General features: G+C 44.7%; 57 protein-coding genes, 4 tRNA genes and 1 other RNA gene (2 of these 62 cut by a window edge). 39 read left to right on the top strand and 23 right to left on the bottom strand.

What is annotated here, in order from left to right:
* Positions 1–821: the 5' portion of a histidine ammonia-lyase gene (gene hutH, locus VQ048_RS00855; protein WP_442872806.1), read on the bottom strand. Its footprint begins 670 nt before the window's first position; 821 of the gene's 1491 nt are visible here — the first part of the coding sequence; it begins with the start codon at positions 819–821; its stop codon lies beyond the left edge, outside the window.
* 137 nt (positions 822–958) lie between these two features.
* Between hutH and uvrC the strand changes: the two genes are divergently transcribed.
* Positions 959–2749, top strand: a complete 1791-nt coding sequence (uvrC, locus tag VQ048_RS00850; RefSeq protein ID WP_327609919.1) for an excinuclease ABC subunit UvrC — start codon at positions 959–961, stop codon at positions 2747–2749.
* Positions 2750–2760: 11 nt separating this feature from the next.
* On the opposite strand, the gene VQ048_RS00845 is transcribed toward uvrC, so the two are convergent.
* From VQ048_RS00845 to VQ048_RS00830, 4 genes are all read right to left on the bottom strand, one after another.
* Entirely contained in the window at positions 2761–3663 is a 903-nt protein-coding gene (locus VQ048_RS00845) for a glycosyltransferase family 2 protein (protein ID WP_327609790.1), read from the bottom strand.
* Positions 3660–4460, bottom strand: a complete 801-nt coding sequence (locus VQ048_RS00840; protein ID WP_327609789.1) for a class I SAM-dependent methyltransferase — start codon at positions 4458–4460, stop codon at positions 3660–3662. Before VQ048_RS00840 ends, VQ048_RS00845 begins: the two co-directional genes overlap by 4 nt.
* 8 nt (positions 4461–4468) lie before the next feature.
* Positions 4469–5866: an aspartate ammonia-lyase gene (gene aspA, locus VQ048_RS00835; protein WP_327609788.1), complete on the bottom strand. Its 1398-nt coding sequence runs from the start codon at positions 5864–5866 to the stop codon at positions 4469–4471.
* Between the two features lie 67 nt (positions 5867–5933).
* Positions 5934–6962: an N-acetylmuramoyl-L-alanine amidase gene (locus VQ048_RS00830; protein WP_327609787.1), complete on the bottom strand. Its 1029-nt coding sequence runs from the start codon at positions 6960–6962 to the stop codon at positions 5934–5936.
* Positions 6963–7095: 133 nt separating this feature from the next.
* Here VQ048_RS00830 and VQ048_RS00825 point away from each other — a divergent pair.
* The 3 genes from VQ048_RS00825 to VQ048_RS00815 all read left to right on the top strand — a co-directional run bounded on the left by VQ048_RS00825 (position 7096) and on the right by VQ048_RS00815 (position 7360).
* Positions 7096–7180: transfer RNA gene (locus tag VQ048_RS00825), tRNA-Ser, on the top strand.
* A gap of 15 nt (positions 7181–7195) precedes the next feature.
* Positions 7196–7270, top strand: a tRNA-Pro gene (locus tag VQ048_RS00820).
* 16 nt (positions 7271–7286) lie between these two features.
* A tRNA-Arg gene (locus VQ048_RS00815) sits at positions 7287–7360 on the top strand.
* A 401-nt stretch (positions 7361–7761) separates the two neighbouring features.
* On the opposite strand, the gene VQ048_RS00810 is transcribed toward VQ048_RS00815, so the two are convergent.
* The 6 genes from VQ048_RS00810 to VQ048_RS00785 all read right to left on the bottom strand — a co-directional run bounded on the left by VQ048_RS00810 (position 7762) and on the right by VQ048_RS00785 (position 14324).
* On the bottom strand, positions 7762–8223 hold the full coding sequence (locus VQ048_RS00810; protein ID WP_327609786.1) for a hypothetical protein: 462 nt from the start codon (positions 8221–8223) through the stop codon (positions 7762–7764).
* A 458-nt stretch (positions 8224–8681) separates the two neighbouring features.
* The gene (locus tag VQ048_RS00805) at positions 8682–9278 is read right to left on the bottom strand and encodes a hypothetical protein (RefSeq protein WP_327609785.1); all 597 of its coding nucleotides are present in this window, start codon (positions 9276–9278) and stop codon (positions 8682–8684) included.
* A gap of 61 nt (positions 9279–9339) precedes the next feature.
* Positions 9340–9990: an HD domain-containing protein gene (locus VQ048_RS00800; RefSeq protein WP_327609784.1), complete on the bottom strand. Its 651-nt coding sequence runs from the start codon at positions 9988–9990 to the stop codon at positions 9340–9342.
* Between the two features lie 8 nt (positions 9991–9998).
* Positions 9999–10904 (bottom strand): ribokinase, encoded by a 906-nt coding sequence (locus VQ048_RS00795; RefSeq protein WP_327609918.1) that lies wholly within the window; start codon positions 10902–10904, stop codon positions 9999–10001.
* Between the two features lie 73 nt (positions 10905–10977).
* Positions 10978–11616: a DUF4241 domain-containing protein gene (locus VQ048_RS00790; RefSeq protein WP_327609783.1), complete on the bottom strand. Its 639-nt coding sequence runs from the start codon at positions 11614–11616 to the stop codon at positions 10978–10980.
* Positions 11617–11708: 92 nt separating this feature from the next.
* Positions 11709–14324, bottom strand: coding sequence for a valine--tRNA ligase (locus tag VQ048_RS00785; protein WP_327609782.1), 2616 nt, complete (start codon positions 14322–14324; stop codon positions 11709–11711).
* Positions 14325–14461: 137 nt separating this feature from the next.
* Here VQ048_RS00785 and VQ048_RS00780 point away from each other — a divergent pair, with 137 nt between their 5' ends.
* A complete protein-coding gene (locus tag VQ048_RS00780) occupies positions 14462–14899 on the top strand; it encodes a DUF1573 domain-containing protein (RefSeq protein ID WP_327609781.1) in 438 nt (145 codons plus the stop codon).
* 87 nt (positions 14900–14986) lie between these two features.
* Positions 14987–15859, top strand: coding sequence for a PPK2 family polyphosphate kinase (locus VQ048_RS00775; protein WP_327609780.1), 873 nt, complete (start codon positions 14987–14989; stop codon positions 15857–15859).
* A 2-nt stretch (positions 15860–15861) separates the two neighbouring features.
* Here VQ048_RS00775 and rnpB read toward each other — a convergent pair.
* The 5 genes from rnpB to VQ048_RS00750 all read right to left on the bottom strand — a co-directional run bounded on the left by rnpB (position 15862) and on the right by VQ048_RS00750 (position 18534).
* An RNA gene (gene rnpB, locus VQ048_RS00770) (RNase P RNA component class A) lies at positions 15862–16171 on the bottom strand.
* A 51-nt stretch (positions 16172–16222) separates the two neighbouring features.
* Positions 16223–16768: a ribosome maturation factor RimM gene (gene rimM / locus VQ048_RS00765; RefSeq protein ID WP_327609779.1), complete on the bottom strand. Its 546-nt coding sequence runs from the start codon at positions 16766–16768 to the stop codon at positions 16223–16225.
* Positions 16769–16854: 86 nt separating this feature from the next.
* Positions 16855–17406: a 30S ribosomal protein S16 gene (locus VQ048_RS00760; RefSeq protein WP_327609778.1), complete on the bottom strand. Its 552-nt coding sequence runs from the start codon at positions 17404–17406 to the stop codon at positions 16855–16857.
* Positions 17407–17541: 135 nt separating this feature from the next.
* On the bottom strand, positions 17542–18054 hold the full coding sequence (locus VQ048_RS00755) for a nitroreductase family protein (RefSeq protein WP_327609777.1): 513 nt from the start codon (positions 18052–18054) through the stop codon (positions 17542–17544).
* A 30-nt stretch (positions 18055–18084) separates the two neighbouring features.
* A complete protein-coding gene (locus VQ048_RS00750) occupies positions 18085–18534 on the bottom strand; it encodes a hypothetical protein (RefSeq protein ID WP_327609776.1) in 450 nt (149 codons plus the stop codon).
* A 129-nt stretch (positions 18535–18663) separates the two neighbouring features.
* Here VQ048_RS00750 and VQ048_RS00745 point away from each other — a divergent pair, with 129 nt between their 5' ends.
* Positions 18664–20679, top strand: coding sequence for a M3 family metallopeptidase (locus VQ048_RS00745; RefSeq protein ID WP_327609775.1), 2016 nt, complete (start codon positions 18664–18666; stop codon positions 20677–20679).
* A gap of 89 nt (positions 20680–20768) precedes the next feature.
* On the opposite strand, the gene VQ048_RS00740 is transcribed toward VQ048_RS00745, so the two are convergent.
* Positions 20769–21776 (bottom strand): lysylphosphatidylglycerol synthase transmembrane domain-containing protein, encoded by a 1008-nt coding sequence (locus tag VQ048_RS00740; protein WP_327609774.1) that lies wholly within the window; start codon positions 21774–21776, stop codon positions 20769–20771.
* 21 nt (positions 21777–21797) lie between these two features.
* Entirely contained in the window at positions 21798–22151 is a 354-nt protein-coding gene (panD, locus tag VQ048_RS00735; RefSeq protein WP_327609773.1) for an aspartate 1-decarboxylase, read from the bottom strand.
* 388 nt (positions 22152–22539) lie between these two features.
* Between panD and VQ048_RS00730 the strand changes: the two genes are divergently transcribed.
* A complete protein-coding gene (locus tag VQ048_RS00730) occupies positions 22540–22830 on the top strand; it encodes an HU family DNA-binding protein (protein ID WP_327609772.1) in 291 nt (96 codons plus the stop codon).
* A 70-nt stretch (positions 22831–22900) separates the two neighbouring features.
* On the opposite strand, the gene pdxH is transcribed toward VQ048_RS00730, so the two are convergent.
* On the bottom strand, positions 22901–23545 hold the full coding sequence (gene pdxH / locus VQ048_RS00725; RefSeq protein ID WP_327609771.1) for a pyridoxamine 5'-phosphate oxidase: 645 nt from the start codon (positions 23543–23545) through the stop codon (positions 22901–22903).
* A 19-nt stretch (positions 23546–23564) separates the two neighbouring features.
* On the opposite strand from pdxH, the gene VQ048_RS00720 reads away from it, so the two are divergent.
* A complete protein-coding gene (locus VQ048_RS00720; RefSeq protein ID WP_327609770.1) occupies positions 23565–24113 on the top strand; it encodes a YqgE/AlgH family protein in 549 nt (182 codons plus the stop codon).
* Between the two features lie 107 nt (positions 24114–24220).
* Here VQ048_RS00720 and VQ048_RS00715 read toward each other — a convergent pair whose 3' ends face one another.
* From VQ048_RS00715 to VQ048_RS00705, 3 genes are all read right to left on the bottom strand, one after another.
* Positions 24221–25195, bottom strand: coding sequence for a deoxyhypusine synthase family protein (locus VQ048_RS00715; protein WP_327609769.1), 975 nt, complete (start codon positions 25193–25195; stop codon positions 24221–24223).
* Positions 25196–25276: 81 nt separating this feature from the next.
* Entirely contained in the window at positions 25277–25669 is a 393-nt protein-coding gene (gene arfB / locus VQ048_RS00710) for an alternative ribosome rescue aminoacyl-tRNA hydrolase ArfB (RefSeq protein WP_327609768.1), read from the bottom strand.
* A 45-nt stretch (positions 25670–25714) separates the two neighbouring features.
* Complete coding sequence (locus VQ048_RS00705; RefSeq protein ID WP_327609767.1) at positions 25715–26737, bottom strand: AMP-binding protein; 1023 nt, start codon at positions 26735–26737, stop codon at positions 25715–25717.
* A 98-nt stretch (positions 26738–26835) separates the two neighbouring features.
* On the opposite strand from VQ048_RS00705, the gene VQ048_RS00700 reads away from it, so the two are divergent.
* From VQ048_RS00700 to VQ048_RS00655, 10 genes are all read left to right on the top strand, one after another.
* A tRNA-Gln gene (locus tag VQ048_RS00700) sits at positions 26836–26907 on the top strand.
* 362 nt (positions 26908–27269) lie between these two features.
* A complete protein-coding gene (gene ppk1, locus VQ048_RS00695; protein ID WP_327609766.1) occupies positions 27270–29345 on the top strand; it encodes a polyphosphate kinase 1 in 2076 nt (691 codons plus the stop codon).
* A gap of 56 nt (positions 29346–29401) precedes the next feature.
* Positions 29402–30298 (top strand): Ppx/GppA phosphatase family protein, encoded by an 897-nt coding sequence (locus tag VQ048_RS00690; RefSeq protein ID WP_327609765.1) that lies wholly within the window; start codon positions 29402–29404, stop codon positions 30296–30298.
* A gap of 69 nt (positions 30299–30367) precedes the next feature.
* On the top strand, positions 30368–30730 hold the full coding sequence (gene rbfA, locus VQ048_RS00685; protein WP_327609764.1) for a 30S ribosome-binding factor RbfA: 363 nt from the start codon (positions 30368–30370) through the stop codon (positions 30728–30730).
* A gap of 9 nt (positions 30731–30739) precedes the next feature.
* The gene (locus VQ048_RS00680) at positions 30740–31945 is read left to right on the top strand and encodes an ABC transporter permease (RefSeq protein ID WP_327609763.1); all 1206 of its coding nucleotides are present in this window, start codon (positions 30740–30742) and stop codon (positions 31943–31945) included.
* A gap of 58 nt (positions 31946–32003) precedes the next feature.
* Positions 32004–33782: an endonuclease gene (locus tag VQ048_RS00675; protein ID WP_327609762.1), complete on the top strand. Its 1779-nt coding sequence runs from the start codon at positions 32004–32006 to the stop codon at positions 33780–33782.
* Between the two features lie 61 nt (positions 33783–33843).
* Positions 33844–34572, top strand: a complete 729-nt coding sequence (locus VQ048_RS00670) for a shikimate dehydrogenase family protein (protein WP_327609761.1) — start codon at positions 33844–33846, stop codon at positions 34570–34572.
* An 89-nt stretch (positions 34573–34661) separates the two neighbouring features.
* Positions 34662–36461, top strand: a complete 1800-nt coding sequence (locus tag VQ048_RS00665; protein ID WP_327609760.1) for a DUF349 domain-containing protein — start codon at positions 34662–34664, stop codon at positions 36459–36461.
* Positions 36462–36527: 66 nt separating this feature from the next.
* Positions 36528–37577 (top strand): bifunctional diaminohydroxyphosphoribosylaminopyrimidine deaminase/5-amino-6-(5-phosphoribosylamino)uracil reductase RibD, encoded by a 1050-nt coding sequence (ribD, locus tag VQ048_RS00660; protein ID WP_327609759.1) that lies wholly within the window; start codon positions 36528–36530, stop codon positions 37575–37577.
* Positions 37567–38172: an IMPACT family protein gene (locus tag VQ048_RS00655; protein ID WP_327609758.1), complete on the top strand. Its 606-nt coding sequence runs from the start codon at positions 37567–37569 to the stop codon at positions 38170–38172. The genes ribD and VQ048_RS00655 overlap by 11 nt, the downstream gene beginning before the upstream one ends.
* 6 nt (positions 38173–38178) lie before the next feature.
* Here VQ048_RS00655 and VQ048_RS00650 read toward each other — a convergent pair whose 3' ends face one another.
* Positions 38179–38868 carry a zinc metallopeptidase gene (locus VQ048_RS00650; RefSeq protein WP_327609757.1) on the bottom strand — a complete coding sequence of 230 codons (690 nt, stop codon included), beginning with the start codon at positions 38866–38868 and terminating at the stop codon, positions 38179–38181.
* 114 nt (positions 38869–38982) lie between these two features.
* Here VQ048_RS00650 and VQ048_RS00645 point away from each other — a divergent pair, with 114 nt between their 5' ends.
* The 20 genes from VQ048_RS00645 to recG form a co-directional block, all read left to right on the top strand.
* Positions 38983–40116: a GNAT family N-acetyltransferase gene (locus VQ048_RS00645; protein ID WP_327609756.1), complete on the top strand. Its 1134-nt coding sequence runs from the start codon at positions 38983–38985 to the stop codon at positions 40114–40116.
* The gene (locus VQ048_RS00640) at positions 40113–40301 is read left to right on the top strand and encodes a hypothetical protein (RefSeq protein WP_327609755.1); all 189 of its coding nucleotides are present in this window, start codon (positions 40113–40115) and stop codon (positions 40299–40301) included. The genes VQ048_RS00645 and VQ048_RS00640 overlap by 4 nt, the downstream gene beginning before the upstream one ends.
* A 120-nt stretch (positions 40302–40421) precedes the next feature.
* Positions 40422–40793 (top strand): NADH-quinone oxidoreductase subunit A, encoded by a 372-nt coding sequence (locus tag VQ048_RS00635; RefSeq protein WP_327609754.1) that lies wholly within the window; start codon positions 40422–40424, stop codon positions 40791–40793.
* A gap of 52 nt (positions 40794–40845) precedes the next feature.
* A complete protein-coding gene (locus tag VQ048_RS00630) occupies positions 40846–41403 on the top strand; it encodes an NADH-quinone oxidoreductase subunit B (RefSeq protein ID WP_327609753.1) in 558 nt (185 codons plus the stop codon).
* 57 nt (positions 41404–41460) lie between these two features.
* Positions 41461–41955: an NADH-quinone oxidoreductase subunit C gene (locus tag VQ048_RS00625; protein WP_327609752.1), complete on the top strand. Its 495-nt coding sequence runs from the start codon at positions 41461–41463 to the stop codon at positions 41953–41955.
* 65 nt (positions 41956–42020) lie between these two features.
* Positions 42021–43244, top strand: coding sequence for an NADH-quinone oxidoreductase subunit D (locus VQ048_RS00620; RefSeq protein ID WP_327609751.1), 1224 nt, complete (start codon positions 42021–42023; stop codon positions 43242–43244).
* A 63-nt stretch (positions 43245–43307) separates the two neighbouring features.
* Entirely contained in the window at positions 43308–43817 is a 510-nt protein-coding gene (locus tag VQ048_RS00615) for an NADH-quinone oxidoreductase subunit NuoE family protein (protein ID WP_327609750.1), read from the top strand.
* An 11-nt stretch (positions 43818–43828) separates the two neighbouring features.
* On the top strand, positions 43829–45187 hold the full coding sequence (gene nuoF / locus VQ048_RS00610) for an NADH-quinone oxidoreductase subunit NuoF (protein WP_327609749.1): 1359 nt from the start codon (positions 43829–43831) through the stop codon (positions 45185–45187).
* A 33-nt stretch (positions 45188–45220) separates the two neighbouring features.
* Entirely contained in the window at positions 45221–46036 is an 816-nt protein-coding gene (locus VQ048_RS00605; protein WP_442872805.1) for a hypothetical protein, read from the top strand.
* A gap of 35 nt (positions 46037–46071) precedes the next feature.
* Positions 46072–47091, top strand: coding sequence for an NADH-quinone oxidoreductase subunit G (locus tag VQ048_RS00600; RefSeq protein ID WP_327609747.1), 1020 nt, complete (start codon positions 46072–46074; stop codon positions 47089–47091).
* A 53-nt stretch (positions 47092–47144) separates the two neighbouring features.
* Positions 47145–48206, top strand: coding sequence for an NADH-quinone oxidoreductase subunit NuoH (gene nuoH, locus VQ048_RS00595; RefSeq protein ID WP_327609746.1), 1062 nt, complete (start codon positions 47145–47147; stop codon positions 48204–48206).
* 86 nt (positions 48207–48292) lie between these two features.
* Positions 48293–48841 (top strand): NuoI/complex I 23 kDa subunit family protein, encoded by a 549-nt coding sequence (locus tag VQ048_RS00590; RefSeq protein ID WP_327609745.1) that lies wholly within the window; start codon positions 48293–48295, stop codon positions 48839–48841.
* Positions 48841–49338, top strand: a complete 498-nt coding sequence (locus VQ048_RS00585) for an NADH-quinone oxidoreductase subunit J family protein (protein WP_327609744.1) — start codon at positions 48841–48843, stop codon at positions 49336–49338. Before VQ048_RS00590 ends, VQ048_RS00585 begins: the two co-directional genes overlap by 1 nt.
* Before the next feature lie 4 nt (positions 49339–49342).
* Positions 49343–49672 (top strand): NADH-quinone oxidoreductase subunit NuoK, encoded by a 330-nt coding sequence (nuoK, locus tag VQ048_RS00580; RefSeq protein ID WP_327609743.1) that lies wholly within the window; start codon positions 49343–49345, stop codon positions 49670–49672.
* 6 nt (positions 49673–49678) lie between these two features.
* On the top strand, positions 49679–51592 hold the full coding sequence (nuoL, locus tag VQ048_RS00575) for an NADH-quinone oxidoreductase subunit L (RefSeq protein WP_327609742.1): 1914 nt from the start codon (positions 49679–49681) through the stop codon (positions 51590–51592).
* A gap of 2 nt (positions 51593–51594) precedes the next feature.
* Positions 51595–53088, top strand: a complete 1494-nt coding sequence (locus tag VQ048_RS00570) for a complex I subunit 4 family protein (RefSeq protein ID WP_327609741.1) — start codon at positions 51595–51597, stop codon at positions 53086–53088.
* A gap of 82 nt (positions 53089–53170) precedes the next feature.
* Positions 53171–54553 (top strand): NADH-quinone oxidoreductase subunit N, encoded by a 1383-nt coding sequence (locus VQ048_RS00565; RefSeq protein WP_327609740.1) that lies wholly within the window; start codon positions 53171–53173, stop codon positions 54551–54553.
* 147 nt (positions 54554–54700) lie between these two features.
* Entirely contained in the window at positions 54701–56197 is a 1497-nt protein-coding gene (locus VQ048_RS00560) for a peptide MFS transporter (protein WP_327609739.1), read from the top strand.
* A gap of 22 nt (positions 56198–56219) precedes the next feature.
* Positions 56220–56753, top strand: a complete 534-nt coding sequence (locus VQ048_RS00555) for a thioredoxin family protein (RefSeq protein WP_327609738.1) — start codon at positions 56220–56222, stop codon at positions 56751–56753.
* A 101-nt stretch (positions 56754–56854) separates the two neighbouring features.
* A protein-coding gene (recG, locus tag VQ048_RS00550) for an ATP-dependent DNA helicase RecG (RefSeq protein ID WP_327609737.1) crosses the window boundary here: on the top strand, positions 56855–57671 show its 5' end (the start). The gene runs 1271 nt beyond the window's last position; 817 of the gene's 2088 nt are visible here — the first part of the coding sequence; its start codon is at positions 56855–56857; its stop codon lies off the right edge, out of view.

Genomic DNA, 57671 nt, shown 5'->3' with positions numbered 1-57671 from the left:
TGAACCCTTGAACAGTCTTCATGAATTTTAAGATTTTCAGACCCCTCCAAAAACATCAGCATCCGCTCTGCCACGCTCTGACTCCCCGGAAAAGGACGAATTTCATGCAACTGCTTTTTGAAAGGACTCGCCGAACCCCGATAAGCCTCCAAACTCATAGCCGCCGCCAAATCGGCCAAATCCAAAAGATACTCCATCTTTTCCAAGCCCTTGATGGCATGCGCCAAAATAAATTGCGTCCCGTTAATCAGCCCCAGGCCCTCCTTAGGCCCTAACCGCAAAGGTTTCAAATTATTTTCTTCGAGAACAATTCTCGTATCGTGAGGTTTACCATTGTCCCAAACCTGCCCCAGCCCCAAAAGAGGAAGCACCAAATGCGAAAGCGGAGCCAAATCCCCTGAAGCCCCTACCGAACCTTGTTCGGGAACCACCGGAATAATGTCTTTTTCCAACATCAGAATCATCCGCTCGATCACCTCCAACGAAACGCCCGAAAACCCTTTCGACAGAGCATGAATCTTACAAATCATCATGATTTTCGACAACTCTTTGTCGATAGGGTTCCCCACCCCCACGGCATGGGAAATAATCAAATTATGCTGTAACTGCGCCGTTTCTTCTTCCGAAATCTTAGTATCGCATAAAGGACCAAAGCCCGTATTAATCCCATAAACCGTACGGTCGGACTCCACAATGCGTCTGACGTTATTTTGGGACTTGAGAATCTGTGCTTTGGCTTGTTCGTTGAGCTTGGCCAATTTCGGATACTTGGCAATCTCCAAAACGTCATGAAATGTAAATGTATCTATTCCGTAAATCATCATTAAAAAATTTCCCCAATTTACGGCTTATTCCCGAGATAATAAAATTAAAAAAGATCCCGAAAAATCAGAAATACCCCTCCTCATTGCCAAAAGAAGCCCGTTTGACAATCGGATTTTTTAGTACTTTTGCTTCCATGAATGCCGATTTGGAACTCCAGTTGAAAACCCTCCCCAGCGATCCGGGGGTCTACCGCTATTACGATAAAAACGGACAACTGCTCTACGTGGGAAAAGCCAAAAATCTAAAAAAAAGAGTTCTTTCCTATTTCAACAAAACCCTATCGGGCTACCGAACCAAAATCATGGTCGGTAAAATCCATCGTTTGGAAACCACAATCGTCCCCAGCGAATACGACGCCTTGCTACTGGAAAACAACCTCATCAAGGAACATCAACCGTTTTACAACGTGATGATGAAAGACGATAAGTCCTACCCTTGGATCTGCATTAAAAATGAGCCTTTCCCTCGTATTTTCCTTACGCGGAACAAAATAAAAGACGGAAGCGAGTACTACGGACCGTACGCCAAAGTCCGACCGGCCAAAATTCTTTTGGAAACCATTAAAAACATCTACCGAATCCGAACCTGCGCACTCAACCTCTCTCCCGAAAAAATACAAAACAGCAAATACAAAGTCTGTTTAGAATACCATATTAAAAACTGCAACGGCCCCTGTGAAGAGTTGGAAAGTGAGGAAAGCTACAATAAAAAAGTCGATGCCATTCGGGGGATTGTCAAAGGAGATTTCCGAACCGCCAAAGCCTATCTCATGGAAGAAATGATGGCTTTCGCCCAAAATCTCGAATACGAAAATGCCCAAATGGTCAAAGAACGTTTGGAACAACTGGAGGAGTATCAAGCCAAGCACACGGTCGTCAACCCCAACATTGATGACGTGGACGTTTTCGGGATGACCAGCGACGACTCGGCGGCGTATGTCAATTATTTCAAAATCCAAAACGGAAACATCATCCAAAGCTACACCACCGAAATCAAAAAAATACTGGAAGAAAGTGACGAAACCGTTTTAGAACAAGCCTTAATCGAAATACGCAAAAAATTCGAATCCGATTCCAAAGAAATCTTTCTCCCTTTCCACCTCAATTTTGAGATTCCCGGCGTGAAACTCATCGTGCCCAAGGTCGGCGATAAAAAACGCCTCGTAGAGCTCTCCGAAAACAACGCCAAAGAATACCGCCTGGAAAAACTAAAGCAGGTGCAAATCATCGACCCCGAAAGACACACCAACCGCATCATGGCCGAAATGCAGAAATCCCTCCGAATGCCCGTAGAGCCCCGCCACATCGAAGGATTTGACAACTCCAACATCCAGGGAACCAACCCCGTATCCGCCTGCGTGGTGTTTAAAGACGGAAAACCCTCCAAATCGGATTACCGCATTTTCCACCCCCAAACCGTAACCGGCCCCAACGATTTTGCCACCATGGAGGAAGTCATCTACCGCCGGTACAAAAGAATGCTGGACGAAGGCGAGGCCTTACCACAACTGATCCTTATCGACGGCGGCAAAGGCCAGCTTTCCTCCGCGGTAAAAAGCCTAAAATTACTGGGACTTTACGGAAAAATAACCGTAATCGGCATCGCCAAAAGACTGGAAGAAATCTTCTTTCCCGAAGACCCCATCCCCTTATATTTGGACAAAAAATCGGAAACATTGAAAATCCTGCAAAGGGTTCGGGATGAATCCCACCGATTTGGCGTAAAACACCACCGAACACGCCGTAAAAACGCCACCATCAAAACCGAATTGGAGGAAATTCCCGGTGTAGGCGAAAAATCCATCGAACTTTTATTTCAAAAACTAAAGTCCGTCAAAAGAATCAAAGAAGCCCCTCTCGAAACTTTGGAAGAAATCATCGGTAAATCCAAAGGAAAAATAGTCTGGACGTATTTCAATGCCTAAAAAGCATTCGTTCACCCTCCAAAAAGCGTGTCCCTCATCCGCCGCCACCTCAAACGGCGGATGTATCGAATTTCGGAAGCCGACAATACCCGAGGTTCCTTCTGAGCCCAAAACGCCTTCATACTGACAAAAAACTCGGAAACCGACCGATTTTTATAAGCCGCCTTTGCCGAAGCAATCATTGCCAACGGAGCATCCAATCCGATATTATAAAAATACTGCCCCAACTTTTGAGCTCTCTGCGACTTGTATTTGTACGCTGTAGGACGAAGATGCTTCACCCACAATCCCGCCACCGTTACCGTGGACCAACCGTGCATCTCTGCCAGCATGACATCAATATTATCCCAACCCAACACCCCGCGAAGCCCTCCCATGGCTTTAAAACAAGCCCTACGGTAAGATTTCACCGGCCCCCTCACATGCTTCTTAGAAGACAAATTCTCGAAACGCCAACCTTTCCGTGTGGAAAAATCCAACAATTCGTCCTTCAACCCCTCGGTCTCCAACCGTGCCTGATCCTCCGAAACAAAAACCAAACCGGAAACCATTCCTATTTTAGCATCCGAACGATACACCTCTGCCAAAACCTCCAAATAATTTTCAGGAAAAACCACATCGGCATCAAACTTACAAACCACCTCCACTCCATCGGTTCCTCGGGATTCGAGCCCCCGATTAAACGTCTTCACCACCTTCCCGCCGGGCGAATGAGCCGATTCTTCCAAATGAATCACTTTAAAACGGAGATCCTTTCGCCCAAACGCTTCCGCTATCTCCCCCGTCGCATCGGTAGAGCCGTCATTAACCACAACCACTTCAAAATCCGCATAAGTTTGCCGACACAAAGACTGAAGCGAATAAGCCAAATACCGCGCCTCATTATGCGCCGGAATAACAATCAAAAACTTCAAGGCAACAATTGTTTTTTAATATCCAAACGGTAAAGATGCTCCGGCTCCTTCAATGGATCAAATGCCGAAGCCGCCACTTCTCCCCTATAAAACACAGCACACATCGTATGAGCCACATGATAAAGACAGCCGTGCAACGCCTCGGGCAAAGCATCCAAAATCGCCATAAAAACCTCATACCGAACCTTCCCCGGATTAAAAGCGTAATCATGCCAAACCACTACCGTGTCAGAATGCACCAAATGCTCGAAAACCTTTTCGGTATCCTGACGAACCATGGCATAACTATGATCCCCGTCAATAAAAACCAAATCGTAACGACGTCCGAGCGAAGCAAAATCAAACGTTTTGGTATCGCCCTCCAAATGATTGATGCCCGGATTTCGACAGGAAAGCATCCCATGTTGCTTCGCATAACGCGAAGAATAACCCAATGCCTCTATCGCCGAAGCCGAGAGATTAAGCGTAGTGCAGTCCTGTAAAACCCGAGAAACATTCCATACGCTTTCTCCGCGCCAAGTTCCAATTTCAAAATAAGAAGAACGCGCCGAAGCCAAAGTCTTAAGCAAAGCATGATCCATAGGAAGCGAACCGCCCTCTGAAAGAAACAGCTCCACCTCCATCAAAACCTCCCCGCCAAAAGCCTCAAGCCCCACCTGAGGCAAAGCCTCCCTATGCGGGTATTTCTTAAGATGCTCGCCCCTTTGAACCTCGTTGTCTAAAAGCACGGCATTAAGCCGTGAAGGCTCGCGGGAAACGGCATTCAATAATTTGAAAAACTTTTGGATCTTCCCCATCACCGAATTTAACTCAAAGGTTTAAGCATGTTTTTGGGATCAAGAATGGCATCCAGCTTATCCTGAGACAAAAGCCCTTTCTCCAAAACCAAATGATAAACGCTTTTCCCACTCGCCAAAGCCTCCTTGGCAATCGCCGTGGAATTTTTATATCCAATGTAAGGATTAAGTGCCGTTACAATCCCAATGCTATGCTTTACCATATCAAGGCAAACCTCCCGATTAGCCGTAATGCCCACAACGCATTTTTCCCTCAAAGCATCCAACGCATTGCAAAGAAAATGAATATTCTCCATAATGGCGTGCGAAAGCACAGGCTCCATCACGTTAAGCTGAAGCTGACCCGCCTCGGCGGCAAAAGTCACCGTTAAATCATTACCGATTACCTTATAACAAACCTGATTCACCACCTCCGGAATCACCGGATTCACCTTCCCCGGCATAATCGAACTCCCCGGCTGCATCGGCGGTAAATTAATCTCAAACAACCCCGCACGAGGTCCCGAAGACAACAGCCGAAGATCATTGCAAATTTTTGACAGCTTCACCGCCAAACGCTTCATCGCCGAAGAATAAATCACATACGATCCCGTGTCGGGCGTCGCCTCCACCAAATCCGGGGCAGACACCACCGCATACCCCGAAATTTCAGCCAAATTTTCCGCACAAAGCGCCGCATACCCCGCAGGTGCATTGAGCCCCGTGCCAATGGCCGTTGCTCCCATATTAACCTCCACAAAAAGAAGCGCATTGTTATTCAACTTAGAAATATCCTCCTCCAAAGTCGCCGCAAAAGCTTCAAATTCTTGCCCCAAAGTCATCGGAACAGCATCCTGAAGCTGCGTCCGTCCCATCTTAATAACCTCCTGAAACTCCCGCCCCTTAGCTCGAAAAGCCTCAACCGTCTGAGCCAGCTTTTCCACCAAAACCTCGTTAAGCTGAAGCAAAGCCAACTTAATCGCCGTAGGGTAAGCATCATTAGTCGATTGCGAAAGATTCACATGGTCGTTGGGCGAACAATACTGGTAAGCCCCCAAAGGTTTCCCCATTTTTTCCAAAACCACATTGGCAATGACCTCGTTTGCATTCATGTTAACCGAAGTCCCAGCACCACCCTGAATCATGTCTATGGGAAAATGCGCATCGTAACGTCCCTCCATCACTTCATCGCAAGCCTCCGAAATAAAACGATAAAGCGTCTCATCCAAAAAGCCAAGCTCATAGTTGGTTTTGGCCGCCGCCTTCTTCACCATCCCCAAAGCTCTGATAAAGTGAGGGTATGAGGCCAGTTTCTGCCCCGAAATTTTAAAATTATCAATCGCCCTTTGAGTTTGAACCCCATAATAGGCTTTTTCAGGAACATTCAATTCCCCCAAAAGGTCGCTTTCTTTTCTATAGTTTTCCATCGGTTTCATTTTTGACGATAAGTTACGGCTTTTAAAAACATCCTGCAAACGCAAAACATCCCTTCATTTATTTTGCCGGATATTTCTCCAACAAAGCCTGCAATATGGCATACGTTTCCATATCCATCACACCGTCGCACCGCTCCGGACGAAAACGATACTGAAAAGCCTCCACCGTTTTTTTGGAAACCCGATCCGCCGCTCCGTTAGGCAGCAAACCATACCCAAAATCCCTAAGCATCGTTTGGTATTGAAAAATAAAAGGCGGCGTATCCACCTGCTGGGAAAAAGTCGAATCATCCATTTGCTCCAAATAACGCAACTTAGCCGATTCTTCGTACCACATTCCCAATCCGTATTCCTCATAAAGTCTCTTCCAAGGAAATTTCGGACCGGGATCTTCCTTCCGGGTCGGAGCAATATCCGAATGCCCCAACACATTGAACGGAGCAATCTGATAACGATCCACCAAATCCTTCACCAAGGCCGCCACTTTTCGGTATTGCCATTCCGGATAGTCGTAAAACGTCTTATTTCCCTGTGCATCCGCCGTGTACCCCGTATTCACAATCTCAATACCGATAGAGGAATCGTTGAGGTTCTCAACCTTGCGCCAAGAACTAACCCCTGCATGATAAGCCCGCTTGTTCTCGTCCACCAGTTGGTAAATCTCCTTATCGTCAAGATCATTCACCAAATAATGAGCACTTACCGATTGCTGCGTAAGAACCCGTATCGACTTCTCGTTATCCAAGGCCGTATAATGTAAAATCACATACCTTTGGCGAAAATTTTGCCCCACCGAAGGAAAGTAAGTTTTAACCACCTGATACCCCTGAGGATTGGCCTCCACGATAGAGCCATAGCTAATCGTATTATTGTTCTTTGAAGCATCCGCTATATTAACCCGATAAAATGCATGCCCGCCATGGCGTTCCACCGCCGGTCTATCCACCGTGGTTTCTTGAGTTTTTGCTTTATCGGTCAGCATTCCCGGTTGCGGTTTGGCTGGTTTCGGTTCTAAAGATGTTTTTTTCTGAGAAGCACACGAAAACAAAACCACACCCAACCCAATGGATAACAATGTCTTATGCATTTTTATTGATTTTAAATGGAATTATTCTGCTAAAGTACGAAAAAAAAGATGTAAAAACATTTGGTACTTTAACAAAAGTGTTCTATATTTGCACTCGCAATTACGGAAGAGAAGTTCTTAAAGAAATTGTCAAGGAGGGTTGCCGGAGTGGTTAACGGAGCAGTTTGCTAAACTGTCGACGCGCAAGTGTCGCATGAGTTCGAATCTCATACCCTCCGCAACAAAAAAACACTCGGGGTGTAGCGTAGTCCGGTCATCGCGCCTGGTTTGGGACCAGGAGGTCGCAGGTTCGAATCCTGCCACCCCGACAAAATAAACAATTAAGGGTGCGTAGCTCAGCTGGATAGAGCATCTGCCTTCTAAGCAGACGGTCAAAGGTTCGAATCCTTTCGCGCTCACTAACCGCAAATCCCCTCCCACAAAGGTTTTGCGGTTTTTTATTTCACCTCAACACTGGCATTTAATGTTAAACGACAACGTAAGCAACAACATTAAATTCCGCCAAAACAATCCCCAAACAAATTTCCACTTAAAACCTCACACAAGCATAACAAGCTGATTTTCCGGTATTAAACACACAAAAAGACAACAATCTCAATAAAAACTCAGAGCCAGCCAAACCGTTTGACCGAGACCATTGTCGCAAACTTTCAGGATTTGCCTTGCATAACGGTTTCGAGCCTTGCGGGTGAGCGGGTTTCGGAGCACAAATTTTATTACTAAAATTCATTAGAAGCCCAAAGCTTCAAGTTTGTCTATCAACCCGTCTGACGCAAGCCCCGCGTCATGCGTAGGCCTTTTATTCTTCTTTGTAAATATCAAAGTCTTCAAACTTTACTCGTCCAAAGTCTTTTGTCGTTTTAATTTTACTTTCAATTCTTTCGGGTTCTGAAGCGTGAAAACTTTCTGAACCGTCTTTATGTAAAAACCATTCGTTGTCTTGTTTAGAATATTTATATGTGATTATTCTCGTCCATCTCCAAGCACTTCCACCATAGTGTTCAACTGAAAAATAGCCGTTTTTTATTGTTACGCCCATAAATGGATCCCCCATAATTCCACCACAATCAATACAATATACAGTATTGTCATTTTTTCTCACAAGTTGCAGTTTATTGTCTTTGTTGCGTATTAAGATCAATAATGGCCTTCTTTCGGGATTATTAATAACATCGGACAAAGTGTCTTCGCCATTTTTTTTAAGTACCAGAATGTAGTCTTTGATTCCATCTAGATTTAAGTCGCCTGATACCGTGTCCAAAACAGAATAGTTTGTCGGCACAAATTCGAATAATTCGTTCGGCAAATTTTCAACTACCTGTTTAAAGGATTCTCTTTTGGAGCTGTTTTCTGTTATTGTTGTTACTGTATCTATATCTGTAACGGTCTTTTTTCCTTTCTTGAATTCTGGTTACAAGAAAACAACGTCAACGCAAGACAGAAAAACACGTTTATTGTAAGAGCTCTCCTATGGTTACAACACATAACTGAATATCTAGGTTCTGAATTTTCGCAAATGATTGACAACGAATCCCACCCCCTCACAAAAATAGTTCATCCCAAACCCAACTAAATAATTACCGTCATTTCGCCGCTACCCTTTACTGATTTTATTTTTTTTTGTAGAAAAGAAATTCTTGGGATAACGCTTCAACCCTCCCCTGCTTCTCAGGCCAAATTTAAAAATGGTTTTAGGCTGTCCCACCGCAATCCCTTTATTTATTTTTTCATAAAAAAAAGCATCATATTGAGAAACATCAACAAGAAACTCAGCGTAACCCAAACACTCAGCGACATATGTTCGGCCCTGTAGCGGTCAACCTGACGGGACGCCGTTTCCGACAAACGCACACTTTGATTGATAAAACTATGGATCTCCAAAATCTGATCCATGTTTTTATTCGGGACATAATGTTGGGAAAAATAAGCCAAATTACGTTTTCCGATATACCCTGCCAACCAATATTCATCCGAATTGTCCATCCGAAGATACTCCAAACGATAATGCTCCGGACGAATTCGCCCCACATGCATCATCTCGAAACGCTCGGTGCTAACCTTCGTGCCTTTCTTGATTTTGATAACATAAAAATCCACCGGCTGAGGCAGTTTATTGATAATCTGAACCGCCATGGAATCCTGCTGAAAACGTTCTGTGCTCTTCTGCACAAACCAATAAGAAAAATACAGAAACGAAACCAAAAGAACCCCCAAACGAAACCAACGAGCCTGCCGAGCATAAGCCCCCGTCCTAAAGGCCGAAGCCAAGACTCCGAGCCCCAATAACAGAAAAACAAAAAATACAAAACTTTCCATTACAGACAAAGATACTCTTTTTTACGGCTTTCCAAAAACAGCTTTAAACAAGTAATCAGGTTCAGCCCCCGCCTTCCCATTCGTGATAAAATTGCTCCAAAAAATAAAGCATGAACGCATGCCGCTCCTTCGCCAACGCCTTCCCCTTTTCGGTTTGCATCAAATCCTTAAGCAACAGTAACTTTTCATAAAAATGATTAATGGTCGTCCCTTGAGATTGTTTATACTCCTCCTTACTCATACCGAGCCTTGGAAGCTGAGCCGGATCATGCAGAGGATTTCCTTTATACCCTCCGAAATTAAACGTCCTGGCCACCCCAATCGCCCCGATGGCATCCAAACGATCCGCATCCTGGACAATTTTAAGTTCTATCGGAATCGTCTCCGGCATTTCCGAGCGGTTTTTGAACGAAACATACCGAATGATAAACAAAACCTTCTCGATCAGCCTCTCCTCCACGGCATGAGAAACCAAAAAATCCCGAACCGTACGCAAAGCCAAAGCCTCGTCCCCGTCATGAAATTTAGGATCCGCAATATCGTGCAGCAGCGCTCCCAGTTCCACCACCAAACGGTCGCACGCCAACGTCTGGGCTATCGTAACCGAAAGTTTCCAAACCCGCTCCACATGGAACCAATCGTGCCCCGCTTCTGCACCCTCAAGCCGACAACGGACAAAATCCACCGTCAGCGGAATAATCCAATCGTTCATATTTTTGCTTATTGACTGCATTTTCCCATCAAATCTCTAAGGTAGGGCAAACCTCTTTGCGAACCTCTGTTAACAGCAACTTTAAGCGAAACCTCATTCCCGAATTTCACGCAATCGTTAACCGTATTCCCATGACAGAAGGCCACCGCAAAACCGGCAGTAAAAGCATCCCCCATCCCCATTTTATTCAAGACATCTTCCCTATCGTTGCGGAGATAAATCATCTCCTCACCATTGAAGTACGTCGTGGAATTGCTATCATCCCTTACGAAAACCCGATTTTCGTACCGTCGAAGAATCTCTTCCCGAGACCACTTGTCCCCAAACACGGTGTTAAGTTCACCACTTTTAACGACAATGAAGCTGGCATAATCCAACACCGCCTCCGGAAGGCGCTGTGCCGGCGCCGCATAAATCCCGACCTTCGTCCCATGACGCTTTGCCAAATCCACCGTATAAGCAACCGTTTCCAAAGGAATTTCCAGCTGAAGCAATACCAGTTCCGACTGCGCCAAAAACCGTTCGGCAACCTCCACATCGTCAGGCCGCAACGTGAAATTAGCCGCAGGAACCACCACAATGGCATTTTTGCCTTGCGCCGCCGTTACATAAGCCGTCCCCGTCGCATAATCTTCCCGCTCTCGGACAAACCCCACGTTCACGCCCTCATCAACCAAGTTCCGAAGAATCTGCTGGCCATAAGGATCCATCCCCACCGCACCAACAAAATAAACCCCCGCCCCCAAACGGGAAGCCGCCACCGCCTGATTAGCCCCTTTACCTCCGAAAAAACTTTCGGATTTACTTGCCAAAACCGTTTCGTTGGGCATCGGATAATTCTCGGTATTGAGCACAAGATCCACAGAGGAACTTCCCACCACCATGATTTTCGGCTGTTCTGAAGTAATCTTCATCATCAAATAAATTAAAAATTGGATATACAAAGGTAGTTTTTTGAAATTTACACCCCTCCGTATTTAACGCTTATTAACTTAGAATCTCAATAAACTCCGTAACCAGTTTCACCACTCCGCCGTCCTTATCCCGACCAATATAACTGGCGTAAAAACCCTCGCCATATCCCGCTTCAAAAGCAAAAAGGCTCCCCGGTTTCGACTCGTCAGGAAAAAGAAAAGCATACTGGTCTATCGCCCCTTTTTCATCAAAAAAATGCTCATGGAAAAACTCTTCATAAATCCCCATAAAATCATTTCCCTTTCTACGAAAAAGTTTCTCTTCCAAAGCGTTGAGCGAGGCCTGCGTCTCCACATCCATAAGACACCCCATTCCCGACGCCACCGGATAACCGAAGATTTCGCCCTCTTTAAGCTCTTGAATTTTCTGCCCCTCCGTTACCGCCATTTCCCAACGTAGCGCATCAGCCACCCCGAAAACCACTTCCACATAAGCCACGCAATTGCTCTCCCTCTCCTTATGAACCAAAACCGGAAACGAACCACTAGGAAAACGAACCGTAAAAGGCTTCATGTCCTTTGTAATCAGAGGATCACAAGCCACCATTTCCCCCGTCGGCAACACAATACGCCCCGCCTCAAAGGTTTCCAAAAGAGGACTTTCAACAAAATTTTTACCAAATAATTTCTTAATATTATCAAGATGTTCCATAACCGCAGGTATAAAAAGTAAAGATAAACGAAAAAAGACCAATAAAGCAACGCCTCACCGGTCTTTTTTCCTTCAGATGAACCTTATTCAGACTAGAGGGTTTTCAGCTTTTCCTCCAATAACGCAATCTTATCAAGGGCATCTTTTTGTTTTTTTCGTTCCATTTCTACCACTTTTTCAGGAGCTCCACTAACGAATTTTTCGTTGCTTAGCTTTTTCTCAACTGAAGCTAAAAAGCCTTTAAGATAAGAAAGTTCCTCCTCTGTTTTCTTCTTCTCTTCTTCCAAATCAAGCGTTTCGCTAAGCGGTATGGAAAGTTCCGTAGAACCAACCAAGAAAGAGAAACTTGGTTTGTCTGTTTTTTCATTGAAATAAATATTTGAAACATTAGCCAATTTCTTTATAAGTGCTTCGTTGCTATTTTCGGTAGCATTGGTGTAGAGCTCTACGGTTTCTTTAGGAGAAATACCCTTGCTTTGTCTGTAATTTCTCACGCCAGAAATCCACTCTTTAGCAATATCAAATTGGTTGATAATATTCACATCAAATTCTGATGCCTCTCTTTGTTGAGCGATAATGAGGGCTTCGTCTGTATTTCTTGAGATAATATTTTGCCAAAGCTCCTCGGTTAAGAAAGGCATAAAAGGGTGGAGCAATTTCATCAACGCTTCAAAATAAGCAATGGTTTTGTCGTAAATTTCCTTAGAAATACCCTCGCCGTAATTTGGTTTAATGGCTTCCAAATACCAAGAACAGAAATCGTCCCAAATTAATTTATAAATAAGATGTAAGGCGTCTGAAATTCTGAATTTTTCAAACTGCTCGTTAATCTCTTTTACGGTTTTATCTAATAAATGACCAAACCATTCTATCGTTTGATTTTCAACTGCACCAGCTGGTTTGTCTTCTTGTTTCCAACCTTGTACTAGACGGAAAGCATTCCATATTTTAGTAGCGAAATTTCGCCCTTGTAGCATTAAGTCTTCGTCGAACAGAAGGTCGTTTCCAGCCGCAGAACTCAACAGAATCCCAACTCTTACGCTGTCTGCACCGTATTTGTCAATGAGCTCTATTGGGTCAGGTGAATTGCCTAAAGATTTAGACATTTTGCGTCTTTGTTTATCCCTTACAATCCCTGTGAAATATACATTTTTGAAAGGAACTTTACCTCTCCATTCCAATCCTGCCATAATCATTCTGGCTACCCAAAAGAAAATGATGTCTGGACCTGTAACGAGGTCGGTGGTAGGATAATAATAGTTGATTTCCTTGCTGTTAGGGTCTAATAATCCGTCGAATACGGACATTGGCCACAGCCAAGAAGAGAACCAAGTGTCTAAAGCATCTTCGTCTTGTTTTAAGTCGGCAAGGCTTAGATTTGGATTTTGAGACTTTTCTTTTGCTAATTCCAATGCTTTTTCAGCGTTTTCCGCTACTACAAAATCGTTTTCGCCTTCTCCGTAGTAGTAGGCAGGGATTTGCTGCCCCCACCAAAGCTGACGAGAGATGTTCCAATCTCGGATGTTTTCCATCCAATATTTGTAGGTGTTTTTAAATTTATCGGGATAGAATTTAATCTCGTCGTTCATGACCACCTCTAAAGCAGGTTTGGCAATTTCGGACATTTTCAAGAACCATTGTTGAGAGATTTTAGGTTCTATCACCGCTCCCGTTCTCTCGGAAGTCCCCACCTTGTTTACATAATCTTCCGCTTTGGCGAGAAGACCTTTCGCTTCCAACTCTTTTGCGATTTCTTTACGCACCACAAAACGGTCTTTCCCTTCGTAATACATTCCGTGATGATTCAGTTTGCCATCGTCGTCAATAGCATCAATGATTTGAAGCTGGTGTTTTTGACCAATTTCGTAATCATTAACATCATGGGCAGGCGTTATTTTCAATGTCCCCGTTCCGAATTCAATATCCACATATTCATCGGCAATAATCGGCACCGCACGATTAACGATAGGCACAATAACGGTCTTGCCGATAAGTTTTTGGTAGCGTTCATCATTAGGGTTTACGCATACGGCCACATCACCGAAAATGGTTTCGGGACGCGTGGTCGCCACGGTAAGAAAGTCTTGCGTGCCCTCAATCTGATATTTTAAGTGATAGAGTTTTCCGTTTTGTTCTTTGAAAATAACTTCTTCGTCGGATATGTTGGTTTTGGCTTCCGGGTCCCAGTTAACCATACGGTAACCTCTGTAGATGAGCCCTTTGTTATATAAATCCACAAAAGACTTTATCACTTGATCGGAGAGTTTATCCTCCATCGTAAAGCGGGTCCTGTCCCAATCGCAAGAACAACCTAATTTTTTTAATTGCTCTAAAATTGTTCCGCCATATTTATGCGTCCATTCCCAAGCGTGTTTTAGGAATTCTTCACGAGAAATATCCGATTTGTTAATGCCTTCCGCCTTTAGTTTAGCCACGACCTTCGCTTCCGTAGCAATAGAGGCGTGGTCGGTTCCTGGTACCCAACAAGCATTATAGCCTCTCATCCTTGCTCGTCTAATCAACACATCCTGAATGGTATTATTAAGCATATGTCCCATATGCAAAATCCCCGTTACATTAGGCGGCGGAATTACAATAGTGTACGGCGGACGGTCGTCCGGTGTCGAATGAAAATACCCCTGCTCCATCCAATACCCGTACCATTTTTGTTCGGTCTCTTGCGGACTGTATTTATCTGAAATCTGCATAGCTTCTTTTTTTGGCTTTATTTTTGCAAAAATAGGGAAAAGGGTAATTTTGGGCGTATGAATTGAAAATATTTTTAACTTTGCTCCTCCAATTTTCTCTTTTAAGAGACTAACTAAACAATTAAAAAAAACAAAAAATGAAAAAATTACTTGCAGGAATGTTCATTATTGGTGCTCTGGCAACTGCTTCCGCCCAAACCATTTCTTTCGATAAAACCACCATCGAATACGGCACCGTGAAAACAGGAGCTGAAGGCCACCGTTTCTTTACAGTGAAAAACACAGGCGACAAGCCCCTAATCATCAGCCGAGTGCAAGCCTCTTGCGGCTGTACCACTCCGGAATGGAGCCAAGACCCCATTCTTCCGGGAAAAACTGCACAAATTAAAGTCGGGTACAACACCCAAATCAACGGGGATTTCCAAAAGTTAATCGAAGTCTACTCCAACGATCCGAGCAACAGCCGATCCGTCCTTTACATCAAAGGAAAAGTAGACCCTAACGCTCCCGAAACCACTGCGGCACAACCCGCTGCACCGGCAAAAAATAGTCCAAAAAAGAATTCAGCGAAATAATAAGAAACGTTTGCGTTTGAATTCTAATTTTATGCAATCGTCTCTCTATCGGAGGCGATTTTTCGTTTCATCCTAAATTCCAATAATATGCCAACCAACTTCTCTGAAAAATACCTCGCCAAAGGAAAAATCCAACTGAAAAAATTCAGTACCACCTACAACGGCAAACTAACCAAAAAACAAGGTCAAAAACAATTAAAAGAAGAAAAGAAAAAACTCTTCGCCCTGCAGGAGAAACTCTATGCCGACGGACGCCAAGCCTTACTAGTCGTCTTCCAAGCCATGGATGCCGCAGGAAAAGACAGCACCATAAAACACGTTTTCGCAGGTCTCAACCCTCAAGGGTGCGAAGTCACCAGCTTTAAATCCCCCAGTACAAAAGAGTACCAACACGATTTTCTGTGGAGGCATTATCTCGCCCTTCCCGAAAAAGGAAAAATAGGACTATTCAACCGTTCCCACTACGAAAATGTACTGGTCTGCAAGGTGCATCCCGAATACAACCTCAGAGAAAAAGTTTGGCACTCAACCCAAGAACTAGACCAAACGTTTTGGAACAACCGCTACGAAAGCATCGAAAACTTTGAAAAACACCTCGCCCAAAACGGAACAAAAATCGTAAAAATCTTCCTAAACGTCTCCCGTGAAGAACAAAAGCAACGTCTTTTGGAGCGCATCGATCAACCCGACAAAAACTGGAAATTCGAAATGGGCGACCTGAAAGAAAGAGCCCTTTGGAACCTGTACCAAGAAGCCTACGAAGAAGCCATAAACCGTACCTCCAAACCTCATGCCCCGTGGTACATTGTGCCGGCCGACAAAAAATGGCTAACAAGACTCGCGGTCATCCAAATCATCATCAAAGCACTTGAAGAAATGAATCCCCAATACCCTGAATTACCCGAGGAAGAAAAAACAAACCTCGCTGAAGCCCGACGCATTTTGGAAAAAGAAGATTAAAAATCACAGGAAAATCTATAAGCCGGATTCTGTACCGTACAAAGTACGACGCTTGTTATTTATCTACACTCCGCCTTACAGCGGAGTTTTAGCTGCTTACCCCTCATCAACGGACGAGCCGCCCTTAATTGATGATATACTTAGCATTGCACCGCATAGAGTTTACCTGATTTCACTACAGCCGAACTGTACTTGCTTTCTGTTGCACTGGTCCTCACATTACTGTGGACGGCGGTTAGCCGCTATGCTGCCCTACGGTGTCCGGACTTTCCTACCTCCACAACGATGGAGATCAACAAGCCGATTTTCCTGTGAATTGCAAAGATAGAGCTTTTCAACGAAAAGAAAGACGTTGAAAAAAAATCACTCGTCTTTTGGAGTATCCACCAAAAACACCTCCAACAAGCCTTCGGGAAGCTGCATCGTAATGCATTTCGTCTCACGGCAAACCCTCGTAATCCAATCCTTAATAATCGGAATAACCACCTCTTTCCCCTGAAGGGTCAATATAAAATAATGTTGCGCCGTTTGATCGTTAACCGCCTTAATGATTCCGCAAGAATCCCCCGATGTCTGATCTTTTATCTCAAATCCGATAACCTCATGGTAATAAAACTGATTCCCTGTTAGTTCGGGTAAAGTGGACAGAGGAAGATAAACCTCTTTTCCCACCGTTTGTTCCGCCATGGCCAGCGTTGTGTTTTTAAACGTTATGATCTTGGCATCCTCCTTACTCCACTTTTGTTTTTCAATAAAAAAAGGCACCAAAAGCCCATTGATTTCCACAAAAACAGACTCCAGCTTATTGTAAAACTCCGGCTGGTCGGTATCCAACTTCAAAATCACATTCCCCGCAAGACCATGCGTACGGGTAATGCGTCCCAAATAATAACACTCTTCTTTTTTCATAATGCAAAAATAGAAATTTATTAGCACGAAAAAGGCGTTTCCACAAAGAAACGCCTTATTATCGGGTAATCGTCTGACAATAGCGATTAAGCTTCGCCGCCTTCAGCAGACTCCTCCGCTGCTTCTTCTGCAGCCGGCTCTTCTGACACAGCCGCTTCAGCTTCCTCTGCCGCTTTAGCTTCGGCCAATTGAGCCTCTTTCGCTGCCAATCGCTCAGCATTAACTTTAGCTTCAGCTTCCAAAGCCGCTTGTTTTGCGTCCGCTTTGGATTTTGCCAAACCTTCTTTTTTGTTCTCTACCGCTTTTTCTTTAGCCTCCAACCAAGCGTTGAATCTTCTTTCCGCTTCCGCCTCGTCGAATGCTCCTTTAGCTACACCACCTTGCAAGTGCTTCTTCAATAAAGCCCCTTTGTAAGACAAAATCGCTCTTGCAGTATCGGTAGGCTGAGCACCGTTGTTAAGCCATTTTACAGCAGCATCTACATCCAACTCAATTGTTGCAGGGTTGGTAATCGGGTTGTAAGTTCCCAATTTCTCGATGAATCTACCGTCTCTTCTCGCTCTGGCATCGGCCACTACGATGTGGAAAAAAGGTTTTCCTTTTTTACCGTGTCTTTGTAATCTAATTTTTACTGACATAAATGTTTAGTTTTTGGGATACTCGTCCCGGTTAATATTTTTGAGGTTGCAAAATTAGTAAATTTTCGAAAAGAAACAATACCACGACTCCCCTATTTTCAATTATTTCCAACTTCCCGAAAAAAACGTTCTATACTAAACCAAAGGTCCCATGAAAAAAAAGCCCAAACATTTCTGATTGGCTTCCAAGCCCAAATCCTCCGCCAAATGATCCTTCCCCCCCGGCGTTGCCCAGTAGCACCCTATTCCGTGCGCCTCGCAAGTAAGATACATATTCTGCACGGCCATTGCAACAGCCGCCACTTCTTCCCATTCCGGAACCATTCCGCTGAAATTCACCACAACGGTCAACACTGCGCCGGAGCGTTCCCACTTCTGAACTATCGCATCGTATTTCTTCACCATAAACTGCTCCGCTCCCGTGGTCGCCTTGTACACTTGCGCCACCCTATGCCCAAAACGGTTCTTCTCCTCCCCCTGAAACACCCGAAAACGCCAAGGCTTGGTACGCTTGTGGTTCGGAGCAAACTCCGCCGAGGCAAGCACCGCAGCCAAAACCTCCGAGGCCACCTCCGCTCCCGAATAATCCTTCGGAAAACGACTCCGACGACGCTCGATAAGGCTTTTTAAAACTTCTTTTTCTTCCATTTTTTCTTATATTTTACGATTAAATACGGTTCAATACACCGCCACGATTTTTTGGTAAATTCCGTTAAGAACAAACTCGTCTCCCGGCCGCTTTCCCGCTAGAACCTTCCCCATCGGACTCTCCAACGAAATAGCATAGAACCTTTCGCCCTCGAAAAAAAACTCCCCAAAAGACACCGAAAGATAAAACCTAGCCTTATTAGTTAGCACCAAAGCCCCCAATTGCACCACCTCCGCACGGGAAACCACCACCGCCCGCATCTTCCTCTGCATAGTCTTAAGCGCGTGCATCTGCCGATCCAAATGATAGATCTCCTCCTGCATCTCCTCCCGAAAAGAATCGTATTTTGAGGTCTTCTTAAGATCCAAACTCGCCTCCAAAGTAAAACCACGATAAAAATCCAAGGTCTTTATCTTTCCCGAAATCCGATCCAAAACATATGCCTTAAGCTCTTCCTTACAATACACGCCCGATGACAAAACGAATACAACTTTTACACGAAGATAGAAAAATTCCGAAAAGCCTCCCAAAAACCATACAAAATGACCGAAACAAAAGCAAAGGAATAATTTTTGCTCGCCTTGTTACTTTCTAAAAAAACAAAACACATGAATCCATTAACCCAACCTTTCAATACGCCCTATCAAGCGGCACCGTTCGACCAACTAAAAACCAGCGACTACCTCCCGGCGTTCAAAACACTCATCGAGCAGGCCGAAGCGGAAATCAACCAAATTGCACAAAATCCGCAACCGCCCACCTTCGCCAACACCATCGAAGCCCTGGCCTATTCGGGTCAAGCGCTGGATAACGCCTCCAGCATTTTTTTCAACCTGAACTCGGCGGAAACCAATGACGAAATTCAACGCATCGCTCAGGAAATCTCTCCTCTGTTAACCGAATTTGCTTCCAAAACGGCTCAAAACTCCATTCTTTTTGAAAGAGTCCGAACCATTTACGAAGCCAAAGCCCAATACTCGCTCAACGAAGAGCAAACAACCCTCTTGGACCAAACCTATAAAAGTTTCGTAAGAAACGGAGCCCTACTGAACGAAAAAGACAAAGAAACCCTCGAAGAACTCCACAAGACACTAGCCTTAAAATCGCTTCAATTCGGCCAAAATGTTCTTTCTGCCACCAACGCCTACCAAAAACACCTCACGGACAAAAGCAGATTATCAGGCCTTCCCGAATCCGTCCTTTCCCAATACGCAGAAGAAGCCAAAGAAAAAGGACTGGACGGGTATGTCATTACCCTGCAATACCCGAGTTTCCTACCCGCCATGACCTACATTCAAGACCGGGAACTGAGGAAAGAACTTGCTTTAGCCAACGGAAAAAAAGCCTTTGACGGTGGAGAATTCGACAATCAAAACCTGATCAAAGAAATCGTCGAACTCCGAAAAAGAAAAGCCCAATTGCTAGGCTACGAAAACTTCGCCGCTTATGTACTGGAAGAAAGAATGGCCAAAACCCCCGAAAAAGTATTCCAATTTCTCCATGAACTTTTGGAAAAAGCCACACCATTCGCCCATAACGACATCGAAGCCTTAAAAAAACTCGCCCAAAAAGACGGCATCGAAGACCTCCAAAGTTGGGATCATGTCTATTACGCGGAAAAACTGAGAAAGGAAAAATTCGACCTCAATGACGAAGAACTAAAACCCTATTTTCAACTGGAAAAAGTAGAAAAAGCCGTTTTTAACTTAGCCGAAACCCTCTTCGGGCTAACCTTCAAGGAAGTCCACCACGTTCCAAAATACCATCCGGAAACCCGAACCTACGAGGTCTCCGAAAACGGAACCTACAAAGCCCTTCTCTACACCGACTACCACCCCAGAAAAGGCAAACGCGCCGGTGCATGGATGACCAGCTATAAAAACCAATACCAAAAAGACGGTCAAAACCATCGCCCGCACATCTCCGTAGTGTGCAATTTCACCAAACCCACCGCCGACACGCCAAGTTTACTCACCTTCCAAGAGGTTACAACGCTGTTTCACGAGTTCGGACACGCCATCCATGGCTTGTTAGCAGACACCCAATACCCTAATCTTTCCGGAACTTCCGTTAAATGGGACTTTGTGGAACTTCCCTCACAGTTTTTGGAAAACTACTGCTACGAACCCGAATTCCTGAAAACATTCGCAAAACACTACCAAACAAACGAAGAATTGCCTCAGGAGAAAATACAAAAACTCGCCGAAAGCAAAAACTTCATGGAAGGCTACCAAACGCTAAGACAATTGGGATTCGGCTTGCTCGACATGGCCTTCCATACGGAGACCGAACCCCTGAAAGACCTTAAAGCTTTCGAAACCAAAGCCTGCCAAGCCACAAACCTCTATCCCTCCCATCCCGAAACCGCCCTATCGCCAAGCTTCTCCCATATTTTCCAAGGCGGGTACGCCGCCGGGTACTACTCCTACAAATGGGCCGAAGTATTGGATGCTGACGCCTTCCAATACTTCAAAGAAAACGGTTTGTTTCACGCCGAAACCGCAGCCAAATACAAAACCCTTTTGGCCTCCGGAGGAACCATAGACCCCATGACCCTCTATAAAAATTTCAGAGGCAGGGAACCTCAAACCGATAGCTTGCTCAAACGCGCTTTCGGAATCTAAGAAAATTCTTCCTAAAGAAATCGGCAGGAACCCTATGGGCTCCTGCCGATTTTAATTTGCACTTTCACCTCTATTATCCGTGCTCAAAATCAAGAATTTCCGCGTCCTTTGGCAAGCATCGGAATCGCAACCAACCCCATCACCACCATAATCACCAACTGCATGGTATGCGAAATAAAAGCATAAGCCAACCCCACTTCAGCCCCCTCTTCATAAGAACGACCCATGGAAACAAACAAGGCTCCAATCCCCAGTTTCAAAGCAAAATGGAACGCCCCAATTCCCCCCGAAGCCGGCACCATCATTCCCAAAGTTCCCACCACAATGAGAAAAAAACCATCCGCCACCGTAAATCCGGATGTTTCAGGCAATGCAAAGACCACCAAATAAGCCGCTAAATAATAGCACCCCCATATCGCCAAAGAATAAAAAACAAAAAGCCAAGGCCGACGCAACCTGAACACAGACAAAACCCCATTAAGAATACCATCCAAAAAACGGACAATCCCCCCAACCAAAGGAAAAGAGCGAAGCCGCCCCCTAAGCCCCAAAAACAGCACACCCAAAAGCAAAAACCCAACTCCCAGTACCAATAATTTGGTCGGACTCACGGTTAATCCCGATTGAAGATAAAACACCTCAATCGCCTCGTACTTGAAAACCAAAGTCAGTCCCAAAAAAAGCGCCATGCAAAGCAAATCCACCACGCGCTCCAGAATAATCGTTCCAAACGATTGATCCACCGGAACCTTTTCCACACCATAAAGCGCTGTAGAACGAACCAACTCTCCACTCCGAGGAATCGTAAGATTCATAAGATACCCCAAAGAAATCGCCCACAAAGCATTCCCATTACCAATCCGATGCCCCAACGGCTCCAGAAGCAAATTCCAACGAACCGCCCGAAACCAGTACGCCAGCACTCCGAAAACCGCTGCAAATCCCACCCAAAAATAATCCGCCTTAGAAAAATAACCTTTTATTTTCCCAAAATCCATCCCCCGAAACGCCAGCCACATAAAAAAAAAGGCCACCGCCAAAGAAACAGCAATGGTAAGCCCTGCTTTCAAAGGATTCTTTTTTTTCGTCTGTTCCAAAACAAATAAAATTTTTAGAAATTAAGGCACCAAACGATTTGTCGTTTCGTCCGGAAAAATAATTTTCGGCTGAAAATCCTTCGCCTCCTCAGGCGTCATCTGAGCATAAGAAATGATAATAATCACATCGCCTTTCTGCACCTTCCGTGCCGCAGGTCCATTCAGACAAACCTCTCCCGACCCCCTCTTCCCTTTGATAGCATAGGTGTCGAAACGCTCGCCGTTATTCACATTAACAATATACACGCGCTCGCCCACCAAAATCCCCGAAGCCTCCAATAAATCTTCATCTATGGTAATGCTGCCGATATAATTGAGATCCGATTCGGTCACTCGAACCCGGTGAATCTTGGATTTGAATACTTCTATTAACATGGGGCAAATTTATTAATAAAATCCCATTACTCGCCCTTAAAAAAAGCCAATCTTATTTTTTTGAAAATCAACAATAAATACCCCAAAACCACCTTTCATTAAAGAAAAAACAACAATAAAAACATTCTTCTAAATTTTCCATATCAAATTTCGAATTTCATAATTTCAAAAACCATTTCAAACCCTTCCCAAAAAAGCCTCAACAAAAGGCTTTTGGCACATTTTTAGATGCTCACAACAGCGGAATCTCGAGAGAGAAGCGGATTACGAATTTCCAACAGCCCGCCCACTTTTGAAAGAGACCTTTAAACAAAAAATAAAAAAATTTGCACATATCTAAAATTGTGTTATATTTGCTAACAAGAACTAACTTTAAATCATAACAATTATGAACAAGTCTGAATTAATCGACGCAATGGCTAAAGACGCCGGAATCACCAAGGTAGCAGCCAAAGCCGCTCTTGAATCTTTCATCGCTAACGTAACTTCCACTTTGAAGAAAAAAGACGGGAAAGTTTCTCTAGTAGGTTTCGGTACATTCTCCGTAGCGGAAAGAGCCGCAAGACAAGGTATCAACCCTGCAACCAAAAAACCAATCAAAATCGCCGCTAAAAAAGTAGCTAAATTCAAAGCAGGTGCAGAATTGGCAGATGCCGTTGCAGGTGCTAAGAAAAAATAATCTTCAGAACCGATTATAAAAATAAAGGCTTCCCAAAAGGAAGCCTTTATCATTTCGTTCACCCAAAAAATTAAGGCGCTAAGCGAACCATTTTCCAATCGTAATCCTTCTGCAAAGAATAAAGCAAACGATCATGCAAGCGATTCGGACGCCCTTGCCAAAATTCTATCTCGTAAGGCCGCGCCAAATACCCGCCCCACTCCGAAGGACGCTCAACTACCTTGTCCTTATAAGCCTCCTCCAAAGCCCTTAACCGATCCTCCAAAAACAAACGATTCGGAATCACCTCACTCTGAGGCGAAACAAGCGCCCCCAACTGACTCCCCTTCGGCCTTGACGCAAAATACCCGTCGCTGAGGTTTTCAGCCAAACGCTCCAATTCCGCCTTGATAATAATCTGCCGCTCCAACACCGGCCAAAAGAAATGCAAACAGGCCCTCGCATTCCCTACCAACGCCCGACCTTTACGACTTTGATAATTGGTATAAAAAATAAAACCCTCCCAAGTGTAAGCCTTCAACAAAACCATCCTCGTCCTCGGACATCCGTCCGCCTCCACCGTAGAAATCGCCATCGCATTGGCTTCTGCCACCGCATCACTCTGCTCCGCATCTAAAAACCAATCCCGAAACTGCTCCATCGGATTCGCCTTAACCTCATCCTCCAATAAACTAAACTTCTCGTAAACTCGCCTTTTATCGTACAGGTTTTCCATATTTTTTTTATTTTTGAGTATGAATAACTCCTACAAAGGTAAACTATTAATTTCCATGCCTGATGTTTCGGGGGATATTTTTTCCCGGGCGGTCGTCCTGATTATCGACCACAACGAAGAAGGCGCATTCGGGCTCGTTCTCAACAAAAAAAACGGACACATCAGCCAAAACCTACGAGAACTCCTAGGGTTCAACATCGAAATCTACGAAGGCGGCCCCGTGGAAAACGACAAAGTCTTCTTCATCGTCAAAGGCCAACCCTTAAACAAATTCGCCCTGAAAATCAATGACGACTTCTATCTTACCGAAGACACCGAAACCATTATCGGAGAAGCCATCGAAAACCGCCTCGATCCCAGCCACATCAAAATTTTCTCCGGCTACAGCGGCTGGGCCGCCAAGCAACTGGAAAACGAAATCCGAAACCACTACTGGACCGTTGTCGATACCCATCAATTGGACTACACCTCTCCCTACCACCAAGACCTATGGAAAAACATCATGCAAAACCTCGGCGGCCAATTTCTACTATGGGCCAATATGCCTCAGGACGTTTCCATGAACTAAACCAAGATATAATAAAGTAAAGTAAAACAAAACAACCCCTTCAACAAAAGAAGCCCGGATTCACAAGAAGTGAATTCCAGGCTTTATCATAAGACCCCAACGTTCTCCTAAGAGTTTTCCAAAATATATTGGAACATCAAAGGAGCACAAATGGTAGCATCACTCTCCACAATAAATTTAGGCGTGGTAATATCCAATTTGCCCCAAGTGATTTTTTCGTTCGGCACCGCGCCCGAATAAGAGCCATAAGACGTCGTGGAATCCGAAATCTGACAGAAATAAGACCAAAAAGGAATATCCGTCATCTCCAAATCCTGATACAACATCGGAACCACACAAATCGGGAAGTCGCCCGCTATCCCTCCACCAATCTGGAAGAAACCAACCCCTTTACCTCCTGAATTCTTAGGATACCAATCCGCCAAAAAGGTCATGTACTCAATCCCCGACTTCATGGTAGAAGGCTTCAAATCCCCCTTAATGCAGTAGCTGGCAAAAATATTCCCCATCGTGGAGTCCTCCCAACCCGGCACCACAATCGGAAGATTCTTCTCCGCAGCCGCCAACATCCAAGAGTTCTCTTTCGGAATTTCATAATACTGCTCCAACACCCCCGAAAGCAAAAGCTTATACATATACTCGTGAGGGAAATACCTCTCCCCCTTCTCGTCCGCCTCTTTCCAAATGGCATAAATATGCTTCTGCAAACGACGAAAAGCCTCCTCTTCAGGAATACAGGTATCCGTTACACGATTCAACCCCCTTTCCAAAAGATCCCACTCCTGCTGAGGCGTAAGATCACGGTAATGCGGCACCCTTTCGTAATGCGTATGCGCCACCAGATTCATAAGATCCTCCTCCAAATTAGCTCCCGTACAGGAAATAATCTGAACCTTATCCTGACGAATCATCTCCGCCAATATCTTCCCAAGCTCCGCCGTAGACATAGCCCCGGCAAGCGTAATCATCATCTTCCCTCCATCCTTCAAGTGAGCCACGTAACCCTTGGAAGCATCCACCAATGCCGCTGCATTGAAGTGCAAATAGTATTTCTCGATAAATTCGGTAATCGGTTTGTTCATTGTCGTAAAATTTAGGCAAAGATAACCATTTCTTTTCTTTGTCCGAAACCCTACTTCCAACTGCTCCCCCAACCTCCAAAACTAAAAACGAAAACGCCGCCTTTCCTTCCTTTCTGCATGTTGCTTTTTATCCTGAATACGCCTTTCCTTCTGAGCCTTGGTCGGTTTGGTCTTCAATCTGGCTTTAGGCCGCACCAATGCCATCCTCACCAAGCCGTCAATCTTTTCCACCGCCTTCTTTTTATTCTGCAACTGAAAACGGCTCTCCGACACACTCACCTGAAGCACCCCCTGAGCGTTGATTCGATTCTTCAGCCGCTCCTTAATCCATCGTTTTTCATCCTCGTCAAAAAGCAGACTCCCATCCACATCCCATAACACCGTAACCGAGGTTTCCACCTTGTTTACATTCTGACCTCCAGCCCCACTGCTCCGCGACGTCTTATAAGAAAGCTCTCCCGCAATTGATTTCATTTCTTCGCTTTTTCCATTCTCTACAAAAACAAAGCCACCAATCGTCTAAAGCAAATCCAAAACCGCCCTGCGATCCACTTTACCGTTCGGCGTCCGAGGAAACACCGGAAGAAAAACAACCCGCTTCGGCCGATGAAACGATTTTCCAAAAGCAATCCCTTCAATAACTTTGCAAAGCTCAGCATTCCGCTCGCCTTCCACCACGAGCACCAACCTCTGCCCCAAAATCTCATCTCTCTCCCCGACAAACAAAACTTCATTGGAAACATAACGCCTGACCACAGCCTCCAAAACTTCGGGGGAAATTTTCGCCCCACCCGAATTAATCACGTGATCCACCCGCCCCAAAAAACGAAAACGCCCAGCCTCTTCCATTTTCACCAAATCGTTCGTATGAAGCCTCCCCTCAGCCAAAGCCGGCGCATCAACCACCAAACATCCCCGGTCATCCAAATCAACAGCCACCCCTTCCAAAACCGAAAAGCATCCATCATCTTTGGGATAAATCGCCTTTAATGCAATATGCGATAAAGTTTCCGTCATCCCGTAAGTTTCAAAAACCCTTACTTCCGCTGCCAATTCGTTTAAGCGAGCCCTAAGTCTCGCCTTCAGACTTTCCGAGACCGCCGCACCGCCAATAATCAAATTTTTCACCCAATGGATTTTATCCAGACTATGCTCCACCTGCAAAGGCGTAAGCGCACAAAAATCCACATGCCGGTCCAACTTCGCCAAAGGCGTTAACGAAGATTCGCCTACCCAAAGTTTCAAACGCCGCTCCGCCGCTCTCACCACCATCATCTTTCCCGAAATGTATTGCACCGGCAACGCAAGAAGTGCCGTATCCCCCGGTTTCAAACCCAAAAAATCCACCGTCATCCGAGCCGAAGACCTCATCCGTTCCTTTTCCACCAAAAAGCGTTTAGGTTCTCCCGTGGATCCCGAAGTCTGCACCGCCACCGCCACATCGGGCGAAAACCAATCCTTCAGAAAAAAAAGTACCGACTCCTCAAACAAAGACGACGAACGTAACGCCTTAATATCAAATTGGTTAAAATCAACCTCCATACCTAACTCTGATTTGAAAGTCTAAAAATAGTAAAAAAGATTAAAAAAAAATTTGGAGTTTTAAAAAAAAGACGTAAATTTGCACCACTTAAAACAACAGACCCATGGTGTAATTGGCAACACACCTGATTTTGGTTCAGTTATTCGGGGTTCGAGTCCCTGTGGGTCTACTTAAAAAAATCTCAACAAGCTAAAATTCAGCAAGTTGAGATTTTTTTGTTTTTAAATTTCACCAACAGATTTCCGCCCCCAAAAAACACATTTCAGTCCTCAATATTTCAAGAGATTTCCCGCTAACAATTGAGTGCTTTTTGCTAAAAACACTGGCTCCAATTAACAAAATATTTATACTCTCTTCAAGAATTCCCTAGCCACATCATCCTCCAAATCCAAATCCCCTCCCATCATCCGAAAGATCGCTCATAATATAAGCACAAAATGAACAGCCCTCGGAAAACCGTTTTTATATTTTGCTTCACCTCCGTTTAAAAGTAAAATTCCTTATTTTTGGGCAAAAACAATCCTATTACCAATGGCCGAACAATTCAACCCCAGAGACATCACCTGGTTAGCCTTCAACGAACGCGTCATGCAGGAAGCCATGGACAAAACCGTCCCTCTGCTGCTACGGATAAGATTCTTAGGTATTTTTTCCAACAATCTTGACGAATTTTTCCGGGTTCGCGTCGCGGGCCTCAAGCGCGCCATGGATTTCAAAGACCGCTTCATTACGGATTCCTTCTTTCAGCCTCCCTCCAAAATACTCAAACGAATCAACGAAATCGTCATCAAACAGCAAGAAGATTTCAACCAAACATGGAAAGGCCTCTTAAAAGAAATGGAGGAGCAAAATGTTTTTATCAAAACCCACAAAAACCTCAACAAACAACAAGAAGCCTTCGTCCGCCAATATTTCGATGAAGAGGTCGAAAGCAACGTCATCCCCATCCTCCTGCACGAAAATACACCGATGCCCTATTTAAGGGAAAAAAGCCTTTACATCGGTATTGCCATGCGCAATAAACAATGGCAGTACCGCAGCCATTACGCCATCATCGAAGTCCCCAGCCGCGTCATGGGCCGCTTCGTATTGCTCCCTTCGGAAAACGGAGAAAAAAACGTCATGCTACTGGAAGACGTCATCATTGCAAACCTCCCGCATATTTTTTCCTATTTCGAATACGATGATTTTCAGGCTCACTGCTTCAAAGTAACCAAAGATGCCGAATTCGACTTGGACAACGACATCCGAACCACTCTGGCGGAAAAAATCCAAAAAGCCGTAAAAACCCGACGAAAAGGAAAACCCACCCGGTTCGTGTTCGATCGCGATATCGACAAAGCCCTGCTCGAATTACTAATCAAAAAACTAAATCTAACCGCAAGAGACAGCATTATTCCGGGACAAAAGATCCATAACTTCAAACACTTCATGGACTTCCCCGACGTGTTTAAAGCCATTAAAAAACCCATCGAAAGAACATCTTTCACCCATCAGGACTTCACCCATGGCCAGCGCGTCACCGATGTCGTACTAAAGAAAGACGTCCTGCTAACCTTCCCTTACCACACCTATACCCCGGTCATCGACCTTTTAAGGGAGGCCGCCATGGATCCCGACGTAAAAACCATCCAACTCACCGTCTACCGACTGGCTTCCAACTCCAAAATCGCCAACGCACTCATCAACGCCGCAAGAAACGGAAAAAACGTCACCGTAATGGTGGAACTCCGTGCCCGATTCGACGAAGAAAACAATCTGAAATGGAAAGAACGCCTTGAATTGGAAGGCATCAACGTCTTGGTGGGCATCCCCAATAAAAAAGTCCACGCCAAACTTTGCGTCATAAAAAAAAGAGTCCAAAACAAAACACTCCAATACGGCTTCGTAAGTACCGGAAACTTCAACGAAAAGACCGCCAAAATCTATGGTGACAACCTGCTGATGACCAGTAACAGAACCCTCATGGCCGACATCAATAAAGTATTCAATGCCTTCCGAAAACCAAAAGTCAATCCCGAAGAAACCTTGAAAAACGTAAAAAACCTCTTGGTATGCCCCAAATACATGAGAGAAAAAATAGCCTGGCACATCGACCGTGAAATCGCCGAAGCCAAAGCCGGCCGAAAAGCAAAAATGATTATCAAAGTCAATGCCTTAAGCGACCGCCACATGATCAGTAAACTCTACGAAGCCGCCGAAGCCGGGGTGGACATCCGCCTAATCGTCAGAGGCATTTACTGCGCCGTGAACCAAAAACATTTCAAAAAAACCATCCACGCCATCAGCATCGTCGACGAGTACCTGGAACACAGCCGCATCATGTATTTTTACAACAAAGGCGCACAAGACGTGTACCTCTCTTCCGCCGATTGGATGACCCGAAACCTGGATCACCGCATAGAAGCCGCCGTAAAAATAACCGACAAAAACCTAAAACAGGAACTCAAAGACCTTCTCGACATCCAACTTAGCGACAACGTGAAAGCTCGCATTTTGGACGCCAAAATGAAAAACAAATACGTGCAACAAGAAGGCGAAGAAAAACGATCTCAAATCGAAATCTACCGCTATCTTCACGCCAAAACCCAAAACACTTCAAAATAAAAAGCGTGCATTAAGCCAAATATATGCTCCCTAACCTTTAACTTTGTCAAAAAAAAATGAAAATAGCAGCCATCGACATCGGCAGCAACGCCGCAAGGCTCCTGATTAACGAAGTCATCGAAAAGCCCAAAGGAGATCCCGAATTCGTCAAGCTCAACCTTCTGCGCATTCCGCTGCGTTTGGGCATGGATGTTTTTAGCTATGGCGAAATCCGCATGGAGCGGCAAGAAATGGTCATCAACGCCATGAGAATTTTTGCCGATTTGATGAGCATCTATAAAGTAGAGCATTACAGAGCCTGCGCCACCAGTGCCATGCGGGACGCAAAAAACGGAGACGAGATACGCCAAATCGTAAAAGAAACCTCCGGCATCGACATCGAAATCATTTCCGGCGACGAGGAAGCCGGACTGATCTACGAAAACCACATTGCCGAAACCCTCGACGACAAATTCAGCTACCTTTACATTGATGTCGGCGGCGGATCCACCGAGCTCATGCATTTCGAAAACGACAAACTAAAATACAAACGTTCTTTCAATATCGGAACCATCCGTCTTCTCAATGGCTTGGTTAGCGAAGCCCATTGGAAAGAAATGAAACAAGAAATCAAAACCAATATCGCCGACAAAAACCCCATCATCGGCATTGGTTCGGGAGGCAACATCAACAAAGTATTTTCCCTAAGCAAAACCAAAGACGGTAAACCTCTTTCCCTAAATATCGTACGAAACTACCTGAAAGAATTTTCTGCGCTTTCCGTACCGGAACGAATGTCCAAATACAACCTGAGGGAAGACCGTGCCGACGTAGTGGTTCCCGCTTTGGAAATTTTCAACAAAGTGATGAGCTGGAGTGGCATCCAGAAAATATACGTTCCTAAAATCTCCGTAGCCGACGGACTAATCCACAGCATTTACACCAACCTGAAAGCCGCGAAAAGGAAACGCTAACCCCCGACAAAAGGTCGCAATCCCGCCGTCCTTTCGGCTAAAAAATAAAAAAAACACTAAATTTGCACCATGAATGAAAGCAACAGACAAAGAAAAGTAGCCCAAATTATACAGGAAGATTTTGCCGAATTATTTCGCAAACAAGCCTCGGAGAGTTCCCAAAGTTTTCTGATTACCGTCTCGGATGTTCGGGTAACGGCGGATTTGAGTATCGCTCGGATTTACCTGAGCATATTCCCTCAAGACTACCGAACTCCGATTATGAAAGAAATCGAAGCCAATAAATCCCAATACCGGAATTTCATCGGTCAAAAAATGGCTAACCAAGTCCGTATCATCCCCGATCTCTACTTCTATTTGGACACCTCACTGGACGATGTAGAGAAACTGGAAAAAGAACTGAAAGGATTAGGAGATAATCCCATTTTGTAAACCTCCAACGTGGCAAATACGGCTTTATACATCGCAAAACGCTATCTGATTGCCAAGAAGGGCAATACGGCAGTAACGTTCATCACGTGGCTGGCCGCTTTTGCCATGATGACTGCCGTAGCCGCTATGTTTATTATCGTTTCGGTATTCACGGGGCTGGAAGACCTCAACCGAGACATGATTGCTAACCTTCATGCCGACCTTTCCATTTCGGGAAAAACCGAAAAAAAACTAAAAAGCCCCGAAAAAGTCGCCCGCATTCTTGCCTCCCAACCCGAAACGGAACATTTTTCCAAAATTATTGAGGAAAAAGTCTATCTCTCTTACGGAGGAAACGGCGAAATCGCCTACCTTCGGGCGGTAGACTCGGCGTACACCCAAGTAAACCCCATTGACAAAAGCGTCTTTTTCGGTCACTACCCCAGCTTTGATTACTCCAACGAAATCATATTGGAAAACGGCTTAGACAATCGCCTTTCCATTCCCGTAGGCGAAAACCCTGACGCAGCCGTTGTTTACATGCCCAAACCCGGCACCGGATTAATCCACAGCGAAGCCGACATCTTTACCAAACGGGAAGTCTTTGCCAGCGGAGTTTTTTCGGGAAACGACCAACTGAACAACTACATCATCGCTCCATTGGAACTAGGGCAAGAACTCCTGAATCTCCCTAAAAATTCGGCTTACAAAATCGTGGTCAAACTAAAAAATCCCGACCAAGCCGACACCGTTAAAAAAACACTCGCCGAACAGCTCGGAAACGATTACATCATTAAAACAAAAAAAGAGGAAAATGCCGCTTTTTGGAAAATGATCAACACCGAAAAACTGATGATTTATCTCATTTTCGCATTGGTTATTTTCATCACTACGTTCAATTTGGCCGGCGCCATCATCATTCTGCAACTGGACAAAAAAGAGCAGGCCAAGGCTCTAATTTCATTAGGTCTTCCCACCAAACAATTACGCAACATCTACTTCTACACCGGTGTTTTAATTGTAGGCTTTGGGATTATTACCGGGCTTTTCATCGGAACATTAATGTGCTATTTCCAAATCATGACCGGTTTTTTCAAAGCCGGTATCGACCTCCCTTTTCCGGTTCGAATCATTTGGAAAAACTACGCCATGGTCTGTGGTGTGGCTTCACTATTCGGAATAACGGTCTCGTGGATTTTTTCAAAAATTAATAAAAATCATCTTTTGAAAAAATAATTTTCGTCCTCGGTTTTTTAAAAGTAATTTTACGGTCTGAAAAAGCTATATCATTACTATGAAAAAATTATTCCATCTTTTTATTGTTCTTGCTTCTTCCCTTCTGCTGGCACAAGCTCCCACAGACTATTACAGCGGAACCGAAAATCTAACAGGCTACTCGCTAAAGTCCAAACTAAGCGACATCATCTCAAATGGACATCAGGATCAAGGTTATGACAACCTTTATAGTGGATACACAGCCACAGACTCCGACTATTTTTACGAAAACGACGGCAGCGTACTGGATATGTACTCTGAAAACCCTAACGGAACCGATCCCTACAACTACAGCCATAACAACAAAACCTGCGGAAATTATAAAGCCGAAAGCGACTGTTACAACCGGGAACACATCATTCCCCAAAGCCTTTTTGGCAGCCGAACCCCTATGAGAAACGACATTCATTTTGTTGTTCCCTCTGACGGCTACGTCAATGGAAAAAGAAGCAACTTTCCCTTCGGTGAAGTCAACGCGGCCAGTTATGTTTCTAAAAACGGATCCAAATTAGGCTACAACACTTCTCCAGGCTTCCAAGGAACTGTTTTTGAACCCATCGACGAATTTAAAGGCGACATTGCCCGAATGATTTTCTATTTCGTAACCCGCTACGAAAACCTTCTCCCTTCTTTTAACCAAGGGGATATTTTCAACGGAACAAGAGAGCAAGGCCTCCAAAAATGGCAATTGGACCTGCTTTTGAAATGGCACCTAAAAGACCCCGTTTCACCGAGAGAAATCGCAAGAAACAACGCCGCCTACAACTATCAAGGCAACCGAAATCCCTATATCGACAACCCTTCTTGGGTCAGTGCAATCTGGGGAGAATCAGCCGACCAAACACCACCATCGGTTCCTTCCAACGTGAGCATCAGCAATATTACCGCCAATAGTGCAACCGTGCAGTGGACTGCCTCCACGGATGATGTTGCAGTAGCCGGTTACCGTGTCTACATCGACGGACAACTTCACACCTCCTCATCCACAACCACCGCAACCCTTAACGGACTTCAGGCCAACACCACCTATACTGTAACGGTGGATGCCTATGATGCGATGGGGAACGCTTCTGCTCAGTCGCAAAGCATCTCGTTTACAACCAATACTCTGGTTGCTCCCATCCCTTCCATCCCTTGTGCAACGGAAGATTTCGAGGCCATTCCTGCGTCAAACAGCAACTATAGCACCCGAACTTGGAGCAACAACGGCATCTTGTGGACAGCCACCGATGCCCGAACCGACCAATCCCTCAACGGGAGAGCCATCCTAATCCGAAATGGTAAATTGGAAGCCTCCGCCACAGCAAACGGCATTGGCTCTCTGAAAATCACCACCAAAAGAGTCTTTTCGGGCGGCAGTGGTACTTTCACCCTAAAAGTTAACGGAAACAGCGTAGGAACCATCCCTTACGGAGACAACGAAACCACCACTACGATCGAAAACATTAACATTTCTGGCAACGTTATCATTTCCATCGAAAACAATAGCTCCTCAAGCAACCGGGTACTTTTCGACAACCTTTCTTGGACGTGCTACCAAGACCTAAGCACCGAGGCATTCGATTCTCCAAAAGCCATCCGCATCAAAGAAAATCCGATTCGGAACGGAGAAATCCACCTTCAAGGAAACGACCTCAACCGCATTACCAAAGCCGACATCTACACTTCGTCGGGGCAATTGGTAAAAAGCATTCCCCATCCTTTCAGCAACGGAAACACCATCACCGTTTATCAGCTTCCCAAAGGAATCTACCTGCTGTATCTGGATGGACAAACCCTAAAATTTTTAGTAAAATAAATTTCCTCTCAAATAAAAATGACCAAAGCAAAACTTTGGTCATTTTTTGTACCTTTGATTTATGGAAACCACTCATCTTTTCGGACTCGTTGGTAGGAACATTGCCTATTCTTTTTCCAAGAAGTATTTTTCGCACAAATTCAAAAAACTGCTTCTAAAAACCCACGCTTACGAGGTTTTTGACCTCCCATCCATCGAACAACTCCCTCTATTGTTAGCGAAGGAAAATCTAAAGGGATTTAACGTCACAATCCCCTACAAAGAACAAATTCTCCCCTATTTAAACGAACTAAGCGAGGAAGCCCAAACCATCGGTGCCGTTAATACCGTCTCTGTAAAAAACGGACACCTGAAAGGATACAACACCGATGCCGAAGGTTTTGAAAAAACACTCCTTCTCCATAAAAAAAAGCACCACCAGTCCGCCTTAATTTTAGGCGACGGCGGAGCCGCCAAAGCCGTAAAATACATTCTGAATAAACACAACATTCCTTACCTTACCGTTTCCAGAAGAGGCGAACCTACCTTCGATTCGCTATCAACACAAGACGTTGCCCAAAACCTTTTAATCATCCAGTGCACCCCCGTGGGTACGTTTCCACACGTGGAAGACTGCTTAGTCTTTCCTTTTGAGGGACTCGGAGAGAACCATCTGGTCATCGACCTAATCTACAACCCCGAATACACGGCCTTCCTAAAAAAAGCAGCCGAAAAGGGAGCCAAAACCGTCAACGGTTATTACATGCTGGAGCAACAAGCCGAAAAAGCATGGGAAATTTGGAATTATTAAGGGAAAATTCCCTATATTTATTGCGAAATTAGTATGTCTGTCGCAAAGGTCTTTAACGACCCGCAGCGAAAACCTTAAAATAAGTTGTTATGATTACGGAATCCAATCTTTCTGAACAAGAAAAACCAACGGCTTTACCTTCCGAACAAGAAACTCCTACAGCTCCCGTAGAAACGTCAAACCAGCTAATGGATGACGACTCCAACGAAGAAGAACACGATGACGCTTCGGAACAGCTTACCCTCGAACAGCTGTTGGACGAAATGGAAAAACGCTTAAATCAGAACAACGCCGGAGAATACCACCGGGAATTCAACCGCTTGAAACAATTAGCGGCCTCTAAAATTGGGGAAGAAACCGAAGATCGAAAGCACGACTTCATCGAAGAAGGAGGAAATGCAGAGGATTTCCGTTGGGAACACCCGTTTGCAGCAAGGCTCTCGGGGCTGGCTTCGATTTTCAAGGAGAAATACGACCTCTTCCAAAAAGCCCAAGAAGAACAACATCGGGCCAACGCCGAAGAACGCCGTCAAATCATCGAGAAACTGAAAAACCTTTACTCCAATACCGAAGCCGGAACCAATCTCTTCAAGTCCATCCGAACCATCAAGGAAGAGTGGGCTCAGGCCGGTCAAGTGGCAAAAACCGACTTCAAACTACTCAACAACGATTATTACCATCATCTCAACCAATTCTATGCGATGCTGGAGCTCAACAAAGACTACCTGCATCAGGAATACGAACATAATTTGGAGAAAAGAAAGCAAATCATCCAACACGCTAAAACCCTGCTGGAAGAGCCCATCCAAAAAGCATTAAACGAATTGCAATACCTGCACAAACTCTGGAAAGAAGAAGCCGAACCCGTAGCCGAAGAATTCAGGGAAAACACTTGGGAAGAGTTCAAAGCCATTTCCAACCAAATTCACGAAAGGAAAGCCGAACTATCCGCTGCAATCGAAAAAGAACAAAACGAAAATCTCGAGGCTAAAAACGCCATCATAAACGAAATAAAAAAACTCACGCAGGCCACCAAAGAGCACAATCATAACTTTTGGCAGAAAGCCATCCGCCAGGTGGAGGAGTTGCGCAACAACTTTTTGAAAACCGGCCGCGTACCGAGAAAACTCTCCAACCAGAACTGGCAAGACTTTAAACAAACCCTACGGCAGTTCAACTCCACCAAGAACGATTTCTACAAAAACTTGAAAGGAAGCCAAATCGAAAATTTGGAAGCCAAGCAAAAGCTCATCCAAATCGCCAAAGACAACATGGCCTCCGAGGATTGGGAAACCATGGTGCCTTTGTTCAAAAAACTGCAAGAAGATTGGAAAAACATCGGGCACGTTCCGCGAAGCCAAGCCAATAAAGTATGGGAAGAGTTCCGCGAAGCCTGCAATACGTTCTTCGACAACTACCGCAGTAAAAATGCAGAATCGGGAGACAACTGGAAAGAAAATTACGCCAAGAAAAAAGCCCTTCTCGATCAACTGAAAGAAATCGGCACCGAAGAAGGAAGCATTGAAAAAATTGAAGAAATAAAAACCGAGTGGAACGCCATAGGAAAAGTCCCAAGAAACAAAATCGCCATTAATTCCGAGTTCAATAAAACCCTTAGAGAAAAACTCAAATTGAATAAAATCAGTGAGTTCGACCTTAAGGACGAAAACCTTTCGGAAACCCAACTGGCCGATAAAGCTCGAAAATTAAAAAACCAAATTTCGGACTTGGAAAACGAAGTCTCCACTTTGGAAAACAATTTGAATTTCTTCAATATCCCCAGCCGAGAAAACCCGCTGCTTCAGGAGACTTTCAAAAAAATCGACGAAAAAAGAGCACAGTTAGAAACCCTGAGAATCAGCCTTCACCAGCTCATTTCAGGACACTAAACAAAACGAATTATTCATCCTTATTTAGAAGACGCGAACCGTTCGCGTCTTCGACCATTTCGACTTATGACAAGACTCTCGCACGAAAGCTATATGAAACGCTGCATCGAACTGGCCGGCAAAGCCCTCGGGTACACTTACCCCAATCCTCTTGTCGGATGCGTCATCGTTCACGAAGGACGGATTATCGGCGAAGGATTCCATCAAAAAGCCGGTGAAGCCCATGCCGAAATCAATGCCATCCGCAGCGTAAAAAACCCTAACCTTCTCCCCGAATCCACATTATACGTTTCACTGGAGCCTTGCGCTCACTACGGGAAAACGCCGCCTTGCGCCTTAGCGTTGAAAGAAATCGGATTCAAAAAAGTCGTTATCGGCGCATTGGATCACCACGAAAAAGTCAACGGTAAAGGCATTGCCCTTCTAAAAGAAGCCGGTATAGAAGTCCTAACCGGGGTTTTGGAAAAAGAATGCCAACATCTAAACCGTCGTTTCTTCACCTTCCACCAAAAAAAAAGACCCTATATCATTCTAAAATGGGCACAGTCTGCCAACGGACGAATGGATGAAAATTTCGCCCCCACCGCCATTGGCAACGCCCCCAGTAAACAATGGGTGCACCAACTCCGAATAGAAGAAAATGCCATATTAGTAGGCGCTCAAACCGCCCTGAACGACAACCCCCGATTAACCGCCCGGGAGCTAAACGGCCCCAACCCCATCCGAATCCTACTGGATCCCGATTTACGGGTACCTCCTCATTCTCGACTGTTCGACAACGAAGCCCCCACCCTCATCGTCAACCATAAATTAGAAAAAGAAGATCAGGCCAACCAAAACACTTTCGTAAAAATAGAAAAAGAAAACACCCTCGACAATCTCATGAAAGCCCTTTACCAAAGGGAAATTCAATCGGTTCTTGTCGAAGGCGGCGCAAATACTCTTGAAAGATTCATCAGCGCAGGTCTTTGGGATGAAGCCTTTATCATCAAAAATCCATCCCTCGTCCTCCAATCGGGAACCTTCGCTCCCTCCTTTCCTCACCGTCCTTCCCATACCGAAAATTTAGAAAACAATTTAATCGAATGCTATAGAAACCTCACCCATGCTGTTTGAATATAAAACCATTGCCCGTGCGGTAGAAAACACTCTACTAAAAGAAAAAGGAAGCAAATTCATCGGCTTCGCCTACCCCGTTCATAACGAAAAAGAACTAAAGGACGCGCTCGAAAAAATAAAATCGGAACATCCTAAAGCCACGCACCACTGCTACGCCTTCCGACTAGGTCTCAATGGAGAAAATTATCGAGCCAACGACGACGGAGAACCCGGAGGAAGCGCAGGGCTACCGATCTACAATCAGCTCTTGGCTCACGATCTAACCAACATCCTTCTCATCGTCGTTCGGTACTACGGCGGAACCAAACTTGGCGTTTCGGGATTGGTCAAAACCTATAAGGAGAGTGCTAAAATCACCCTAGACGAAGCCCAAATCATCACCCGTGAACTTTCTTCGGAGTTGGAAATTCGCTTTCCATTTAGCCAGCAAAACAGCTTATTTACAATTTTAAATAAAGCCGACGCCAAAATCCTAAATTTCACCGCCGACGCCGAATGCCGAATTACCGCTGCAGTAAAATTGTCACAAAAAGAAAACATCTCGGAACAATTGTCCGAGATGCATCAGGTTTCTTATCGTTTTGAAGAATAACCGTAACTAATCCCTTCTTCCCATTAACATCGAAGCAAAGTAAATCAATTGCGCCAACGATCCCAAAGCCGCCACGACGTACGTTCTTGCCGCCCATTTCAAGGAATCCTCAGCGCCCTCATACTCCGCTTTATTAGCCAAAGTCCCCGAACTCTTAAGCCAAGCCAACGCCCGGTTACTCGCATCGTACTCCACCGGTAAGGTTACGAAAGCAAACGCCGTTGTCACGGCAAAAAGAATTACCCCAATCAAAAGCAGGGTTTTATTTCCACTGGTTGCCATCACCACGATACCCCCCATCAAAACCCATTGCAACAAGTTGGAAGCAATATTAACCGCAGGAACCATTTTCGAGCGAAGCTGAAGCATACTATACCCCACAGCGTGCTGCACGGCATGCCCCGTCTCGTGAGCAGCAACCGCTGCCGCTGCCGCATTGCGCTGCATATAAACCCCTTCGGATAAATTAATGGTCTTATTCTGAGGATTATAATGATCCGTCAACTGCCCCGGAACGGATATCACCTGAACGTCGTGAATACCGTTGTCCCTAAGCATCTTTTCCGCAATTTCCTTACCCGACATTCCGTTCTGCAAATGAACATTGGAATAATGTGCAAATTTAGATTTCAACCTGTTTTGTACAATCATGCTGACAATGAAAACCACGCCGATGATAAGATAATAAACTCCCATTTTATATTTATTTTAATTTTAAATTCGTCTCTTTTCTGATGTAAAAACCATGCCAAAAAGCCCGCTCTGTTTCTGTTTTAATGATTATCTTTGTCTAATCTAATTATCCACTAAATGTCCGGAGTAAAAATCATAGAGGTTAAAAACCAACAACAACTGGAGGCTTTCGTCCGTTTCCCCATGTCGCTGTACCGAGATAATCCCAACTACGTCCCGCCTCTAATCAACGACGAGAAAAACGTATGGAACCCCAAGGAAAATCCGGCATTAGCCTATTCCCAGGCTTGGCAGTACCTTGCCTACAAAGATAATAAAATTGTCGGAAGGATCGCCCTTATGATTAACCATAAAGAAGCCGAAGAGCTCGGCGTTCGAAAACTGCGCTTCGGATGGTTGGATTTCGTCGATGATCCCGACGTTTCCCAAGCTCTGATCGGCAAAGCTTTGGACCTCGCCAAAGAAAAACAATTGCCCCGCATTGAGGGGCCCATGGGATTTACCAACCTGGACAAGGCCGGCATGCTTACCCAAGGGTTTGATCGCATGGCCACCATGATAGGCTTATACAACCATCCGTACTACCCGGCCCATTTGGAAAAACTCGGACTAAAAAAAGAAAAAGAATGGGTAGAATACGAAATTGTCTTCCCTGAAGAACTCCCCGAAAAAATCACTCGTTTTAACGACCTGATTAAGTCCAAATACAACTTGAGAGTCCTTCGGTTTGGTTCCAAAAAAGAAATTTTGCCCTTAGTGGAGCCCATGTTCAAACTCTTGGACGAAACCTACAAAAACCTTTCGTCCTACACCCCCATCACCGACCAGCAAATCCAAACTTACAAAGAAAAATATTTCGGATTTATCGACAAAGACTTCATCGTTTGCATTGCCGATGAAAACGACCGCCTTATTTCTTTTGCCATCACCATGCCATCGTATTCCAAGGCTTTACAAAAGGCCAACGGAAAGCTTTTCCCCTTTGGCTGGTACCACCTCCTGAAAGCGGGACGCAAAAACGATCGGGCCAATTTCTATCTGATCGGCATCCATCCAGACTATCAAAAAAGAGGCGTTACCTCCATCATCTTCAAGGAAATCTACGACACCTTCCGAAGCAAAGGCGTCCGATACTTGGAAACCAATCCCGAACTTGAAGAAAATAAAGCCATCCAGCTGCTTTGGCAAGACTATAATCCCGTTAATCATAAACGAAGAAGAACTTACGCTTTTAACCTGTCCGAATCATGAAAAAACAGCTTTTCCTCTATGCGGTTTTGGTCTTGGGGTTCATTCTCTACAATGCATTCTTCCGTTCAGAAGACCAACGAATGGACACCTTGATAAACATTCTTTACACCAGCCTGCTTTTCCTCTATATGGGTTACATGGCATTCATTGTCCTGCGACGTATGAAACAAAGGAAGCAATCTTAACTATTTGTAATTATTCTAAATTAGACTTTCAAACCATTGCAAAAAAGTTTTTTTAAGGTCATTCGTTTCGGTGTTCGTTCATAAATCTTTAAATTTGCGGATTGAGAAATATCATGTCGTATGAATTTACCAGAAAATTACATTCCTATCCTCATTCAGGCAGCCGTAGCGTTGGGCTTTGTTTTGCTTTCCATAGCAGGAACACACCTTCTAGGACCAAAACAAAACAAGAAAAACACGGTAAAAAACGATAACTTCGAGTGTGGTGTCGAAATCGAAGGAAACGCCAGAACGCCGTTTTCGGTTAAGTATTTTCTCACTGCGATTCTCTTTGTGCTGTTCGACATCGAGATTGTATTCTTCTATCCCTACGCTGTTAACTTTAGGGAATTCGGCATGGCCGGATTCATGGCGGTGCTCACCTTTGTTGCTGTTTTCTTCTTGGCGTTTTTGTACGTTTGGAAAAGAGGCGCCTTGGATTGGGACAAATAATTTTTTTTGTAAAAACATTTTCTAACCCTTTTTTGAATTAAACGAACAAACTATGTCAGATATAAAACCTGTAGTAAGAATGGACGCCCAACCGCCCGAAGGGTACGAGGGCGAAGGGTTCTTTGTTACCAAACTGAGCAGCGTTATCGGAATGGCCAGAAAATATTCTCTTTGGCCACTTCCTTTTGCGACTTCCTGCTGCGGTATCGAGTTCATGGCGGTTCTTAACCCTACGTATGATGCTTCGCGTTTCGGAATGGAACGAAACTCTTTTTCCCCGCGGCATGCGGATATGATGATGGTCTGCGGCACCATTTCGAAGAAACTAGCCCCCGTTCTCAAACAGGTCTACACACAAATGGCAGAACCCCGATGGGTGGTTGCTGTTGGCGCATGTGCTTCCAGCGGAGGGATATTCGACACCTATTCGGTTTTGCAGGGCATTGATAAAATCATTCCGGTAGACGTTTATGTTCCCGGATGTCCGCCTCGCCCCGAGCAGATTATCGAAGGAGTGATGCAGGTTCAGGCTTTGGCCGAAAGCGAAAGCATCCGCAGAAGAGATTCTCCGGAATATCAAGCACTATTGGAATCGTACGGAATAAAATAATTTCATATTCTCTTAAGCTGTAGTAACGTAAAGAGAATATTGATTTTGAATAAAAATATGACAAAAGAATTTGTTTTAGAAGCTATAAAGAGGGAGTTCCCCGACAGCGTTCTCCATGCGTCGGAGCCCTACGACCTACTCACCCTTGAAGTGAAAAAAGAGGACGTAAAAAAGATTATCCATCATTTGAAGGATTCTTCTTTGGGATTCATCTTCTTGACGGACCTTACGGGAATTCACTACCCCGATAATAAGGAGAAAGAACTCGGTGTCATCTACCACTTGCATAACATGGTGGAAAACTTCCGATTGAGAATCAAGGCTTTCGCCTCCAAGGACGAAGCGGAATTCGACACCGTTACGGATTTATTTTCCGGAGCCAACTGGATGGAGCGCGAAACGTTCGATTTTTTCGGCATCCGATTTAAGGGACATCCCGATTTGCGCGCAATCCTCAATATGGAAGATTTAGGGTACCACCCTATGTTGAAACAATACCAACTGGAAGACGGCACGCGAACCGATAAGGACGATAAAATGTTCGGTCGCTAAAAAACGTTTGAATACGAAAGGAAAACAGAACCTAAAACGTATTTCAGAGCTCTAATCCATACATTATGAAAGACAACGCATTATCAAATATAATCAGCCAATACGATAGCAAGGAGCAGATTGACGGTCAGCTCTACACCCTGAATTTAGGGCCGACCCACCCTGCAACCCACGGGATTTTCGAAAATGTGCTTACCATGGATGGCGAACGCATTCTGCATTCGGAACAAACCGTAGGTTATATCCACCGTGCTTTCGAGAAAATAGCCGAAAGGCGTAATTTTGCGCAGATTACTACTCTAACCGACCGTTTGAATTATTGCTCCGCTCCCATTAACAACATGGGTTGGCACATGACCGTGGAGAAACTCATCGGCTGTGAGGTTCCCAAACGGGTGGATTATATGAGGGTAATTCTCATGGAGTTGGCTCGGATTGCCGATCATATGGTCTGCAATGGGGTAACCGCCATGGATGCCGGAGCCATTACCGGACTAACCTATCTCTTCCGTGAACGTGAAGCCATCTACGATATGTACGAGCAAATTTGCGGCGCAAGGATGACCACGAATATGGGCCGTATCGGTGGTTTTGAGAGGGATTTCACCCCGAAATTTCACGAATTACTCCAAAACTGGCTTAAAAAATTCCCGAAAATATGGGGGGAATTCTGCACGCTGAACGAACGAAACCGAATTTTCATGGATCGATGCATCAATGCAGGAGCCATCTCGGCTGAACGGGCGCTCAACTATTCCTTCACCGGCCCTAATCTTCGGGCTAGCGGGGTAGACTATGACGTTCGGGTCGCACAGCCTTATTCTTCTTATCAGGATTTTGACTTTGCCATTCCTATCGGAACGTCGGGTGACACTTACGATCGTTTCATGGTACGTCAGCAGGAAGTATGGGAGAGTTTGAAAATTATTGAACAAGCCTATAAAAATCTTCCTGAAGGGCCTTACCATGCAGATGTTCCCGAATTTTATCTCCCTGAAAAAGCGGACGTTTATAGTAAAATGGAAGCCTTGATTTACCATTTCAAAATCGTAATGGGAGAAACCGAAATCCCTACCGGTGAAGTCTATCACTGTGTGGAAGGCGGTAACGGAGAATTGGGATTCTATCTGGTTAGCGACGGAGGTCGAAGCCCTTACCGTCTGCATTTCAGAAGACCTTGCTTCATTTATTACCAAGCCTACCCTGAGATGATCAAAGGGGCACTGATTTCCGATGCGGTATTAACCATGTGTTCAATGAACGTCATCGCAGGCGAATTGGACGCCTAAAATTGATTTTCTAACCCAAAAACAGAACGCCTCGCTATTGCGGAAGTTCTTAACTTAAATAAAATGAGCGAAACTATTGCTTTCAGACCTGAAGTTTTAGAGCAGGTACATAAAATTATCGCGAGATACCCCGAAGGCCGTCAAAAATCGGCTCTTATTCCGGTTCTTCATCTTGCCCAAAAAGAATTTGGCGGATGGTTGGATATTCCCGTCATGGATTACGTCGCCCAACTTCTTGATATTAAACCGATTGAAGTTTACGAAGTGGCGACTTTTTACACCATGTTCAACATGAAACCGGTAGGGAAATACGTTTTGGAAGTTTGCCGGACTGGGCCTTGTATGATTTCCGGGAGCGAAAAAATCCTCGATCACATCCGCACCAAACTCAACATCAAAGACGGAGAAACTACCGAAGACGGACTTTTTACATTGAAGCCCGCCGAATGTCTTGGTGCTTGCGGTTATGCGCCGATGATGCAATTAGGCAAATTTTATCACGAAAATTTAACCATTGAAAAAGTTGACGAAATTCTTGAACTTTGCCGTCAAGGAGCCGTTGCTTTGGATTAATCAGATATAAAATGAGTAAAAAGCTTTTACTTAAAGATGCCCATGTAGAAGGAATCCGCTACTTTGAGGTTTACCGCAAACAAGGCGGTTACCAAGCGGCGGAAAAAGCCCTGAAAATGACTCCCGAGCAAATTGTGGAAGAAGTAAAGACTTCTGGGCTCAGAGGACGTGGTGGGGCCGGATTTCCTACGGGAATGAAATGGAGTTTTTTGGCCAAACCGGAAGGCGTCCCAAGACACTTGGTGGTTAATGCGGACGAGTCCGAGCCCGGCACCTTCAAAGACCGTTATTTGATGGAGTACATCCCTCACCTTCTCATTGAAGGGATGCTGATTTCCTCTTACGCCTTGGGGTCGAACGTTTCTTATATTTACATCCGAGGAGAATATTCTTGGATTCCCGATATTTTGGAACAAGCCATTGAAGAAGCCAAACAAGCCGGCTTTTTGGGCAAAAACATTCTAGGAACAGGCTTTGATTTGGAAATATACGTCCAACGAGGTGGAGGAGCCTACATCTGTGGCGAAGAAACCGCTCTTTTGGAATCGTTGGAAGGAAAACGCGGAAACCCTAGATTAAAACCTCCTTTTCCTGCTGTGAAAGGGCTTTGGGAAAGACCTACGGTGGTCAACAACGTGGAAACCATCGCAGCGGTTGTTCCAATTATAGATATTACCGGTGCCGAATACGCCAAAATAGGAGTCGGACGCTCTACCGGAACCAAATTGATTTCCGCCTGTGGTAATATCAACAAACCCGGCGTTTATGAAATCGACATGACCATTACCGTCGAAGATTTCATTTATTCTGAAGACTATTGCGGTGGTATCAAAAACGGAAAAAAACTGAAAGCCTGTATTCCAGGAGGAAGTTCCGTGCCAATTGTGCCAGCCAACCTTCTATTGAAAACTGTTAATGGAGAACCTCGATACATGAACTACGAATCTTTAGCCGAAGGCGGATTCGCTACCGGAACCATGATGGGATCGGGAGGATTTATCGTACTAGACGAAGATCAGTGCATCGTGGAGCATACCATGACCCTTGCAAGATTTTACAATCACGAGAGTTGCGGGCAGTGCACCCCTTGCCGTGAAGGTACGGGCTGGATGTACAAAATATTGAAAAAAATAGAATCCGGTAAAGGCACCATGGAAGACATCGACTTGCTTTGGGACATCCAGAGCAAAATCGAAGGGAATACCATTTGTCCTCTAGGGGATGCCGCGGCTTGGCCGGTAGCAGCGGCCATACGTCATTTCCGTGACGAATTCGAGTGGCACGTTAAAAACCCGGAATTATGCCAAAAACAAAATTACGGCATCGCCAATTATGCAGATCCCATTCCTGCCAAAACAGGTGAAGCTTAAATTTTGAAAACCAAATAATCCTCAGTGATGAAAGTGAAGCGTTCTTTTACATTATTGCTCTTATCCTTATTTTCGGTTTGGGGTATTGCCCAAGAGCCTTTTGCCCAAAAAGGACAAATGTTTTTGTTTTGGGGATGGAATCAGGCTCTTTACAGCAATTCTGACATTCGTTTCAAAGGAGACGGCTACGATTTCACTCTGCATAAGGTGGTGGCACACGACCGTCAAACGCCTTTCAGCGTGGGAACCTATTTCCATCCAACTAAAGTAACCATCCCTCAGACCAATGCCAAAATCGGTTATTTTGTAAGCGATCGCGTGGCTTTGGTTCTCTCGTTGGATCATATGAAATACGTGATGGATCAAAACCAAACCGTAGACTTTTCCGGAAAGATTTCCGACCCGGTGTATGCCGCTATGGTAAAAGAAGGAAAAGTAGACCTTAGCGACCGCCAGTTTCTTACCTTTGAGCATACGGATGGATTGAATTACGTCAATTTGGGACTGGAAAAGCACAAGAAAATAATGGATAAGGAAAAATTTGATATCGTTTGGGCCTATGGTGCCGGTGCCGGCGTCTTAATCCCGAAATCCAATATCACCCTGCATGATAATGCACGAAGCGACCGTTTCCATTTGGCCGGTTTCGGACTGGATGCCAGAACCAGTCTTAATTTCGTAGTATGGAAGCATTTTCTTGCCCGTGTGGAAGGAAAGTTTGGCTACATCAATATGCCCGATATCAAAACCACATTGAATAACAAACCCGACAAGGCATTACAAGATTTTGCCTTTGCCCAAATTAATTTCGGGATAGGTTATACATTTAACACAAAGAAAAACAAATAAGCCTAAAGCTGTGGCAAAAGGCAAAAAGCAGAGCTATGAGCGAAGAAGTTAAAAAATTTAAAGTAACCGTTGACGGACAGACCACCGAAGTGGCTCCCGGAACTACCATATTGGAAGCCGCAAGGCAAATCGGAGGCGCCTCCGTACCGCCTGCAATGTGTTATTACAAACCTCTGGAATCCAGCGGAGGGCGATGCCGAACGTGTTTGGTAGAGGTATCCAAAGGTTCGGATGCCGACCCCAGACCAATGCCGAAATTAGTGGCAAGCTGTCGGACAACCGTTATGGACGGAATGGAAATTAAAAACCTAACCTCCGAACGGACGCAAAGCGCCCGCAAAGCCGTTACCGAATTTTTGCTTATCAACCATCCTTTGGATTGTCCCGTATGCGATCAAGCCGGAGAATGCCATCTGCAAGACCTCGGGTACGAGCACGGCGTGGAGTCCACCCGAACCGAATTTGAGAGAAGAACGTTTGAACCCGAAGACATCGGGCCTTACATCAAGCTCCACATGAACCGTTGCATTCTTTGTGCAAGATGCGTATTAGCAGCCAATCAACTGACCGAAAAACGGGAACACGGGATTCTTTTCCGTGGCGACCATGCAGAAATCTCCACCTACCTGAATAAGGCCTTGGACAACGATTTCTACGGTAACGTGATTGACGTGTGTCCTGTAGGGGCATTGACCGATCGAACCTCCAGGTTTGCCAGCAGAGTATGGTTTACCAAGCCCGTTAATGCCTCTTGCCAATGCAGCAAATGCTCGGGTAAAGCCGTACTTTGGATGAAAGGCGAAGAGATTATTCGGGTAACCACAAGGCAAGACCAATACGGAGAAGCCGAAAGTTGGATTTGCAACGAATGCCGTTTCGAAAAGAAAGATCCGTCCCTTTGGACCATCGAAGGCCCTAGATCGATCGACCGCCATTCGGTTATCTCTTTGAACCACTACGAAAAACCGGAAAACTATCTCCGTCAAATCGACAACAAAGAGGCTAAGCAAATCTCTTCCGAAGATAAAAACCAACAAGGCGATAAGATTATTTAGCCTCCAAACGTTAAAGCAGTAGAATTAAAACATAATATTTGAACTTACATCCGATGGATCCATTAGTTTTTAAAATCATACTCGTTGTATCCCTCTTTGCCGTTTCTTTGGGCGTTGCAGCCTACTCCACATGGGGGGAACGTAAAGTGGCCGCTGCACTTCAAGACCGTATAGGCCCTAACAGAGCTGGTATCTTCGGTCTTTTGCAACCATTGGCTGACGGCGGAAAACTCTTTTTCAAAGAAGGATTCATCCCTTCCAGTGCCGATAAATTTCTCTTCATTTTAGGGCCTGCCCTTACCATGTTTATCTCCTTGATTACCGGCTCGGTAATTCCTTGGGGAAGTGCTGTCAATATTGGAGGAGAAGATTTTGCACTACAAGTTGCCGATATTAACGTTGGCGTCTTGTTCCTTATTGCCATGGTTTCCGTAGGCGTCTATGGCACCATGATTGGTGGATGGGCCTCAAACAACAAATACTCTTTGCTTGGAGCCATCCGTGCTTCCTCCCAAATGATTTCTTACGAATTGGCCATGGGCTTAGCCCTTCTTTCCATCATTATGATGAGTTCGAGTTTAAGCCTTAACCAAATTGTAGCCGACCAAGGAAGCGGAAAACTTTGGGGATTGTTTAATGCCGATGGGTTCAATTGGAATATTTTCTACCAACCGTTGGCTTTCATCATTTTTGTAGTGGCTGCGCTTGCAGAAACCAACCGCCATCCTTTTGACCTTCCGGAATGCGAATCCGAATTGGTGAACGGGCATATGACCGAATATTCTTCCATGAACTTCGGGATGTACATGTTTGGGGAGTACGTCAATATGTTTATTGCCAATACTTTGATCGCCACCTTGTTCTTCGGAGGCTTCAACTATCCTGGCATCCAATGGGTTACTGAAAACTGGGGACAGAACACTGCAGCCGTATTGAGCGTTATCGCCCTACTAAGTAAGTCGGTCATCGGCATCTTGATATTCATGTGGATTCGTTGGACTATTCCGAGATTCCGCTACGACCAACTCATGCATTTGGGATGGAAGACCCTTATCCCTTTGGCATTACTGAATTTGGTGATTACAGGAGCCGTGATTCTATTAGTCGGAGCCTAAGAAAAACGCCCCAAAACAAAATTTAGATGAGATAAGATCTGAACCGGCCGGCAAAAGCCTCGGATCAAAAAAAATAAAATAACAATATGAAACTGACAAACAGGTCCAAAGTAGCCTCGAAAAAAGAGATGACCTTCATGGAGAAGCTCTACCTTCCGGCCATCGTGAAAGGAATGGGCATCACGTTAAGGCACGCTCTGGAAGGTTCGAAAGGAAAGGTATACGCCTATCCCGAAGTGGAAAAACCAAGAGCCAAAATATGGAGAGGTCAACATGTACTGAAAAGAGACGAAGAAGGAAGAGAAAGATGCACCGCTTGTGGTCTTTGTGCCGTAGCGTGCCCTGCGGAGGCCATCACCATGACTTCTGCAGAGCGTAAAGCAGACGAAAAACACCTCTATCGTGAAGAAAAATACGCCTCCACTTATGAGATCAATATGCTAAGATGCATCTTCTGCGGGATGTGCGAGGAAGCTTGTCCGAAATCGGCCATTTACCTGACAGACCGTCTCGTGGACGTGGAAACCAACCGAGGCTCTTTTGTCTACGGAAAAGACAAATTGGTAGAAGACCCTACCCAACGGGTTGACATCACCGAACGACAAACCGAACGACAAAAAAATGCAGTGAAATAATGGAACAGGTCTTATTTTTTATAGTAGCAGCCATCGCTGTCGTCAGTGCCGTGTATTTTGTTTTTGCACGCAATCCGCTTTACGCTATACTTTCCTTGATTGTAACGATGTTTTCGATTGCAGGAATGTACGTCTTGCTTAATGCTCAATTCTTAGGTATTGTACAGATTATCGTATATGCGGGAGCCATCATGGTGCTCTTCCTCTATATCCTGATGATGTTGAACCTGAACAAAGCCGATGAAAGCCGCAAACAAAATACACTAAAGTTAATCGGTGTACTAAGTGCCTGCTTATTTTTCATTGGTTCGTTGGGAGCTTTCAGAGGTCTAAGCCATTCGACTGCTCCTCAACCAGGCCTTGACCACGGCGTAGGATTAACCGAAAATTTGGGAAGACTACTCTTCAATGAATATGTACTACCCTTCGAACTGGCATCCATCCTTATTCTTGCCGGAATCGTAGGAGCGGTATTAATCGGTAAAAGAGATTTATAAGATTATGGGAGAAGTAAATACATTTATACAAAGCGTACCGCAGAGCTACTTTATCGTACTTTGCACCGTACTCTTCAGCCTCGGTGTGCTAGGCGTACTGCTACGTAAAAACGCCATCATCATTTTGGGTTGTGTGGAACTCATGTTGAATTCCGTCAATCTCCTACTCGCTGTTTTTTCAAGCTATTCCGGCGATGCCCACGGACAGATTCTCGTGTTCTTTATCATGGTAGTAGCCGCCGCCGAAGTAGCCGTAGGATTGGCCATTATCGCCATGATGTATCGCAATACCAAGTCTGTGGATGTGAGTATATTTAACAAACTAAGAGGATAAGAAGGTATGGAGAATTTAATTTTTGCAATCGTATTGTTACCGCTGGTCGGGTTTCTAATCACGGGGATCTTTGGGAAACAACTGCCCAAAAACCTCGTAGGAGCCATCGCTTCTTTGGCGGTATTTTCTGCTTTTAGTATTGCGGTTTATCTGTTTTTTCAGTTCAATAGCCAATCACAGCCCCTTATCGTAAAAGCATTCGAATGGTTCCGTGTTAACGGAATGCAGGTAAATTTCGCATTCCAAATCGACCAACTTTCCCTTATGATGGTTATGATCATCACCGGGATTGGTTCGCTAATCCACCTTTACTCCATCGGATACATGCACCATGATAAAGGGTTTCACCGATTTTTTGCCTACCTTAACCTCTTTGTATTTTCCATGCTTCTTTTGGTTATGGGAAGCAACTACCTGATTCTTTTCATCGGGTGGGAAGGTGTAGGACTATGCTCCTATTTGCTAATCGGTTTTTGGTACAAAAACAAAGAATACGGAAAAGCTGCTCGCAAAGCTTTCATCATGAACCGTATAGGGGATTTAGGTCTTTTGATTGGTATTTTTACCATTGCGGCTCATTTCAATGCCGTAGACTATCTGTCCGTCGCCGAAAATGCTTCGTCGTTTGGTATGGACGATAATTTAATCATTATCATCTGTGCCTCCCTTTTCATCGGAGCCGTAGGAAAGTCAGCCCAAGTTCCGTTATACACCTGGCTGCCTGATGCCATGGCAGGTCCTACCCCGGTATCGGCACTCATCCACGCCGCTACCATGGTAACCGCAGGGATTTACCTCGTTGTGCGTTCTAATTTCTTATACACGTTGGCTCCTAGCGTTCAGGACGGTATTCTTTTAATCGGTCTTCTAACCGCTTTGTTGGCCGCTTTCTATGCCTTGAGGCAAAATGACATAAAAAAGGTACTGGCCTACTCGACCGTATCTCAGTTGGGCTTTATGTTCGTAGCCTTAGGTGTTGGTGCTTATACGGCTGCCATGTTCCACCTAATGACCCATGCCTTCTTTAAGGCCTTGTTGTTCCTTGGCTCCGGATCGGTAATTCATGCCATGAGCGGAGAACAAGATATGCGCTACATGGGCGGACTAAAAGACAAAATAAAAATTACCCACCTCACTTTCCTTATCGGAACATTCGCCATTGCGGGAATGCCTTTATTTTCCGGAATGATTTCCAAAGACGAAATTCTCGTGCACGCCTATGCTAAAAGTCCGGTATTTTGGGGGATTTTGTTCCTAATCGCTGCCATGACCGCTACCTATATGTTCAGGCTTTATTACCTGACATTCCACGGCAAATTCCGCGGCAGTCAAGAGCAAGCCGACCACCTTCACGAAAGCCCTTCCAATATGACTGTTCCTTTGATGGTATTGGCCTTTCTTTCCGTAGTAGGCGGTTTTATCAATCTGCCCCACTTTATCGGTCACGGCCATTATGCCAAACTAAACGAATGGTTAAGACCCGTGCTAAGTGAAAAAAGCTTTAGCCAAATGGAGGCTAACATCGCCGGGGTAAGTCCCACCACCGAATACGTCCTCCTAGGAGTGACTATCGCCATGTTCTTCGTCGTATGGTTTATGGTAAAGAGCCTCTACGCCGGCAAAGGCAAACAAGCCCTGCCCGAAGAGCAATACACCGGATGGGAAAAACTCTCCGCCAAGAAATTGTACATTGACGAAATTTACAACGTCTTGTTTGTGAAAACAGCCGAAGGCCTTGGAAAAGCCGGTAAAATGTTCGACAACAACCTCTTGGACAAAGTCGTGAACTTTGTAGGAGAAGGCGCCGAAGACAGTGGAAGAAGCATGAAAAGACTTCAAAACGGTAACGTAGAGACCTATGTTCTCATCATGTCATTGGCCGTAGGAATTATATTGATTGTTAACTTTATATTACAATAATAATGTCTTATCAATTATTAACATTATTACTTTTACCTCTCGTAGGTTCGGGATTACTCTTTGCATACAGAGGCCAGGCAGGCAAGTTTCTTGCTTTGGGGTTGGCTTTGGTTCAAATGCTGGTTACGGTTTCCATGTTGTGTGATTTTGATAGCAAACTCACCGTAGACAGCGTTCTGCAGCACGAAATCAACTACCCTTGGCTAAAGTCCGTTAAAAGCACCCTGCATTTCGGCGTGGACGGAATGGGGATGCTCATGCTTCTGCTTACCAATGCTTTGGTTCCCCTGATTATTGTTTCGTCTTGCAAAGCGGCTTCGTCCTACCGCAATTCATTCTATGCCTTAGTGCTTTTAATGCAATTTGGTTTGGTAGGGGTTTTCACTGCGTTGGACGGGCTTTTGTTCTACATTTTTTGGGAAGTAACCCTTATCCCGATATGGTTTATCGCTGGACTTTGGGGTCAAGAAAACAAAAGATTCGAATTTACCACCAAGTTTTTCGTTTACACTTTTGTGGGTTCACTCTTTATGCTGGGAGCCTTCGTTTACGTCTACCAGTACGCCCCGTCGTTTGCCGTAACGGATATGTATAACGCTCACCTAAACCTTAACCAGCAAACCGTTGTTTTTTGGTTTATTTTCTTTGCGTTTGCAGTTAAGTTGCCGGTTTTTCCTTTCCACACATGGCAACCCGACACCTATACCTACTCTCCAACACAAGGGACCATGCTTTTAGCCGGAATCATGTTGAAGATGGCAGTATACGGTGTTTTGCGTTACCTCTTGCCCGTAGTTCCCGATGCTATTGCCGGAATTTCCGGATTCATCGTGATCGTACTGGCCATCATCGGAGTGCTCCATGGGGCATTAATCGCCTTGATTCAAAACGATGTCAAGCGAATTTTGGCCTATTCGTCTTTCTCTCACGTCGGGCTTATGGTAGCCGGAATATTTGCTTCGGCAATGCTCGTCCTCAATGGCACCTTTACCATCGAAGGCGGAGAAGGTGCTTTAGTCCAAGCATTTGCCCACGGATTTAACGTCGTTGGATTATTCTATTGTGCGGATATTCTGTCCAGAAGATTTGGCACAAGAGATCTTAACCAAATGGGCGGACTGGCAAGAGTTGCTCCTAAATTCGCCGTTTTATTCTTAGTTATTTTGTTGGGCTCTTTAGGCGTCCCTCTAACCAATGGATTTATAGGAGAATTCATTCTGTTAAAATCGGTTTTTGATTACAACGCTTTAGCAGCCATCATTGCCGGAGTAAGCATTATACTGGCAGCAGGCTACCTGCTTCGTTTCTATGGAAGAACCATGTTTAATGCCGGTAACGACGACGTGCTGGCCGAAGCCAAAGATCTTTCTTCTTCGGAATTTTTGGTCTTGGCCGTCATTGCAGGCGTTGTCTTATTCTTCGGAATCTTCCCACAGCCGATTATCGGAATGGTAAGCAGTTCCTTGGAGTTTATTTACAAAGCCATGCTAAACTAACCTCCAAAATCGTATAAAAAAGTAAGAAATAAAGGATTAAAAAGCAATACATTGCCTTATCCCAAATCTCAAATCTAAACTAATGAGTGTTTTAATTATCGTCTTTATCACCGCTATTGCCGCTCTATTTTCCGGGGTATTCAACCAAGGAAAATTAGCAAGATACATCGGTATCGCAGGACTTTTGATCTCACTGGGGATTTCGTTCATGCCCGAAGCTGCATTTTTCGAACAGTACAAACCCATGTTCGAATACAGTGCAAATACGGCTCTTTTCACTAAAATGGCTCTAGTCATCACCCTGTTGATCTTTTTTATCGGTGGTTTTGCACTAAACAACCACCGCAGCCATCAATCCGAGCTCTACGCCCTGATGTTACTGGCTCTTACCGGTGCCATCGTTCTGTTCGGCTATAAAAATTTAGTCACTTTATTCCTCGGTATCGAAATATTGTCCATCCCTCTTTACGTGATGGCAGGAGCTGCGAAAACCGACCTTCGTTCCAACGAAGCCTCCCTGAAGTATTTTCTGATGGGGTGTTTTGCAACCGGATTTCTTTTGTTCGGTATCGCGTTGACTTACGGAGCGGCAGGAACTTTTGATTTGTATCAAATCCATGCCTATGCTTTGGCTAATTCATCAAACCCCATGCTAATCCTAGGGGTAATACTCCTGATTGTCGCCATGGGATTCAAAGTCGCTTTAGCCCCTTTCCATATGTGGAGCCCTGACGTTTACCAAGGAGCCCCTTCACTGATTACAGCTTTCATGGCCAGCGTCGTTAAAATAGCCGGTTTTTATGCCTTCTTCAGATTAATGACCATCGGCTTCATCGGTGTTTACCAAGAATGGTTCAGTATCTTGGGCGTCATGGTTATCATTACCTTACTTTTGGCTAACGTCATGGGATTGGCTCAAACCAACGCCAAAAGAATGCTCGCTTATTCTTCGGTATCGCATGCAGGATATTTAGGGCTTATTTTCTTCGGAATCAACAGTCTTTCCACTTATCACTTGGCTTTTTATCTCTTCGCTTACTCTCTTTCTACCGTAGGTGTATTCATGAGTCTTATTTGGGTGGAAAAATTGAAAAGAGAAACCTCTTATACCGCTTTCAAAGGTTTGGCTAAAACTGAGCCGCTATTGGCTACTGCCGCAGCCGTATCTATGCTTTCAATGGCAGGTATTCCTTTAACGGCAGGTTTTATGGGAAAATTTTCTTTATTCTCCCAAGCCATCAACGGAGCTGCCTTTTTGGTTCTTGTAGCCATCTTGGGTTCGGCCGTATCCATCGCCTACTACCTTCGATTGATTATTGCCATGTTCTTTTTCAAAGAAAGCAGCTTTAAAACCTCCGAAAAAGTATCGATAACCTATAACATTGTTTCCGTTGTCCTCCTTCTTGCTCTCGTGGCTTTAGGATTATTCCCGGACTTGTTTTCGGTTTGGTTTCAATGCAATTAATAAATAGACCTAAAAAACTAAAGACCAAAAGATTTCCCAACGGATTGATTTTGGTCTTTTTTCTTTTCGCTCTTAGCGAAATTTTACTCTCGATGAATTTTCCGAAAAACTTATTTCATACCTTCGCAACATCAAAATTCGATTCCGATGGAACAACCTACCCTTCAACAAATTCAGAATTTTAAAGGCACTTACCCTAAGGCCCTTTGGGGACTCTTTTTTTCGGAAATGTGGGAAAGGTTCTGCTTCTACGCCATGCGCGGAATGCTAACCTATTTCATGGTCTACCACCTTTTCATGGATAAGGAAACCGCTCAGCTCCAGTACGGAGCAACCCAAGCTTTCGTGTACGCTTTCACCTTCATTGGCGGTCTATTTGCCGACAAGATATTGGGGTTTCAACGTTCGCTGTTTTGGGGCGGATTGCTTATGATTATCGGAAGTATTCTTCTGGCCGTCAATCCCCATGAACTGTTTTTTTGGGGAATCGGATTCAACATCGTAGGAACGGGTTTCTTCAAACCAAACATTTCCTCCATGGTAGGCCAACTCTATAAAAACGACGACGCACGGCGCGACGCTGGATTTCTCCTTTTCTATTCGGGGATTAATATCGGTGCATTCCTCGGTGGATTCGTCATCGCCATCGGAAAAGGAACCCTTTTTCAAGATTGGGTTCCCGAACCCCTGAGATGGAATGTTGCTTTTGGCATAGCCGCCATTGTAATGATCATCAGCCTGATTAATTTCAGTTTTACCCGAAAGAAATTGGGGCCTATCGGCCGTTTTCCTTTGGAAGCCACTCCCAAAAACAAACTAAAGACATACGCCGTATATATCGGAGCGTTAGCCGCCATTCCTCTCATCCGCATCATGGTGTCTAACACCCAATACACCGATTGGTTCATGGCCGTCATCGGCCCTTTCAGTCTGCTTTACCTCTTTTTCGAAATGCGGAAAAACACCGCCCTCGAAAATAAAAAACTCACCGCCGCCCTTTTATTCATCCTCTTTTCTGTGGTTTTTTGGGCGATTTTCGAACAAGCCGGCGGCTCTCTGAGCCTCTTTGCCGCCGAACACCTCCATCCCAATCTTTTCGGGCTGACTGTGGATCCCAATGCTGTAAACAACTCCCTGAATGCCCTATTTGTGATTCTCTTTGCTCCTGTTGCCGGTATTTTCTTCATCCAACTGGCCAAAAGAAAACTCGACCCCAATTCGGTGGTGAAATTCGGAATCGGATTTCTCCTTCTAGGCCTCGCCTTTTATACCTTCTACTCCATACGGTTTTCTGCAAATGCTGAAGGAGTGGGATCGCTCAACCTCTTCGCTTTAGGGTATTTAATCGTTACTTTCGCCGAACTTTTTCTCTCCCCAATCGGACTGTCGCTAATGACCAAACTCGCCCCCTATCGTCTGCAAGGCTTTATGATGGGGATGTGGTTTTTGGCCTCTGCCTATGGGCAATACGTTGCCGGCCTTTTCGGTGCCAGCATCTCTCCAAGCAGCGAAAATACCCCGTTAGAGAAAATAACCCTCTACACCGAAGGCTACCACCAATTCGCGGTTTACGCCATCGTTTGCGGAGTGGTATTAATTTTGATAGCTCCTCTAATAAAAAAATTAATGCCGGATGTAAAATAATCCACAAAACGAACGTTCCGCTATGATAAAAAGGATATCCGCCTTGTTTGCCTTATCGTTTACTATTTTCTGTTTTGCCCAGGTGAAATGGATGAGCATTGAACAAGCCCTGAAGGCTCAAGAACAAGAGCCGAAAAAAATTCTCATCGATTTTTATTCCGAACGCTGTGCCCCTTGCAAAACCATGGAGCTGTACACCTATAACCACCCCGTTATCGCCGAATACCTCAACGAACATTACTACGCCGTAAAATTCGATGCCCACGGCGATAAAACCTTCCAACTTTTCGGAAAATCCTTTGGCAATAGCGAAAAAAATAAAAAAGGAACCAAAGGCATGCACGATTTTACTCGTTTCCTTAATGTTAACGCCGTTCCCAGCATTGTCTTCTTAGACGAGCAAAGCATGCCCATAACCCTCCTCCAAGGCGCCTTAACCGCCAAAGAACTGGAACCCTATATTCCCTTTTTCGCCAAAGACCTTTACAAAAAAATCCAAACCCGCGAACAATGGGAAAGTTATCAGAAGAAATTCAAATCGAAAATCAAAGATTAAAAACCCTCTGACTCCCAAACCTCCCCAAAAGCAGTCAAAAAATTTTTGGGTTTTCGTTTTTTTTCCGAAATTTCGGGTTTCCTTTCAACAAATTTTCGATTTTGACCTTAGACACCCCCATAGAATACCTTAAAGGCGTCGGCCCGGAACGGGCAAAACTCCTGAAAAAAGTCTTGGAAATCGCCACCGTAGAAGACTTATTAAACTTCTACCCCTTACGCTATTTGGACAAATCTAAAGTCTATAAAATCAACCAACTAAAAGAAGACGAAAATTTAGAAGTCCAACTCAAAGGCATCATCTCCGACCTGAAAGAAATCGGAAGCGGAAAAGGCAAAAGACTTTCCGCCAAATTCCATGACGGCACCGGTCTGATGGAGTTGGTTTGGTTTCAGTATTCCAATTGGATGAAAGAACAACTTCCACTGCAAAAAGAAGTTTACATTTTCGGGAAAATCAACCGCTTCAATCAACAGTTTTCCATGCCGCACCCCGAAATCGAAGTGGAAGAAAAAAAAGAAATCGAATCCCGACTAAAGCCCATCTACCCCAGCTCCGAAAAACTAACCAAGCGAGGGCTCGGCCAAAAATTCTTTCAAAACCTACTAAGAAACCTCTGTAGTGAAATCCCAAAACTTTTGGAAGAAAACCTCCCCGAATACTTGATCCAATCGCTAAAGTTGATGACCCGGCAACAAGCCTATTTCAACATTCATTTTCCAAAAGACCTCCGCCACTACACCCACGCCGACCAAAGACTAAAATTCGAGGAAGCCTTCTTTTTTCAATTAGGCTACGCCCTAAAAAAACAGCACCACCAATCCCACGCCATCGGTAACCCCTTCCCTACCGTAGGCGATTATTTCAACGACTTCTATAAAAACCATCTCCCCTTTAACCTCACCAATGCCCAAAAAA

The organism is Bergeyella anatis, from assembly GCF_036016955.1.
In the GTDB taxonomy this organism is placed as follows: domain Bacteria; phylum Bacteroidota; class Bacteroidia; order Flavobacteriales; family Weeksellaceae; genus JAYWXI01.
The sequence above is the reverse complement of the archived record's forward strand: the minus strand, read 5'-3'. Positions and strand labels throughout refer to the sequence as shown.

Coding starts and splice junctions, on each gene's coding strand:
- VQ048_RS00600 (WP_327609747.1), top strand. CDS start 46,072: ATGAGCGAAGAAGTTAAAAAATTTAAAGTAACCGTTGACGGACAGACC.
- VQ048_RS00645 (WP_327609756.1), top strand. CDS start 38,983: ATGTCCGGAGTAAAAATCATAGAGGTTAAAAACCAACAACAACTGGAG.
- VQ048_RS00745 (WP_327609775.1), top strand. CDS start 18,664: ATGAATCCATTAACCCAACCTTTCAATACGCCCTATCAAGCGGCACCG.
- VQ048_RS00840 (WP_327609789.1), bottom strand. CDS start 4,460: ATGGGGAAGATCCAAAAGTTTTTCAAATTATTGAATGCCGTTTCCCGC.
- aspA (WP_327609788.1), bottom strand. CDS start 5,866: ATGGAAAACTATAGAAAAGAAAGCGACCTTTTGGGGGAATTGAATGTT.
- rimM (WP_327609779.1), bottom strand. CDS start 16,768: ATGAAAAAAGAAGAGTGTTATTATTTGGGACGCATTACCCGTACGCAT.
- VQ048_RS00755 (WP_327609777.1), bottom strand. CDS start 18,054: ATGGAAGAAAAAGAAGTTTTAAAAAGCCTTATCGAGCGTCGTCGGAGT.
- VQ048_RS00670 (WP_327609761.1), top strand. CDS start 33,844: ATGGAAACCACTCATCTTTTCGGACTCGTTGGTAGGAACATTGCCTAT.
- VQ048_RS00790 (WP_327609783.1), bottom strand. CDS start 11,616: ATGGAACATCTTGATAATATTAAGAAATTATTTGGTAAAAATTTTGTT.
- VQ048_RS00570 (WP_327609741.1), top strand. CDS start 51,595: ATGTCTTATCAATTATTAACATTATTACTTTTACCTCTCGTAGGTTCG.
- VQ048_RS00615 (WP_327609750.1), top strand. CDS start 43,308: ATGAGCGAAACTATTGCTTTCAGACCTGAAGTTTTAGAGCAGGTACAT.
- VQ048_RS00635 (WP_327609754.1), top strand. CDS start 40,422: ATGAATTTACCAGAAAATTACATTCCTATCCTCATTCAGGCAGCCGTA.
- pdxH (WP_327609771.1), bottom strand. CDS start 23,545: ATGGAAAACCTGTACGATAAAAGGCGAGTTTACGAGAAGTTTAGTTTA.
- VQ048_RS00830 (WP_327609787.1), bottom strand. CDS start 6,962: ATGCATAAGACATTGTTATCCATTGGGTTGGGTGTGGTTTTGTTTTCG.
- ribD (WP_327609759.1), top strand. CDS start 36,528: ATGACAAGACTCTCGCACGAAAGCTATATGAAACGCTGCATCGAACTG.
- VQ048_RS00780 (WP_327609781.1), top strand. CDS start 14,462: ATGAAAAAATTACTTGCAGGAATGTTCATTATTGGTGCTCTGGCAACT.
- VQ048_RS00565 (WP_327609740.1), top strand. CDS start 53,171: ATGAGTGTTTTAATTATCGTCTTTATCACCGCTATTGCCGCTCTATTT.
- VQ048_RS00650 (WP_327609757.1), bottom strand. CDS start 38,868: ATGGGAGTTTATTATCTTATCATCGGCGTGGTTTTCATTGTCAGCATG.
- nuoK (WP_327609743.1), top strand. CDS start 49,343: ATGGGAGAAGTAAATACATTTATACAAAGCGTACCGCAGAGCTACTTT.
- VQ048_RS00760 (WP_327609778.1), bottom strand. CDS start 17,406: ATGTCAGTAAAAATTAGATTACAAAGACACGGTAAAAAAGGAAAACCT.
- VQ048_RS00795 (WP_327609918.1), bottom strand. CDS start 10,904: ATGAAGATTACTTCAGAACAGCCGAAAATCATGGTGGTGGGAAGTTCC.
- VQ048_RS00690 (WP_327609765.1), top strand. CDS start 29,402: ATGAAAATAGCAGCCATCGACATCGGCAGCAACGCCGCAAGGCTCCTG.
- VQ048_RS00625 (WP_327609752.1), top strand. CDS start 41,461: ATGACAAAAGAATTTGTTTTAGAAGCTATAAAGAGGGAGTTCCCCGAC.
- VQ048_RS00560 (WP_327609739.1), top strand. CDS start 54,701: ATGGAACAACCTACCCTTCAACAAATTCAGAATTTTAAAGGCACTTAC.
- VQ048_RS00800 (WP_327609784.1), bottom strand. CDS start 9,990: ATGAACGATTGGATTATTCCGCTGACGGTGGATTTTGTCCGTTGTCGG.
- VQ048_RS00655 (WP_327609758.1), top strand. CDS start 37,567: ATGCTGTTTGAATATAAAACCATTGCCCGTGCGGTAGAAAACACTCTA.
- ppk1 (WP_327609766.1), top strand. CDS start 27,270: ATGGCCGAACAATTCAACCCCAGAGACATCACCTGGTTAGCCTTCAAC.
- arfB (WP_327609768.1), bottom strand. CDS start 25,669: ATGAAATCAATTGCGGGAGAGCTTTCTTATAAGACGTCGCGGAGCAGT.
- nuoL (WP_327609742.1), top strand. CDS start 49,679: ATGGAGAATTTAATTTTTGCAATCGTATTGTTACCGCTGGTCGGGTTT.
- VQ048_RS00715 (WP_327609769.1), bottom strand. CDS start 25,195: ATGAACAAACCGATTACCGAATTTATCGAGAAATACTATTTGCACTTC.
- VQ048_RS00590 (WP_327609745.1), top strand. CDS start 48,293: ATGAAACTGACAAACAGGTCCAAAGTAGCCTCGAAAAAAGAGATGACC.
- VQ048_RS00805 (WP_327609785.1), bottom strand. CDS start 9,278: ATGGAAAGTTTTGTATTTTTTGTTTTTCTGTTATTGGGGCTCGGAGTC.
- VQ048_RS00705 (WP_327609767.1), bottom strand. CDS start 26,737: ATGGAGGTTGATTTTAACCAATTTGATATTAAGGCGTTACGTTCGTCG.
- panD (WP_327609773.1), bottom strand. CDS start 22,151: ATGTTAATAGAAGTATTCAAATCCAAGATTCACCGGGTTCGAGTGACC.
- VQ048_RS00555 (WP_327609738.1), top strand. CDS start 56,220: ATGATAAAAAGGATATCCGCCTTGTTTGCCTTATCGTTTACTATTTTC.
- uvrC (WP_327609919.1), top strand. CDS start 959: ATGAATGCCGATTTGGAACTCCAGTTGAAAACCCTCCCCAGCGATCCG.
- VQ048_RS00665 (WP_327609760.1), top strand. CDS start 34,662: ATGATTACGGAATCCAATCTTTCTGAACAAGAAAAACCAACGGCTTTA.
- VQ048_RS00775 (WP_327609780.1), top strand. CDS start 14,987: ATGCCAACCAACTTCTCTGAAAAATACCTCGCCAAAGGAAAAATCCAA.
- nuoH (WP_327609746.1), top strand. CDS start 47,145: ATGGATCCATTAGTTTTTAAAATCATACTCGTTGTATCCCTCTTTGCC.
- VQ048_RS00585 (WP_327609744.1), top strand. CDS start 48,841: ATGGAACAGGTCTTATTTTTTATAGTAGCAGCCATCGCTGTCGTCAGT.
- nuoF (WP_327609749.1), top strand. CDS start 43,829: ATGAGTAAAAAGCTTTTACTTAAAGATGCCCATGTAGAAGGAATCCGC.
- VQ048_RS00785 (WP_327609782.1), bottom strand. CDS start 14,324: ATGCAGATTTCAGATAAATACAGTCCGCAAGAGACCGAACAAAAATGG.
- VQ048_RS00675 (WP_327609762.1), top strand. CDS start 32,004: ATGAAAAAATTATTCCATCTTTTTATTGTTCTTGCTTCTTCCCTTCTG.
- VQ048_RS00720 (WP_327609770.1), top strand. CDS start 23,565: ATGAATAACTCCTACAAAGGTAAACTATTAATTTCCATGCCTGATGTT.
- VQ048_RS00620 (WP_327609751.1), top strand. CDS start 42,021: ATGAAAGACAACGCATTATCAAATATAATCAGCCAATACGATAGCAAG.
- rbfA (WP_327609764.1), top strand. CDS start 30,368: ATGAATGAAAGCAACAGACAAAGAAAAGTAGCCCAAATTATACAGGAA.
- VQ048_RS00730 (WP_327609772.1), top strand. CDS start 22,540: ATGAACAAGTCTGAATTAATCGACGCAATGGCTAAAGACGCCGGAATC.
- VQ048_RS00630 (WP_327609753.1), top strand. CDS start 40,846: ATGTCAGATATAAAACCTGTAGTAAGAATGGACGCCCAACCGCCCGAA.
- VQ048_RS00640 (WP_327609755.1), top strand. CDS start 40,113: ATGAAAAAACAGCTTTTCCTCTATGCGGTTTTGGTCTTGGGGTTCATT.